At 57.5% G+C, this 57671-nt stretch carries 51 protein-coding genes and 1 pseudogene (1 of these 52 cut by a window edge); 28 read left to right on the forward strand and 24 right to left on the reverse strand.

The genetic code is table 11. From position 1 onward, the window contains the following. Nucleotides 1-385: the 3' portion of a xanthine dehydrogenase family protein subunit M gene (locus FHT76_RS14655; RefSeq protein WP_183863677.1), read on the forward strand. It extends 413 nt beyond the left edge of the window; 385 of the gene's 798 nt are visible here — the last part of the coding sequence; its start codon lies off the left edge, out of view; the stop codon is at nt 383-385. Nucleotides 386-578: 193 nt separating this feature from the next. Continuing rightward, entirely contained in the window at nt 579-1793 is a 1215-nt protein-coding gene (gene hemA / locus FHT76_RS14660; RefSeq protein WP_183863821.1) for a 5-aminolevulinate synthase, read from the forward strand. A gap of 33 nt (nt 1794-1826) precedes the next feature. On the opposite strand, the gene dxr is transcribed toward hemA, so the two are convergent. Next, nucleotides 1827-3020 (reverse strand): 1-deoxy-D-xylulose-5-phosphate reductoisomerase, encoded by a 1194-nt coding sequence (gene dxr / locus FHT76_RS14665; RefSeq protein ID WP_183863676.1) that lies wholly within the window; start codon nt 3018-3020, stop codon nt 1827-1829. Between the two features lie 191 nt (nt 3021-3211). On the opposite strand from dxr, the gene FHT76_RS14670 reads away from it, so the two are divergent. Further along, complete coding sequence (locus tag FHT76_RS14670; protein WP_183755222.1) at nt 3212-3478, forward strand: BON domain-containing protein; 267 nt, start codon at nt 3212-3214, stop codon at nt 3476-3478. Between the two features lie 7 nt (nt 3479-3485). Here the strand turns inward: FHT76_RS14670 and FHT76_RS14675 are convergent, their stop codons facing one another. After that, a complete protein-coding gene (locus tag FHT76_RS14675) occupies nt 3486-3632 on the reverse strand; it encodes a hypothetical protein (RefSeq protein ID WP_183863675.1) in 147 nt (48 codons plus the stop codon). Nucleotides 3633-3820: 188 nt separating this feature from the next. On the opposite strand from FHT76_RS14675, the gene FHT76_RS14680 reads away from it, so the two are divergent. Continuing rightward, the gene (locus FHT76_RS14680; RefSeq protein ID WP_183863674.1) at nt 3821-4465 is read left to right on the forward strand and encodes a ThuA domain-containing protein; all 645 of its coding nucleotides are present in this window, start codon (nt 3821-3823) and stop codon (nt 4463-4465) included. Here the strand turns inward: FHT76_RS14680 and FHT76_RS14685 are convergent, their stop codons facing one another. Together FHT76_RS14685 and FHT76_RS14690 are read right to left on the reverse strand one after the other, a co-directional pair. Beyond that, the gene (locus tag FHT76_RS14685; RefSeq protein WP_183863673.1) at nt 4466-6094 is read right to left on the reverse strand and encodes a phosphoethanolamine transferase; all 1629 of its coding nucleotides are present in this window, start codon (nt 6092-6094) and stop codon (nt 4466-4468) included. A 132-nt stretch (nt 6095-6226) separates the two neighbouring features. Continuing rightward, on the reverse strand, nt 6227-7255 hold the full coding sequence (locus FHT76_RS14690) for a LacI family DNA-binding transcriptional regulator (protein ID WP_183755225.1): 1029 nt from the start codon (nt 7253-7255) through the stop codon (nt 6227-6229). Between the two features lie 145 nt (nt 7256-7400). Here FHT76_RS14690 and FHT76_RS14695 point away from each other — a divergent pair, with 145 nt between their 5' ends. Genes FHT76_RS14695 through FHT76_RS14710 form a run of 4 tightly spaced genes read left to right on the forward strand, consistent with a single transcriptional unit; the run spans nt 7401 to nt 10901 of the window. Then, a complete protein-coding gene (locus tag FHT76_RS14695; protein WP_183863672.1) occupies nt 7401-8489 on the forward strand; it encodes a fatty acid desaturase family protein in 1089 nt (362 codons plus the stop codon). Nucleotides 8490-8522: 33 nt separating this feature from the next. Continuing rightward, nucleotides 8523-8837: a MocE family 2Fe-2S type ferredoxin gene (locus tag FHT76_RS14700; RefSeq protein WP_016556536.1), complete on the forward strand. Its 315-nt coding sequence runs from the start codon at nt 8523-8525 to the stop codon at nt 8835-8837. A 10-nt stretch (nt 8838-8847) separates the two neighbouring features. Then, complete coding sequence (locus FHT76_RS14705; protein WP_183863671.1) at nt 8848-10074, forward strand: NAD(P)/FAD-dependent oxidoreductase; 1227 nt, start codon at nt 8848-8850, stop codon at nt 10072-10074. Nucleotides 10075-10103: 29 nt separating this feature from the next. After that, nucleotides 10104-10901 carry a 3-methyl-2-oxobutanoate hydroxymethyltransferase gene (locus tag FHT76_RS14710; RefSeq protein WP_183863670.1) on the forward strand — a complete coding sequence of 266 codons (798 nt, stop codon included), beginning with the start codon at nt 10104-10106 and terminating at the stop codon, nt 10899-10901. A gap of 29 nt (nt 10902-10930) precedes the next feature. Here FHT76_RS14710 and FHT76_RS14715 read toward each other — a convergent pair whose 3' ends face one another. From FHT76_RS14715 to FHT76_RS14725, 3 genes are all read right to left on the reverse strand, one after another. Then, on the reverse strand, nt 10931-11353 hold the full coding sequence (locus tag FHT76_RS14715) for a hypothetical protein (RefSeq protein ID WP_183755229.1): 423 nt from the start codon (nt 11351-11353) through the stop codon (nt 10931-10933). Nucleotides 11354-11369: 16 nt separating this feature from the next. Continuing rightward, on the reverse strand, nt 11370-11684 hold the full coding sequence (locus FHT76_RS14720) for a hypothetical protein (RefSeq protein WP_183755230.1): 315 nt from the start codon (nt 11682-11684) through the stop codon (nt 11370-11372). Between the two features lie 915 nt (nt 11685-12599). Further along, nucleotides 12600-13058: a hypothetical protein gene (locus FHT76_RS14725; RefSeq protein ID WP_259185632.1), complete on the reverse strand. Its 459-nt coding sequence runs from the start codon at nt 13056-13058 to the stop codon at nt 12600-12602. A gap of 380 nt (nt 13059-13438) precedes the next feature. On the opposite strand from FHT76_RS14725, the gene FHT76_RS14730 reads away from it, so the two are divergent. From FHT76_RS14730 to FHT76_RS14740, 3 genes are all read left to right on the forward strand, one after another. After that, a complete protein-coding gene (locus tag FHT76_RS14730; RefSeq protein ID WP_259185633.1) occupies nt 13439-14803 on the forward strand; it encodes a hypothetical protein in 1365 nt (454 codons plus the stop codon). Between the two features lie 97 nt (nt 14804-14900). After that, a complete protein-coding gene (locus FHT76_RS14735; RefSeq protein WP_259185634.1) occupies nt 14901-17837 on the forward strand; it encodes an integrase family protein in 2937 nt (978 codons plus the stop codon). 80 nt (nt 17838-17917) lie between these two features. Beyond that, nucleotides 17918-18538: a hypothetical protein gene (locus FHT76_RS14740; protein WP_259185635.1), complete on the forward strand. Its 621-nt coding sequence runs from the start codon at nt 17918-17920 to the stop codon at nt 18536-18538. Nucleotides 18539-18706: 168 nt separating this feature from the next. On the opposite strand, the gene FHT76_RS14745 is transcribed toward FHT76_RS14740, so the two are convergent. Then, nucleotides 18707-19258 (reverse strand): hypothetical protein, encoded by a 552-nt coding sequence (locus FHT76_RS14745; RefSeq protein WP_259185636.1) that lies wholly within the window; start codon nt 19256-19258, stop codon nt 18707-18709. A 274-nt stretch (nt 19259-19532) separates the two neighbouring features. Between FHT76_RS14745 and FHT76_RS14750 the strand changes: the two genes are divergently transcribed. After that, nucleotides 19533-19886, forward strand: a complete 354-nt coding sequence (locus tag FHT76_RS14750) for a hypothetical protein (protein ID WP_259185637.1) — start codon at nt 19533-19535, stop codon at nt 19884-19886. 28 nt (nt 19887-19914) lie between these two features. Then, nucleotides 19915-20844, forward strand: coding sequence for a DUF6615 family protein (locus tag FHT76_RS14755; protein ID WP_259185638.1), 930 nt, complete (start codon nt 19915-19917; stop codon nt 20842-20844). A gap of 112 nt (nt 20845-20956) precedes the next feature. Here FHT76_RS14755 and FHT76_RS14760 read toward each other — a convergent pair whose 3' ends face one another. Next, complete coding sequence (locus tag FHT76_RS14760; protein WP_259185640.1) at nt 20957-24013, reverse strand: TrlF family AAA-like ATPase; 3057 nt, start codon at nt 24011-24013, stop codon at nt 20957-20959. Between the two features lie 830 nt (nt 24014-24843). On the opposite strand from FHT76_RS14760, the gene FHT76_RS14765 reads away from it, so the two are divergent. The 6 genes and pseudogenes from FHT76_RS14765 to tnpC all read left to right on the forward strand — a co-directional run. Next, entirely contained in the window at nt 24844-27735 is a 2892-nt protein-coding gene (locus FHT76_RS14765; protein ID WP_259185641.1) for a helicase-related protein, read from the forward strand. Further along, a complete protein-coding gene (locus FHT76_RS14770) occupies nt 27732-28517 on the forward strand; it encodes a DUF4391 domain-containing protein (RefSeq protein WP_259185642.1) in 786 nt (261 codons plus the stop codon). Before FHT76_RS14765 ends, FHT76_RS14770 begins: the two co-directional genes overlap by 4 nt. Next, nucleotides 28514-30451, forward strand: a complete 1938-nt coding sequence (locus FHT76_RS14775; RefSeq protein ID WP_259185643.1) for a DUF262 domain-containing protein — start codon at nt 28514-28516, stop codon at nt 30449-30451. Before FHT76_RS14770 ends, FHT76_RS14775 begins: the two co-directional genes overlap by 4 nt. Before the next feature lie 35 nt (nt 30452-30486). Then, a complete protein-coding gene (locus FHT76_RS14780; RefSeq protein ID WP_259185644.1) occupies nt 30487-32544 on the forward strand; it encodes a site-specific DNA-methyltransferase in 2058 nt (685 codons plus the stop codon). 11 nt (nt 32545-32555) lie between these two features. Further along, nucleotides 32556-35585 (forward strand): type III restriction-modification system endonuclease, encoded by a 3030-nt coding sequence (locus FHT76_RS14785; RefSeq protein WP_259185645.1) that lies wholly within the window; start codon nt 32556-32558, stop codon nt 35583-35585. A gap of 24 nt (nt 35586-35609) precedes the next feature. Next, nucleotides 35610-36203, forward strand: a pseudogene (gene tnpC, locus FHT76_RS14790) (IS66 family transposase); the annotation flags it as partial. On the opposite strand, the gene FHT76_RS14795 reads toward tnpC, so the two are convergent. The 4 genes from FHT76_RS14795 to FHT76_RS14810 all read right to left on the reverse strand — a co-directional run bounded on the left by FHT76_RS14795 (nt 36142) and on the right by FHT76_RS14810 (nt 38950). Then, the gene (locus tag FHT76_RS14795; protein WP_259185647.1) at nt 36142-37113 is read right to left on the reverse strand and encodes a recombinase family protein; all 972 of its coding nucleotides are present in this window, start codon (nt 37111-37113) and stop codon (nt 36142-36144) included. The pseudogene tnpC and the gene FHT76_RS14795 sit on opposite strands and share 62 nt — an antisense overlap. A gap of 51 nt (nt 37114-37164) precedes the next feature. After that, on the reverse strand, nt 37165-37308 hold the full coding sequence (locus FHT76_RS14800) for a hypothetical protein (RefSeq protein ID WP_259185648.1): 144 nt from the start codon (nt 37306-37308) through the stop codon (nt 37165-37167). Nucleotides 37309-37560: 252 nt separating this feature from the next. After that, nucleotides 37561-37839 (reverse strand): hypothetical protein, encoded by a 279-nt coding sequence (locus FHT76_RS14805; RefSeq protein ID WP_259185649.1) that lies wholly within the window; start codon nt 37837-37839, stop codon nt 37561-37563. A 289-nt stretch (nt 37840-38128) separates the two neighbouring features. Continuing rightward, entirely contained in the window at nt 38129-38950 is an 822-nt protein-coding gene (locus tag FHT76_RS14810; RefSeq protein ID WP_259185650.1) for a hypothetical protein, read from the reverse strand. Between the two features lie 139 nt (nt 38951-39089). Here FHT76_RS14810 and FHT76_RS14815 point away from each other — a divergent pair, with 139 nt between their 5' ends. Then, nucleotides 39090-39674 carry a hypothetical protein gene (locus FHT76_RS14815; RefSeq protein WP_259185651.1) on the forward strand — a complete coding sequence of 195 codons (585 nt, stop codon included), beginning with the start codon at nt 39090-39092 and terminating at the stop codon, nt 39672-39674. Nucleotides 39675-39738: 64 nt separating this feature from the next. On the opposite strand, the gene FHT76_RS14820 is transcribed toward FHT76_RS14815, so the two are convergent. The 4 genes from FHT76_RS14820 to FHT76_RS14835 form a co-directional block, all read right to left on the reverse strand. Beyond that, complete coding sequence (locus tag FHT76_RS14820; protein WP_259185652.1) at nt 39739-40506, reverse strand: metallophosphoesterase; 768 nt, start codon at nt 40504-40506, stop codon at nt 39739-39741. Between the two features lie 79 nt (nt 40507-40585). After that, entirely contained in the window at nt 40586-41572 is a 987-nt protein-coding gene (locus tag FHT76_RS14825) for a hypothetical protein (protein WP_259185653.1), read from the reverse strand. After that, the gene (locus FHT76_RS14830) at nt 41569-43512 is read right to left on the reverse strand and encodes an AAA family ATPase (protein ID WP_259185654.1); all 1944 of its coding nucleotides are present in this window, start codon (nt 43510-43512) and stop codon (nt 41569-41571) included. Before FHT76_RS14830 ends, FHT76_RS14825 begins: the two co-directional genes overlap by 4 nt. A 74-nt stretch (nt 43513-43586) precedes the next feature. Continuing rightward, nucleotides 43587-43919: a hypothetical protein gene (locus tag FHT76_RS14835; protein ID WP_259185655.1), complete on the reverse strand. Its 333-nt coding sequence runs from the start codon at nt 43917-43919 to the stop codon at nt 43587-43589. Nucleotides 43920-44093: 174 nt separating this feature from the next. Here FHT76_RS14835 and FHT76_RS14840 point away from each other — a divergent pair, with 174 nt between their 5' ends. Beyond that, nucleotides 44094-44594, forward strand: a complete 501-nt coding sequence (locus tag FHT76_RS14840; RefSeq protein ID WP_259185656.1) for a helix-turn-helix transcriptional regulator — start codon at nt 44094-44096, stop codon at nt 44592-44594. A gap of 669 nt (nt 44595-45263) precedes the next feature. Here the strand turns inward: FHT76_RS14840 and FHT76_RS14845 are convergent. Beyond that, nucleotides 45264-46427, reverse strand: coding sequence for a M20 aminoacylase family protein (locus FHT76_RS14845; RefSeq protein ID WP_183863668.1), 1164 nt, complete (start codon nt 46425-46427; stop codon nt 45264-45266). 157 nt (nt 46428-46584) lie between these two features. Here FHT76_RS14845 and FHT76_RS14850 point away from each other — a divergent pair, with 157 nt between their 5' ends. Further along, nucleotides 46585-47712 (forward strand): D-alanyl-D-alanine carboxypeptidase family protein, encoded by a 1128-nt coding sequence (locus FHT76_RS14850; RefSeq protein ID WP_183863667.1) that lies wholly within the window; start codon nt 46585-46587, stop codon nt 47710-47712. A gap of 12 nt (nt 47713-47724) precedes the next feature. Continuing rightward, nucleotides 47725-48876: a GTP-binding protein gene (locus FHT76_RS14855; protein ID WP_183863666.1), complete on the forward strand. Its 1152-nt coding sequence runs from the start codon at nt 47725-47727 to the stop codon at nt 48874-48876. 1 nt (nt 48877) lies between these two features. Here FHT76_RS14855 and FHT76_RS14860 read toward each other — a convergent pair whose 3' ends face one another. The 5 genes from FHT76_RS14860 to FHT76_RS14880 all read right to left on the reverse strand — a co-directional run bounded on the left by FHT76_RS14860 (nt 48878) and on the right by FHT76_RS14880 (nt 52669). Further along, the gene (locus tag FHT76_RS14860; protein ID WP_183863665.1) at nt 48878-49102 is read right to left on the reverse strand and encodes a sulfurtransferase TusA family protein; all 225 of its coding nucleotides are present in this window, start codon (nt 49100-49102) and stop codon (nt 48878-48880) included. 4 nt (nt 49103-49106) lie between these two features. Beyond that, nucleotides 49107-50330: a murein L,D-transpeptidase family protein gene (locus tag FHT76_RS14865; RefSeq protein WP_183863664.1), complete on the reverse strand. Its 1224-nt coding sequence runs from the start codon at nt 50328-50330 to the stop codon at nt 49107-49109. 187 nt (nt 50331-50517) lie between these two features. Further along, a complete protein-coding gene (locus FHT76_RS14870) occupies nt 50518-51471 on the reverse strand; it encodes an acetyl-CoA carboxylase carboxyltransferase subunit alpha (RefSeq protein ID WP_016556464.1) in 954 nt (317 codons plus the stop codon). Between the two features lie 63 nt (nt 51472-51534). Next, the gene (gene xerD / locus FHT76_RS14875; RefSeq protein WP_183863663.1) at nt 51535-52488 is read right to left on the reverse strand and encodes a site-specific tyrosine recombinase XerD; all 954 of its coding nucleotides are present in this window, start codon (nt 52486-52488) and stop codon (nt 51535-51537) included. Nucleotides 52489-52492: 4 nt separating this feature from the next. Beyond that, nucleotides 52493-52669 carry a hypothetical protein gene (locus FHT76_RS14880; protein WP_183755237.1) on the reverse strand — a complete coding sequence of 59 codons (177 nt, stop codon included), beginning with the start codon at nt 52667-52669 and terminating at the stop codon, nt 52493-52495. 146 nt (nt 52670-52815) lie between these two features. On the opposite strand from FHT76_RS14880, the gene FHT76_RS14885 reads away from it, so the two are divergent. The 4 genes from FHT76_RS14885 to FHT76_RS14900 all read left to right on the forward strand — a co-directional run bounded on the left by FHT76_RS14885 (nt 52816) and on the right by FHT76_RS14900 (nt 56387). After that, nucleotides 52816-53406, forward strand: a complete 591-nt coding sequence (locus FHT76_RS14885) for a shikimate kinase (RefSeq protein ID WP_183863662.1) — start codon at nt 52816-52818, stop codon at nt 53404-53406. Continuing rightward, nucleotides 53403-54533, forward strand: a complete 1131-nt coding sequence (aroB, locus tag FHT76_RS14890) for a 3-dehydroquinate synthase (protein ID WP_259185657.1) — start codon at nt 53403-53405, stop codon at nt 54531-54533. Before FHT76_RS14885 ends, aroB begins: the two co-directional genes overlap by 4 nt. Next, nucleotides 54530-55840: an HlyC/CorC family transporter gene (locus FHT76_RS14895; protein ID WP_259185659.1), complete on the forward strand. Its 1311-nt coding sequence runs from the start codon at nt 54530-54532 to the stop codon at nt 55838-55840. Before aroB ends, FHT76_RS14895 begins: the two co-directional genes overlap by 4 nt. A gap of 67 nt (nt 55841-55907) precedes the next feature. Continuing rightward, nucleotides 55908-56387: a DUF2938 domain-containing protein gene (locus FHT76_RS14900; protein WP_259185661.1), complete on the forward strand. Its 480-nt coding sequence runs from the start codon at nt 55908-55910 to the stop codon at nt 56385-56387. 68 nt (nt 56388-56455) lie between these two features. Here the strand turns inward: FHT76_RS14900 and FHT76_RS14905 are convergent, their stop codons facing one another. After that, entirely contained in the window at nt 56456-56737 is a 282-nt protein-coding gene (locus FHT76_RS14905) for a BolA family transcriptional regulator (protein ID WP_183863659.1), read from the reverse strand. Between the two features lie 100 nt (nt 56738-56837). Between FHT76_RS14905 and FHT76_RS14910 the strand changes: the two genes are divergently transcribed. Beyond that, nucleotides 56838-57449 (forward strand): J domain-containing protein, encoded by a 612-nt coding sequence (locus tag FHT76_RS14910; protein ID WP_016556456.1) that lies wholly within the window; start codon nt 56838-56840, stop codon nt 57447-57449. Nucleotides 57450-57671: the final 222 nt, after the last annotated feature.

The raw sequence follows: 57671 nt of genomic DNA on the forward strand, positions 1-57671 counted from the left end.
CGAGATCCCTGCCGACGATTTCTTCACGGGTCTGTTCGAGACGGCATTGGAGGACGGCGAACTGCTCACTGCGGTCAGCTTCGAGGCTCCCGACAAGGCCGGCTATTCGAAGTTTCCAAATCCGGCGTCGCGCTACGCAATGACCGGGGTTTTCGTTGCCAAAGGTGCTGGGGGCGTAAGGGTCGCCGTCACTGGGGCTGGTTCGAATGGCGTCTTCCGCGAGCCGGCCATGGAAACAGCTCTTAACGCCAACTGGTCTGCCGGCTCCGTCGCTGGTGTCGATGTCAATCCGACAGGGTTGATGTCGGACCTGCATGCCAGTGCGGAATACCGCGCCAACCTCATCAAAGTGATGGCTAAACGCGCCGTTTCCGCCGCCACTTGACGGAACCCGCGCAAATGCGAGGCAGGCAAGCTGCCTCGCATTTTTCTGCCATCTGCCTCAAAATGAGCTTTTTCGAATTAAAATAATTCAAGAGTATGGGCCTTTTGACGCAGTTAATGGTAAAGCGAGGGCAAAGGGTTGACGTGCGCGCGTCCGTTGGCAAAAAAACGCTCGCACGATACTGGAGCAGATGATGGATTTCGAAGCGTTCTTTAAAAACGAGCTGGATGGGCTTCACACGGAAGGCCGTTATCGCGTTTTTGCCGATCTTGAGCGTCACCGCGGCAGCTTTCCGCGCGCCACGCGACACACGGAGAACGGCCCGCAGGACGTCACAGTCTGGTGCTCCAATGACTATCTCGGCATGGGCCAGAACCCGAAAGTGATCGAGGCAATGAAGAATGCCATTGATCACTGTGGCGCGGGTGCGGGAGGCACCCGGAATATCTCTGGCACCACCCACTACCACGTTCTGCTTGAGCGCGAGCTGGCCGACCTCCACGGCAAGGAAGCGGCGCTGATCTTCACCTCGGGCTATGTCTCGAACTGGGCGGCACTCGGTACGCTCGGTGCCAAGATCCCCGGCCTCATCATCTTCTCGGACGCGCTGAACCACGCCTCGATGATCGAAGGCATCCGCTATGCCAAGTGCGACAAGGTGATTTGGAAGCACAACGACGTCGCCGATCTCGAAGCCAAGCTGGCGGCTGCCGATCCGAAGGCGCCGAAGCTGATCGCGTTCGAATCCGTCTATTCGATGGATGGGGATATCGCGCCAATCAAGGAAATCTGCGATCTCGCCGACAAGTACGGTGCAATGACCTATCTCGACGAAGTCCATGCCGTCGGCATGTACGGACCGCGCGGCGGCGGCATTGCCGAGCGCGAAGGCCTGATGGATCGCCTGACGGTGATCGAGGGCACGCTCGGCAAGGCGTTCGGCGTCATGGGCGGCTACATCGCTGCCTCGACGGCGCTCTGCGACTTCATCCGCTCCTTCGCCTCCGGCTTCATTTTCACGACGGCGCTGCCACCGGCGCTTGCCGCCGGTGCGGTTGCCTCGATCCAGCATCTGAAGGTCAGCCCGTTCGAGCGGGCGCGGCATCAGGAGCGGGTCCGCAAGCTGAGGGCACTGCTCGATCAGCGCGGCATTCCGCATATGCCGAACCCGAGCCATATCGTGCCGGTGATGGTCGGCGATGCCGCCAAGTGCAAGTGGATCTCGGATCTGCTGCTCGACAATTGCGGTGTCTACGTCCAGCCGATCAACTACCCGACGGTGCCGAAGAAGACCGAGCGCCTGCGCATCACCCCGACGCCGCTGCACAGCGATACGGACATCGAACATCTGGTCGAGGCGCTGCATTCGCTCTGGTCGCGCTGTGCATTGGCCCGGCACGTGGCCTAAGGGTTCGCGTTATTTGGGAAAGCAAGGCCGCCGTCAGGCGGCCTTTTCGTTGAAGGCTACCAGTTCTGCGGCAAGCCTGCGGGCCTCGGCGTCAGCAGCAAAGACGTCGTCCATCGTCGTCGCTTCGCCGGTTGCGATCATCTTGTCCATCACCGCTTCGGCAATATCGGCCATCGCAAGGAAACCGATCCGTTCCTCGACGAAGGCATGAAACGCAATTTCCTCGGCCGCGTTCATGATGGCGCCCTGCAGTCCGCCGCGCTCCAGCGCGGTGCGCGCCAGCCTCAGTGCCGGAAAGCGTTCTTCGTCAGGTGCCTCGAAGTCCAAGCGCGAGAGCTTGGCGAAATCCAGCCGCTCGACATTCAATGTTGGTCGGCGCGGGTAGTCGAGCGCGTAGCCGATCGCCGTGCGCATGTCGGGGCAACCGAGCTGCGCGATGATCGACCCGTCGGTGTAGCCGACCATGGAGTGGATGATCGACTGCGGATGCACGATTACTTCGATCTGATCGGGCCGCACGCCGAAGAGATGCTTCGCCTCGATCATCTCCAGCGCCTTGTTGAACATCGAGGCGCTGCCGACCGAGATCTTCAATCCCATTGACCAGTTGGGGTGCGCTCGCGCCGTCGCCGCAGTCACATTCGCCATGTCGGCGCGCGACCAGGTGCGGAACGGACCGCCCGAAGCCGTCAGGATGATCCGTTCGACGGCGTGCCGCTGATCCTCGTCCAGAGACTGGAAGATCGCGCTGTGTTCGCTGTCGACCGGGATCAGCCGTCCGCCGCCCTTCGCCACGGCATCGACGAACAGATCGCCGGCCGACACCAGGCATTCCTTGTTGGCGAGCGCAATCGTGGCGCCCTTACGGGCCGCGGCAAGCGTCGGCGCCAGTCCGGCCGTACCGACAATGGCGGCCATGACCCAATCCGCCTCGAGGTCCGCGGCTTCCGCCAGGCCCGATACGCCGGCAGCCACGGCGATGCCGCTGCCGGACAGTTCTTCCTTCAGCGAGTGATACTTGTCGTCGCTTGCGGTGACCGCAAACCTGGCGCCAGACGATTTTGCCTGCTGCGCCAGCAACTGGACGTTCTCGTTGCCGGTGACGACAGCGATCTCGTAGCAGTCCCGTCCGCCCAATTGCTCGACAACGTCGAGCGTATTTTGTCCGATCGAGCCGGTTGAGCCAAAAATACTAAGGCGCCTCGGCGCGCTTTCGCCTGCTATCATCGGTGATTTCGCCAAAACACTTGCATTGGCTCTGGCTGTACAGGGGATTGAAATAGGCGGCAAGTGTGCGGCGCAGCAGAAATCTGACGCCCAGCAGGATGTCACTGCCTTCGTCAGCGATCTCTTGCCGCGGAGCGAAACCAACTGGCTGATTGCCGCGTTTTGTTATGGTCGAAGCAGGAGGAAGGCAGATGGTTTTCAAGCAACCGACGTTCTTTGGCGAGCCTTATGAGCCGGAGTCCGGGGCTGACAAGGATGCAGCGCTCGAGGAGGCCGTGGCGAATGCTCTGGCTGTCGCTGGTGGGATTGACGCTGCGGATGTAAACGTGACGCTCGATGATGGCGCTGTTGTATTGACCGGCCTGGTTGCCACCGCGGCAGAAATCGAGCGCGCAACGGCCGTCGCACGAGCCATCGCCGGAACACGACCCGTGCGCAATGATATCAAGATAGCGTAGCTAACCCTCAGCCAGCGAAGCGTTCCATTTCGAAAACGGCCACTCTGTCCGTCTTCGGCGTGGTAATTGGCCCTGTCGATTTGTAGGCGGTTGCGAGCAGCAGGCCGCTGACAACAAGATATGCGAATGCAAGCAACGTCAGCTTCATACGCATGTCGAGCACTCCTCTCTTTTACGCCTCAAACGCCGTACAGGTCGGAAAGTTCCGACTTCCGATGGCTGTCAGAAAATGTGATCTCCTCGCCTGGCACTGGCTTGTGTCGCCGCTCCTGTCGTAAAGGGTAAAGATAGGGCCACCTGTTTCAACGCCGTGGCTTGATGCATTTGCAAATGGAGGTGGGTATGCGCAAAGCGATTATCGTATGGGGCGGCTGGAGCGGTCATGAACCTGAAGCCTGTGCGCACCGTGTCGCCGAACTGTTGCGAGACGATGGTTTTGCCGTCGAGGTGACCCCCGAGCTGGACATCTTTGGCTCGGCCGCGATCGCGAAGGCCGATTTGCTTGTGCCCGTGATTACCGGCGAGAAGCTCGAGAAAGCGCATGCCGATGGCTTGGTGGAGGCCGTGCGTGGCGGTCTCGGCCTCGGCGGACATCACGGGGCGCTTGCGACCTCGTTCAAGGAAAGTGCGCCCTTCCGCTATGTCTCCGGCGTTACCTGGGTCGCCCATCCCGGCAACATCATCGACTTTCGCGTCAACGTGACGCGCCAGCACGACCCGGTGATGGAAGGTATTCCCGATTTCGATTACCGGTCAGAGCAATATTATCTTCACTATGATCCGTCGGTCGATATTCTGGCGACGACGAGCTTTTCCGGGAAGTATGATGCGGCCGCCCGCAACGTCACGATGCCGGTCGCCTTCAAGCGCCACTTCGGCGCGGGACGCGTGTTCTACACGGCACTTGGCCATGTCGCGAGCGAGTTCGATCACCCTTACATGCGCCTCATTCTTCGTCGCGGTCTTTCGTGGGCGGCGCGCTCCTAGCTAGGAGGTCCGGCCTGTCCTGCATCCAGCAAAGACGTCGAGCTTCGCGTTATAGGCGGATGTCGAGACATTCATCATCCCGAGCACGCTGTGGAACAGGTTGTCGTGGGATGTGGGCTGCGCAGCCGACTGGCCAAGACATGTCTTGTCGAGCGCCATCGAAGCCGTGAAATCGGGGTCGAGCCAGACGAGGAACGGAACGTGTGTCTGCTCCTCGGGAGCAAGGATGTAGGGTGTGCCGTGAAGGTAGAGACCCTTTTCGCCGAGCGACTCGCCGTGATCCGACATGTAGATCAATCCGCTGGCGATCTTGTCGCTGCGGGCCTTGAGCCTATCGATGACGGTGGAAAGGAAATGGTCGGTGTAGAGGATCGAGTTGTCATAGGCATTGACGATCTCATCGTCCTTGCACTTCCCTAGCTCGGCCGTCTCGCACTCAGGCATAAACCTCCGGAATTCCTTTGGATAGCGCAGATAGTAGGCTGGCCCATGGCTGCCGATCTGATGCAGCACAAGCACGCTATCCTTCGTCACGCCGTTCAGCCATGCGTCCAGTTTGTCGAAAAAGATGCCATCCTGGCATTCACGGTTCTTGCAGAAACGTGGGTCGGTCGAATTCGCGAGGTTGACGAAGTTGATGCGCGCTGCGGCGCCCTTGCTGCCGGTGTTGTTGTCGAACCAGGCCACATCGATCCCAGCGTGGGCGAGGACATCCATCAAGCCCTCGTTCTCCATACCCTTCGTGTGGGTGAAGTTCGCGCGCGTGAACTGCGAGAACATGCAAGGGATCGACGTAGCCGTCGCAGTGCCACAGCTCGTCGTCTGCGGGAAGTAGGTAACGCCCTGCTTCCGAAGCTCGGGGTTGGTGTCGCGACGGTAACCGCCGAGCGAAAAGTTCATCGCCCTTGCCGTCTCTCCAGCAACGATGATCGTCACGCGCGGCTTGTGGGCGTCCATGACTGGAACGACTTTGGCGTCGGTGCCGAGCGGCTTGACGACAAGCCGCGCTTCCTTGCGGGCCTGGATGAAGTATCGTGTGGTGCTAACGATCGGGGTGACGGGATTCAGGCTCTTAACGATATCGCGGTGCTGCCGGATTGCCGCGGTGTATTCCTTGGCGTAGACGCCCGCGACGGCGCCGAATATCACGAGGCAGCCGACGATCGTCACACTGTTCCACCAGAGCTTCTGCAGCACCGGGCGGTGAACCACCCTGACCCACAGGATCAACACGATCGGGATGACAGCGAACAGAAGGACATGCCAAAGGAAATCCGGCGTGATCAGGTGATTTGCTTCTGCAGGTGTGGTTTCCATCGCGTTTCGGATCATGTCCGAATCGACAATCACGCCGAAGGAGTCGGTAAACCACGCGGCAAGCGAAGCCGCGAGAACGAGGAAGATCAGGACCGGTTTGATGACGTACTTTGCCGAGAAGGCCGTGGCAAAGGCCACGAACAGAACAGATACCGCGAGGTAGAGGGCGGCGACCGCGATCGGTGTCGCGCCGAGGTAGGCGTGAACCTTTCCCCAGAAAGTCCGGTTGGTGAACAGGACGAGATAGAGCGCCGTGATGGCGGACAGCGAAATGCTGCCAATTTGTGGCCGATAAGGCGACTGTCGTTTCAAGAGGCGGGGGCCTTCGGTGTCTTGTTGTTCGCACGGGCGAACTTCAGTTCACCGCAGCAGTTGCTTACTATCTGTCATAAAACTGACGCATACCTGAAGGGGCCGAGCGCAGTCGAAATTGGTTGAGGGCAGCTAAATATTCTCTGAAGTGTAGATGTGGAACGGCAGAAACGACTGTCCGGGGACAGCGTCGCCTTCTGATCCGATGGATGCCGTCATCAAGGTGACCAGTTCGCTGCATAGGCTTTTGACGGGCGTGGCTATGGCCATGGTCACAACATCATCGGCGAGGGCCGAGTGCGAATCCGGCGTCAGTTCGTTGACGACGACGACGAGCTTGCCTGCGAGGCCCTCCTCGCGCACAGCAGAGATCGCGCCTTCCATTCCGCCACCGCAGACGTAGAATCCGACCAGATCCGGATGTTCCTTGAGGAGATTGACGGTGGCCTCATGGGTTATCTCGGGCGTTTCGAGATTGATCAGCGTCTCGAGAACTTCGAACTCAGGAGCGTTCTCGCGGAAATACGAGCGGAAGCCGATCTCGCGCAACTCGTGTCCGTGGTAGCGGTGGCTGCCGACGAAACAGACGACCTTTCCTGGCCGCTTGGCGGCCTTTGCGATCATCCAGGCTGCGGTGCGACCGACCTTTCGATTGTTCAATCCGACGTAGCCCTGCCGCACGCCGCTTGCGAGATCGGACAGGATCGAGAAGGTCGGGATTCCCCTGGCCTTTAACGCTTCCACTTCGGCGGCGACGGCAGGATAGTCGGGGCCGACCAAGGCGATGGCCTGGTTGCGGCTGGCAAGAAGCTTCAAGGTTTCGATTATCGCGGCCGGCGTCGATGCCGTCGCATATTCGACCTGAGCGGTGATGCGAGACGTTGTGTGGGCATGCGCGGCATGTTCGATTTCGCGGGCGAGCGTCTGATAGAAGGATTGCGTCGGACGCTGCAAAAGAAAGCCCAGCCGATGGTGCGGGAGATCCTGAAAAACGCGCTGTCTGAGCAGGCCGACCGCATGGTAGCCGATTGAGGCAGCTGCGTTATAGACCCTTCGCGCCGTCTCCTCACGAACGCGATGACGACCGTTCAGCACGCGATCGACTGTTGCTACGCTGACGCCGGAGGCATCCGCCAGATCCTGGATCGTTGGTCGCTTCACCGTCGGCCCTTTGCAAGAATCCATCATTGAGAGGTGTCGCAATGATGGGTTTTGATAGAATACATCAAGGCTGCATTGTCGCTTGGTGAAAGTCAACATACTCTCGTCTGCACAGGCCGGGAGGAATGACATGCGGGAGGTTGCGATGGCGGATCAGACGAGGAAGCGGGACTATAGCCTGCTCGGCGAAAGCGGCCGGACGGCCGTCGATATGGGCCTGGCGGCCGCCGAGTGGTATCACACCGAGGTTCCGCGCAAGGAGATGAAGGCGCTGATGCAGCGCTCCGACGCGCCGGCCATTCGCGACACGATCATTTGGCTCGGTGCGATGATTCTACTTGCCGGGCTTGGCGTCTATTTCTGGGGCTCCTGGCTCTGTGTGCCCTTTTTCCTTGCCTATGGAGTGCTTTACGGTTCGGCATCCGATAGCCGCTGGCATGAGTGCGGTCATGGCACAGCTTTCAAGACGCGCTGGATGAACGATGCGGTCTATCAGATCGCCTGCTTCATGATCATGCGCAATCCGGTGACCTGGCGCTGGAGCCATACGCGCCATCACACCGATACGGTGATCGTTGGCCGGGATCCCGAAATTGCCGTGATGCGCCCGCCGGATCTGCTGCGGCTGATCCTCAATTTCTTCGGCATTCTCGATGTCTGGCATGCCATGGTGGACATGCTGCGCAATGCCTTCGGCGTCATCAGTGCGGAAGAGAAAACCTTCATCCCCGAGATGGAGCAGCCGCGCGCCATCTTCATCGCCCGCATCTGGCTCGCCATCTATGTCGTGGCGATTGCCGCCGCTATTGCGATGGGGTCTGTCCTGCCGCTGGTGTTGATCGGTCTGCCGCGGCTCTATGGGGCATGGCATCACGTATTGACCGGCCTGCTGCAGCACGGTGGCCTCGCTGACAATGTCATCGACCATCGTCTGAACAGCCGCACCGTCCATATGAATCCGATCAGCCGGTTCATCTACTGGAACATGAACTACCACGTCGAGCATCACATGTTCCCGATGGTGCCCTATCATGCGTTGCCGCGCCTGCATGCCATGATCAAGCACGACCTGCCCGCGGCAAACCCGTCGATGTGGTCAGGCTATCGAGAGATGATCCCGGCGTTCCTGCGCCAGCTGCGCAACGAAGACTATTTCCTCAAGCGTGAGCTGCCAACGACAGCGCGGCCTTATCGCGAGGAGTTCCATGCCGAGCTTGCGCCGGCCGCCCAATAGAGCAGCACCAGACATGAAGCATGGGAGGACAAGATGAGCGGAAATTGGATCGAGGTCTGTGCGGTCGAGGACATCGACGAGGAAGATGTCATGCGGTTCGATCATCAGGGCAGAACGTTTGCCGTCTACCGCAGTCCGGATGACGAGTTCTTCGCAACAGACGGGCTCTGCACCCACGAGCAGGTCCATTTGGCCGATGGCCTCGTCATGGACGAGATCATCGAGTGTCCCAAGCACAATGGCCGCTTCAACTACAAGACGGGGCAGGCCAAGGGAGCGCCGGTCTGCGTCAACCTCGCTACCTACCCCGTGAAGGTCGAAGACGGCGCTGTCTTCATTTCCATCTGAGGAGGCCGTCATGACCCATTTCGTCATCGTCGGGGCCGGGGAATGCGGCGCACGCGCGGCGTTTGCCCTGCGCGAAAAAGAGTTTGACGGCGAGATCACGCTGATTGGAAGCGAATCCCTTGCGCCCTATGAACGACCGCCGCTTTCAAAGGCGGTCGTTGGAGGGGCCGCGGGGCCGAAGTTTATCGCCGAGCCGGAGAGATATGCGGCGAGTGGCATCCGCCTGCTGACCGGCGTGACGGTAGAGGACGTTGATCCCGAGGCAAAGGCGGTTACGCTTTCCGACGGCAGCTCCATCACTTATGACAGGATTCTGCTCGCGACCGGCGCTCGCGCGCGGGCATTTCCCGGGATTGCCGAGAATAGCAAGCACATCCGCGCGCTCCGCACCCATGCGGACGCGGAAGCTCTTCGCAAAGCGATGATGCCCGGAAAGCATATCCTGATCATCGGCGGCGGTTTTATCGGCCTCGAGCTTGCCGCAACGGCGCGCGCGCTCGGAACCGAGGTGACGGTTCTCGAAGGCCTGGAGCGCGTGCTGAAGCGCGGCGTGGCGGAGGAGGTCGCAGGCGCGATCTGCGAGCGGCATCTGCTTGAGGGCGTCGACATCCGCTGTGGCGTCGCGATCACGGCGATGGCCGAGGAGGGTAGCAAGGCGATCATCCACCTCGCCGATGGCGACACGATCAGCGCGGATCTCGTGCTCGTCGGGATTGGCGCCACACCGAATACGGAGCTTGCGGCGCGCGCCGGTCTCCAGATCGACAATGGCATTGCCGTGGACGAATTTCTGCGCAGTTCGGCGCCTGATGTCTACGCAGCCGGCGACTGCTGCTCTTTTCCGCTGGCGATCTATGGCGGCCGCCGCGTACGGCTCGAATCCTGGCGGAATGCGCAGGAGCAGGGGGCTCTGGCCGCCGCCAACATGATGGGGCTCGGCGAAGCCGTGTCCGCCGTTCCCTGGTTCTGGTCCGACCAATATGACGTAACGCTGCAGATTGCCGGCCTGGCAGAGGGCGCCGTCCAGCACTTGCGCCGGGACCTCGGCGACGGCGCCTTCATTCTCTTTCATCTCGATCAGGCCGGCCGGCTGCTGGCGGCCAGCGGCATCGGTCGCGGCAACATCGTCGCCCGCGATATCCGGCTTGCCGAGATGCTGATCGCGGCGCGCGCGCATCCGGATCCGGCCGCGCTGGTCGCAAGCAGCGTCAAACTGAAATCTCTCCTGGCCGCCTGACGGGCGGTGGCATTCTCAAGGTATTGGTGATGGGCAAACAACTGCGACCGACTGTGCATGATCTCCTGTCGATGAAGGGCAAGCGGCAGCTCAGCATGTTGCGCGTCGTGTCACTCGAGGAGGCCGAGGCCGCCGAGGCGGCCGGCATCGACCTGATTTCCGTCCCGCCAGAACTCCTCTTCGATCCGCGATTTCGTGATGCCGCCCCCGGGCGCTTTGCGATTCCCGGCGGCGAATACGGCCAGAGCGGTGCGACCCCGGATGAGATCCTGCGCTCCGCCGTGAAAATGCGGGCGGCCTCCGCCGATGCCGTCTATTGTGCAGCCAGTCTGCAGACGATCCGGCGGTTGCGTGACGAATATATTCCGGTCTGCGGGCACACCGGGCTCATCCCATCGCATTCCACCTGGACGGGCGGCTTTCGCGCCGTGGGCAAGACGGCGCAATCCGCCGCCTTCGTCTATAGGCAAGTGAAGGATCTGGAAGCCGCCGGCGCGTTCAGCGCCGAGATCGAGGTCGTGCCGGCCGAGGTGGCGGCGGCGATTTCGGAGCGCACGTCGATGCTGATGATCTCGATGGGCGCCGGCAGCGGATGCGACGCGCAGTACCTCTTCTCCGAAGATGTGCTAGGCCTCAACCGCGGGCACTATCCGCGCCACGCCAAGGTCTATCGCAATCTTGCCGCCGAATACGACCGCATCCAGGCGGAACGGATCGCGGCATTCCGCGAATATGCCGCCGACATTGCCGGCGGCGCGTATCCGGAGGAGCGGCATCGGGTGCCTGTCGATACCGACGAACTGGCCGCGTTTCTGTCTGGACTCTGAGCCGTCGGGTGTCGGGTGCTCCCGTCAGCTCATTGCCAGACCACCTGGTCGGCGAAGTCGGGGTCGGCCTTGACCTTCTCGGCCGCCGCGCAGGCTTCCGACGGATCGTCGGACAGCGCGGCCAGTTCACCGCCGACGAGAATGCCATAGATCACCAGGATGTGCTTGTCGTGATAGTCCTTCTGGGCATCGCTCATCTTGGCCGCGTCGGCCGGCGCAAGCGCCTCGAAGGCCTTTCCCATTTTTGCACCGTCGAGCGTAAATCCCAGGCAGACGTCGGCAATCGCCGTCTGGTAGGCGACAAGTTGAAGTTTGGTCTGCTGTTCCTGCGTCAGCGCGCGTTCCAGCAGGTCGATCGCGTGCAAGCGAACGAAGCCGCTGGTCGGGGTTTCGGCAAAGGAGGGCGAAGCGGCTCCCAGGCATGCGGCGAGTGCTGCTACCAGTCGTCTCATCTCGGTTTCCTCGCAATCAGAATAGCCGGTTGGTCCAGGTCGGCAGAAAATCGCCGTCGGGATTGAAGCAGGCGCCCTGCCTTGGATAGCAGATGACGTCGCGGGCGGGACTGAAGGGCGCGCTGCGAGGCGGATAGGGCGGTGGCGGAGGAATGTACTGGTTTTGATGTACATGATCATGCGAGGCGGCTGAAGCGGCAATGCCGCCTAGCAGCAGGCCCCCGACCAGGGCGGCAGTATCATCGGAATGCCAGCTGCGTGCCGAACTGGATGCCGGCAATGCGGTCGCTACAAGAGAGCATAGAAGCAACGTCATCGAAATTCGAAGCATAGAACGTCCCCCGGGAAACAATGACGCCGTGCAATCTATGTCGCTAATGCAATCGAGGCAAGAATTGTGTGGGGAAGGAATGTCAATCGAGAAATGATAGCGACAGCTGGCGCGAAGCGCCAAAACCTCGTCTACTAGCGAAAACAGTGGTGATCCCGACGCGATTCGAACGCGTGACCCCCAGATTAGGAATCTGGTGCTCTTTTAAGGACATACCGTTCTATACCGGTATGTCCTAATAGTGAAGCATCCGCCGACCAGGCGGATTCCGTGTTGGTATACGCGCCGTTCGGGCTAGCGACGCAAGTTTCGCATGCCCGTTCGGCACGGATACAAAAGAAAGTCGGGCCTTTGGCCCGTCAGTTTGTCGAGCCAGCGAGACCATACGGCTTTAGCTTGGTCACTGGGATCGCGAACCCCATCGTCCTTAACGCCCAGTCGGAGGTGTGTCGGCGCGAGCCATCCGCGCTGCTTTGTCGCTGCGGATTGTTCTCTGTAAGGCCGAGCGCCAACCTCGGCCATTTCCGCCTCGTTGCAGCTGTAAGGTCCACTTACTCCCTCTCACGCCGCACAAACCGCCCGAGGTGTCCGACTCATCATTCTCTGACGGTTACAGATGCTTCCTCGAGGATTCCGTTACGAAATTACCAGCGGTGCAGAGGGAAACGGGCAATCTAGGCATTCAACGTGGCTGATGTCGGCACCACAACGTCGTCTTCTCCGCCGTGATCGGTCGACGGAAGGGAAGGCGGGCCGACGCCGGTCCGTAGGATGGGACCTTGATTATGCAGAGAATGCGAGACTCCAAGAGATCACGACATCAGCCATCTCGGAATGTCGGTACTCCAAATCAAAGACTCCAAATTAAAGACCTCAAGAAACCGGCGATTGGGATTCTGTCTACGGTTCCGGAACTTAGCGCCCTGAAGGCTTTGGACGTGATGCCAGCCAGTAGCCATCGCCGTCATTCACCAATTCCGGTGCGCGCCAGAGAACTCTGCTGAGAAACTTCGCGGGGTCTTTCTTATCTATGGCAACCCCCGCTGCGGTGATCAATTCCAGCAGCTCCGTGCGCTGCAGGGGGCGTTCTGCGATGGAAAGCTGCTCGACCGCTTTTTCGCGCAAAATACCGCTAAGCGTCTGTTTTTTACGCCTATTTCGGCCCGTTCTACGTTCTTTTCCCCGAGGGGCAAGCGTTTCCAGAGCCCCCTGAAGGGCCGCGATCGATACCTGAATCTCCGAAAGTTCGCGGTTCCATTTTAGATTCTGTCTGTTCATTTCCTTTTCGAGCGCCTGACGTCGCTGCTTGAGCCGCTGGAGAATCTTGGTAGGGGAATCTGAGTGATCCTCAGCATTCGGTTTATGTTGTTCCATCGGATGGTTCGCTATTGCATTAAAATGGGAGTATGATAGGGAGCATAAAAGAGAGCTGTGACTTGTATGCCCAAAACATCTTAGTTGATCGTGAGTCGCTGGTCTACCTAGCTACGATCGGTCGAGACCCCGTGCCGTGAGATACTGATGCGTGCTATCCAAATCAATGTTCGCTCTGGTGTGCTGAAGATGCGTCCATCTGGCATCCGACACAGCATTGTGTGGAGACCTAGTCCGTTCCGAAGCACCCAAAAGCTGCCGCTCCTGACGCTTCGAGACCCCGATAACCCCTCGGTCACGCGTCCATACCTGCCGGCTATGTGCTATTCGAATGAGATTTCGACGGAATCTGTGACGCAGATCGATAAGGTCCCACCATCATGGGTCTCATTTGGGACCTCCTGACCGAACTAAAGATTTCTGCTTCGCATCTCTGGTTTCCCTATGAACTCAAACAGTTTTTCGTCACTCTGGGACGATGCCTTTTGCTGGGCTCACGCAACGAGACGTATGAGGGATGCGATCTAGGCGGGTTGAACTGGCAGCCCAAGTCCGCAGAGGTGGTGCGAGAGCTGGGGCGGGCATTTGACAGATTCGCAGCGCACATGCGGGATCGAACATTCGACGCAAGCGATCCGTTTCTAGCGCGTTGCCCCATTCTCTTTGGTGGAGCATTCCGTCTCGCATTGAAAGATGCCGAGAAAGCCATGAGGGTAAGCAATGTTGCTCATCACAATGAAAGGGGTTCCAACTACCCCCAAGTTGCCCAGCCAACGCCGATCTTCGAGAAGCTAACCCCACGCAGTGAGAAGAAAGCCCCGTATATTGTCACGCCGACAAAATCCTTTCCCCGAACCGAAACCAAAGGGTTTCTCGAGGAAGCGTACGAAGTATCGGGGGGTAGCGACAAGCGCCGTCGCGACGCAACCGGCGAATTCGCCACGCGATTGCTCCTTTCGTCAGGAAGGAGCTCCGAACAGCTCCATATGTGGGTCAATGACTTCGAGTTTTCGAAGGGCGGATTTCGGGCCTTTCTGAGAAACCCGGCTACTTACGTCGCGCCAGGCGATGGACGCACTCGACGCGATCTGCTTTGGCAACAATATCAGATGCTGCCACGCACGATGGAGTGTGGAAAGTTCCACGCTGGTTTCAAAAGCCCCAGTTTGAATGGCCAAGACTGGACAGAGATTGAGTGGCTACCAGGTACGGAGGAGTTCGTACGCGATTCGTACGTCAATTATGTCTTGAACGTTCGTGGGCCCGCGATGTCAAAACGGAGGGAGCTAGGTTATACAGATCACCCCTTTTTGCTCGTATTCGAACGTTCGATTCCTCACCTTGGTGTTGTTGTCGGTGATCCCTATACGGCGGGTGCATTCGCAGCTTCCTTCCGCAGGGCTGTTAGACGCTACGGCGTGCGCAGACAATTGCAATTCTTCGAGCCAGCTAAGTACTTGGGCACGACACCACACGGGATGCGTCACTACTGCGGCAAGACATGGCGTCGGCTTGGAGCGGAACCCGACGAGATCAAACGAATCTTGCATCACAGGTCGATCCTCAGCAGCCTAGTTTACAGTATCCCTGAGCCGGAGGATGTGCATGACCTCGCCGAAAGGGCTGCGTCACGCATTAGGAATGGCGATTTGAACGACAATTTCATGAGATTCGATACGAAAGAGCAGTCGCTTCACGCCTTTGCTGAGGCCCTTTTGTCAGGGCGGCGCAGATCGTGGGGCTAGCGCTCATGAGATTTGTTTTCGACGTTAAACGCGGAAGCCGTGCCTCCCGGAAACGCGCGGACATCTGACGCCTTTTAGTTTCTTCAAAGAGTGCCCATTGCCAGCATCGTTCAATGATAGTCCCTCAATCCTTGTAAAAAACGAAGAAGATCGAGATGTATTTCTGTATCATATTTCCAGGATATCGGAAAATATAACTGAAAAGACTCGTAAACAAATATCTCTAAATGCCGCTGTTACACGTAACCAGCTCAATGAATGTCTAATTTCAGCGAATTGGCTGTTGAGGTATTGGGAGAGAGGTGAACTGACGTTCTCACCGTCGGCTTTCGTCTTCAAGAGAGGTCGTCAAATCCCGTCTCAGATCGCAGAGGTATTTCTTGAAAATAGCAAGCTTGGAAATGCGCTTTGCAAGTTATTGTCTGATCTCGGTGTGCCGCAAAAGATTTGGGGCGGATTGAGCGAGCCTAACCAAATTTCATACGAACGGATATACAAAGTACATGTAGCCGGGCTGCTGATGTGTTCACACCGTTGCAGAAAATTCGGAGATATAGATGCTGATTTAGTGCGTAAGTGGCTTCATTATTACTATAATCCAAGCAGGAAATCATTCAAACGAACTGATCTTTACCCTGAAGCCACCATCAACGTTCACAAGAAAATATTCAAGGTCATTTCCATCGCTCTTGGGGGATATTTCCACGATGCAGAAATGATTGAGATGGGGCGGACGAGGCGCACAGAGAGCGAAATTGGCGATGTTCAACGTAACTTCGAAAATCCTCCGTCCCACTTGAAACACTGGGCTGAATTGTGGAGGGAGTTCAGAAAGGGTGAAAACGCTCTTTCCAAGGCTCCGTGGAGCGCGCTCCGATACTTGTTCGGGTACCTTTCGGCGCATAGAGACAGCTGCACCTCGCCCGCCAATTTCCTTGGGGCAACACGACAGATCAGTTTCTATAGTTTTTACAAAGAACAGCGAACGCGAAAAGGGCTGAAACCCCTATGCAAGAGCGACGAGTTCCCGATGCTGATCAGATTCTCAGCGTTTGTCGACCAACAGTTCAAGCCTTCTCCACCACGCGCTTATCATCCCCTAATCCCTGCGGCAGATTTTGCGCGATTTAAGAGCGAGCGAAAAGCGAAGGGACTAAATAAGAAACTCGACGAGGCGGACGCTATGCCGCTGCCGTACCATATATACAAACTCGTCAAGGCCATTCTGCTGGAAGGCGAGCATGGTTGGCCGGGACGACACCCGTTATGCAAGGCGATATTGAAGGGTGAAGAGCGATACGTCCCGGTTTTGCCGATCTTCTTTCTGACGATGTTCGAGTTGCCATTAAGAGCGATCCAGGTTCGGCGGTTCGACAGCGGCGAAGGAGATACGCAAACCTTTGACGGGACGACGCTTCAGTGGACGCCGAATACCGGGGAACACGCTGGGTACTGGAAGGATAAGGGCGAACGAGATATCTGCGGCTATGCGCACGCATGCAGCCCAACGGTCGTCGGGTTCGAAGTAAATACTAATAAGCATTCTCCACCATTTGTCGTCCCCTGGCAGAACGCGTGGCTACACGCATTACTTTTCCAACTTCGGAATTGGCAGGAAACCTGGAATCCGATTGGAGGCCCGGTTCAGCTAATTTACGACAGCAATGATCCGGAACAGGGTGCACAAGACCGACTTCCCGTCGTATTCCCGCTTTTTCGGATGCCTGGAGGCCGAGATCGCATCGGGGTCGATCCGATCAAGTACACTCAGTACATTCGCTTCTGGCTCGACCTTTTGCTCGAGGCACAAAATCGATGGAACGCAACCGCGTCGCCGGATGACCGCGAAGAGTTCGTCACGATGTCGAAAACGGGGAAACAAGTCGAGAGGGCTGTCTACATGCCTCATGGCATGCGAGTAGCGGGCATCATGGTCCTGCTGCAGGCGGGTTTTCCACCCGATATCGTCAGCCGCTTTTTCGCCGGGCACGCAACAATTCTCCAGACCTTTTACTACCTCAAACACACGGCTTCTTACCTCGCGAAGAAGTTTGAAGGGCTTTCCACCGGCGATCTCGATGGTATCCGTGCGGATATCTTCGGCCGCGCGAGAGATATGGACCGAGATGGTCTACGTGAGCACTTTGTGTTTAGTTCCGACGACGCCTTGGACAATGCAATGGCGTCAAGGGGGATATGGCAGGAACATGATCTCGGAATATGCCCATTTGCCGGAATGAGATGCAAGGATGGTAGTCCTGACAAGAAACTGGTGGAGGGCGGCGAGAAAAACTGCCTACTGTGTCGCCACCATCTTACAGGACCCGCTTACGCACACGCGATATGGGCCCGCGGAAATTACCTGTTGTTCCAGATCGGTCAGATGAACAAGCGGGTCATGGAACTCTCCTCCGAGGTCGAGGCTCTTACGGAGCAATTGGACAGTCTCGACAGTAGTGAAAGACGATATCGCGATATCAAAAAGGAAATCACTCGGATCGAGAACTTGCAGCATAGTATCGCGACAGCGCAGGGTCCCCTCGCCAAAACCTGTGCCGAAGCTGTGCGGTTACTATATGAGTTCGAAGAGATCGAGCGGAACCGTATGCACGGCGGCGAACCCGGGAATTACCTCGTTGCGTCGCAACATTCCGACCTCCAACTCGAAAACGTATCGTCCATTGAGCAGTTGGCGCTGCTAGCCGGAAACGCCGAAATATATCGTAGCCTGCGTGATCCACTGGTCACCAGGGAGATGACCGACTTCGTCAACACCATAGCTATCACTGCTGGATACGAGCCGGTGAGCATGACGCCTCGAACACCCCAGCAGCAGGAACGCGACACCCTGTATGTTGTGCAACGGATCATAGCGGTGGCGCAGAGGCAAGCCCTCCTCGCCTACGAGCAGCGTGCCATCACCGTAGAGCAGTTATTGCCTCACGGCACAGCCGACGACATTTTCGCCAAGGGGCTTCGACTTCAAAGACTTTCCCTGCCGAGCAGACAGCCAACCCAGATGGAACAAAGCTAATGTCCGAAAAACCGACCGGCGCTCCAAGTTTCGAAGTCAACAGGGAAACAATTCTCGAGCATGCCCGATCCCGATCCCAAATGATAATCGACGCCCAATCGTCGAACCCGAAGCTCAAGAAGTCCACGGCAAACTACGTCGCAATTCACGAGCTTTCACAGAAGTTCCTGAGTGACATCAAAGCACTTGTTCGCCCGGACGCCCACGCCTTGATCAAATACGGGAGCGAATCCGGCGCAATCACGGTCGCTTTTCAGACACTGAAAAATCGGTATCGCAATATGATCGCCATCTGGAAAGACGCCCATACACAGCTGGTTAATATCTTCGCTCAAGGATTGCTCAAGGAGCGAAGCAAAAGGAAATCTGGCGGCCCCGAGGCGGACATGGTGATCCAAATGCTCGAGGACGCAGTCCGCGCTCTTTATCTGGAAAATGTAGAGCTCCGAGAACAACTTGGACATAAAGCGCCGTCGCTCTCCCCAGACACGGCATCGACGCCGGCGGGCGAGGCAATCGTTGGCGGCGAACCTGATTACGTGCTGATCAAGCCCTTCCGAGATTGGCTCGAGAGCCTCACAACGGATCGCTCCTACTTAATACCGGGACCTACAGGCCTAACGCTGAGCAAGACCGCGCGCCCGACGGTCACGATCATCAAAAAGGACGTTTACGAGGTGATGCAGAAACTGGCGGGGTAAGCGAACCAGCGTGCTTCAACCGGACCTAGCCATTACCCCTCAAAGGTCGCGCCAAGCCGGCATGAACGCGCGATCTCTAATGCTTGGAATTGGCATGCCACGGCTGCTAATCTCACTGATCATTCCGTTGAGCGGTGAAGATGGTCCAAGCGACAAGCGAGGCTGCAATCACATCGCCCCCCCGATCCGTATTCGAGTATCTATCAGGCCCGTAAGGAAAGCGTCTAACTCGAATAGAATGGTCCAGAACTCGATAGGTTCAGCCACAGGGGCAAATGCTAGTTCTCCGTCTTCCCCTAAGTATGGTTCATCCTCGCCATACCTCACCAGATTGTCATGGTCTTCATACTGATGAAGGCTCTCGAGGTCGCCGCTGAGATATGCGAACGCGTCGTCGGCGTACCAACCCGTTGCAGCGGCTTCCTCGTCGGTCTTGATCCCCTGTACCGCTAGCCGGAGTAGCGACGCTTCATCCGTGGTCTGAGTCAAATCCTTCCCCACCCCCGGATGGCTTTCAGCTACTGCCCTGAGAATACCCGGGATGAGGCAAGCCAGGCGTGCCCCAAAACGACTGAAGTCGAGAGCTACAACGCTTTCGTCCCAAGCTTGCTTTAAATTTCCAAACTCGGTCGCGAGACCTAGTCGCGCCAGCCTCAACTGGGTGTACGTCATTGCCTTCGCGAACTCCGGCAATACCATTTCTTCGTCTATAGCTCCCATCGCCCACCTGCTTAGGTAATCACATGGGAACGAAGAAGCAACAGGCTTGAGCAATTGTCAAGTAAATTATTGATATCTTTGATTAATTAGGGTCTTCATTTAAGCGTTCAACGAATGCCAAAACGACGTCACGGGAATGCAAAGCGGGCAGGCTTTTGGCTATTGGGGTCATGAATTCAGACGCGATTAACCGCCGAGGCTTTATACATCCACCATGAAACTGACGTCCAAAACATCCCTACTGCCCGACCTGTCCAACCCCGGGGAACTCCTATTGAGCCCCGTCCAGAACGACGACCCAGAGAAGTCGTTCCTGACAACGTGCCTGTGGTTGAAGACCGCAGGAGATGGCGATTTACGCTCATTTCAGCCGGACGCGCTGTTAGAAGTTCTGTCAGAAGCTGAAGTCTGCAGTGCTGGCGTGGCCGAAGAGCTGTGTCTTCTGTTAAGGGAGCTTTGCGATATCGACCTCCGTCACATCCGCATTCAACTGTACTACGACGAGCAGGTTCGCACATTCGCCGTGGCCCGCGGATCACTATGGACGGTCCACATGCGAAAAGATCAGTTCATTGATGAGGTCTTTCTGATCTCCTCAGCGGGAAGCGGCCGTTTTAATCCGAACTAGACAAGCAAGCTTACACAGGTCATCACCGATGTTGTGCCAGTTCTCACTTTCGATTCCCGGGTATGTCGAAGGTTTTCTCGATCACAGCCGGTCCATGGGACGCAGCTTTCGCGAGGAAACCGTCACCGACCTGATCATGTCTGGCATTTTCAGTGCCAGTTCGCCGCTCGTGCGCGTTCGATTTCCAAACGAGCTTATTACCGGCGCGGACATGCAGTGGACTTTCGTTGACGTTGCCCGGTCACGGAGCTTCCGTATTCTGCTCCAAGCAAAACGGGCCGAGGGCACAAGCAAGAACTGGAAAGTCCATCGATACGAGCACTTGGACTATAGGCCCCGTACGGCCACTGGCCTACAAGTAGAGACCCTCTGCGCGACCGCTAGAAAAGCTCGAACGCCAACCTATCCGATGTACATTTTCTACAATCCCCTCGCCACAACGGAGCTGAGCCGATCCGCAGGGAAATTTCACATCGACGGCGTCAACATTGCGGGTGGGTACCACGTCGAAGCGATCGTCAAAGCAGGCATTACGTCAAAGGGTGTAAAAACCAAGCACAAGAACCTCGACGCCTTGTCGCACCTGTTCCGACCCCTCTCTGATCTGTTTTGTCCAAGTCGTTTCTCAATCACCCAACCGGGAAGTAAAGGGCCGGGCACCACGTCGTTCGCCACGGAACTATCCGAATTTGCGCTCACAGAGCCCCCCAGTCCGGACGAAATGCGTGAAAGGGTACTGCGACTTCATACGACTGATGAGGCGATGACCAAGGCGTATGATATGCCGATCGTCTCCGACGTCGCGGACGAAATCCCTGACGATATCCACGACCTCATTCAACCATTTTCTCGTGCGGTATACTCTAGGATCGCGCCACGTAAGAAAGTCGACGTCTGGCAAGCAGTGTTTATTTCAAACGCTGGCCCAAAATACGAGCTCCGACGGCCTCGCGGCTAAAGTCCGGCGTCGAAGCCGCTCCGTGAACGAGAGGCAGCTTAGTCAACCCTCGTTCGCGTCACCCAACGATCAAGGCCGACGGCTTCCAAGCGCGCTAACCGGCCACCGATCATCAGAGCTTTGGAGTGTGGTATTTGCCTCCGCGATTGGAGAACGCGCGCATTGTTCCCTCTAGGACGTCGACGACGCGAAGGTTCGTTTCCTCGTTTTCGATTGACCCGGCGTGATAGGCGATCCTCTGCCCATCCGCCCTGCTGAAGGTCGCGTGGATAATCTGTTCGGCATCACACACGACAGCTAGGTTCGGGTTGTGCGTCACCATGATTATCTGCCGATGTTTCTTTGCTTCGATGACCACCGGCACCAGGAGGCTCACGATTGTCTCGTTGTCGAGGTTCTCCTCTGGCTGGTCCAAGACAATTGGGTTCCGTTTGGTGTCCACCAATAGGTAGAAAATTAGCAGCAAAGCGCCGCGCTGCCCTGGCGAAAGCTGCTCGATTGGCGTGTCCTGGAACAGCAGCGTGTAGGTCGGCTCCACGTACGACAAGCCGAACATGTAGTCGTAAAGAGTGCGCGCGCTCTGGTCCTTCCGAAGGATTGCCGACATGTCGCCATCTGCTGTGGCCGATTTGATCATCTCGAGCACTCTCTCGACGAAATAGACGGTCTTGTCCGAATCCGAGAAATCAACATTGTCTAGGACCGCCTTCAGGGCCGCATTGTTCTCGACCTGTCCGCGAAGAATGCCCGACTGCTGCTTGACGAGACTGAACACCTTATCGGTGAAGTCCGACAGCGTGCCGCTCAAGCGTGCCTGGAACTCGAGTTTGTACTCGGCACCGATAAGCTTGTTCCCTTCAACCAAACCCTGAATGGGCTCGAACAGTGCGGCTCGGGATGCACGCTGCTCATCGAGAATACCGTGAAGGCCCTTCGCGATTTCCCGTCGCTTGACCCGCTTCGCGTCGAGTTGGCCTGGCAGGGAATCCAAATGAGCGAGACGCGCCTCGAGCCCCTTTTCGCTTTCCGGGCTTGTCGCCGTCCCCTCGATAGTGGCCAGCGTCGTCTGCCATGTAACTAGCTGAGCCAAATACGCTTGGTACTGTTGCTGCGGCGCGTTCAGCGTCTCCGTCAATTTCGCTTTCTCTTCAATTAGCTTCATGCGCGGAGCCTCGTCCGCCGCGCTCTGGGAACTGACAGCATTTTCGGCACCCGTCGATTTCGTGGTTTCGACGACCAGCCGCTTGTCATCGACCGAAAACCTGACGACGTCCTCGACCATGATGTTGGCATTGTCCCAATCGGACGCGGTGGTCGCCAGGAAGTCCGCGTACTGTGATTTCAATATCTCGATGCGGCTTTGCAGGTTGGAGATGGCCTGTCGGCGACGGGCCTCCTGCTCTTTGACTTTCGTTACATTCGCGAGCTTCTCGTCCATCTGCGATAGCTCGTTGACGATCTCCGCTATCCGCGTTGTGGCGGCCTGCTGCTCGGGCGACAGTCCTCCAGTTGGCGCAACGATTTCCGCTGGCATGGTCGCAATATGGGCTCGCTTCTCCTGGCGCTTTAAATTCAGCTGATTTTGAAGCCCCATCCGTACGGAAGGGCGCATCTGCTCCTCGAGGTCTACGATTTCCTCGTTCAGCGTGGCGAGCGTTCGCCTCATCTCGTTCAATTTCGCCCGTGAAGGCGCTTCCTGTCGTTCGATCAAGCGATCGAAATCGGAGGCGTCCAGTCGGACCTCATTCGGAACATGCGAGAAAATCACCGCCCGGAGTTCGTGTTCGAACTCGTCCGATCGTCCCTCGACATGGGCGTTGCAGAGCGCCTCGAAGCGTCCTTGGGGAATATAGCGGACCATTTCCACCGCCGAGGGGTCGGCGATGACGTTGAGATTGCGTTTGAGGGGTTTACCTGAAAGCCAGCTTAGCTCGCCGGAAAACCCCTTGGCCGGTTCACCGGAGTTGCCTTTGAAGCGGCGGGGTTTGAGAAACGAGAAGTGCTGGTGCTGCTGAGAATCCCCAACCACCGAGATGACGTCGGCCAAGGCGCTCTTCCCGCTTCCCTTGTTACCGATAATCGCAACCAGGTCCGCGTTTAGTTCGATATCCGTCCCGTCAAGCCAGGTTCCGGAATACCGTTCATGCTCCGCCGCAACGGTCACGCGGCTTATGTAGTAGGTGCTGTTCTCGCGGATGGTTCTGACTTTCGGCGGCACTTCGCCTATGAACGACCGCAATGCTGGCTCTTTGAGTGCCTGAAGCAAGCCTTTCCAGGTGGGGTCGGCCTTGATCCACGTGATGCGCTTCGAGGGAAAATCGCCGTACCCACGGTCGTCGTTGTCGCCAGGCGTCCCCACGAACTTGTGGGCGTCGCTGCCCGAAACCGCGAGGCGCGGTACGCCGTCTAACGAAGTCTGGAATTGGTCAAACCATTTGTCGTTCTTATCGGTGCGGATACCGGCGAACGCCGAGGCCGTGTCTGGGTTGCGCACTTCGAAGATCGGCGACGTCTTGAATAGTCCGAGTGCGTAGGCGTAGTGTTTATCCCAGTGGACCTTGGTCAAGCCATCATTAGTGTCGAACGGCATAAATCCAAGAGCCATGCCTTCGGGAACCGATGCAATTGCCTCTCGATAGCTCTCAGGAGTTATCTCCGCGATCTTGCATCCAGCCTCCAACGCATAGGCATCGTCGGTCTTGACGCGTTCGACGTCGAGACCATGAATCTTCAATTTGTCTGCATCGGCCGCCCGTGCATAGTTTTTCAATGCGAAATCAGACAACGGCTGGTTGCCGAGCGCCAGTTTCAGCTTTCCCTTGAAATCGATCAAAACCTGATCTTCGATCTTGTCCGAAAAGATGACGTGGGCATTGAGACGCCCGTCAAATGGCGCGATAAGGCGTAGTTCAATCCCGGGAAACACGATCTTTTCCAGCGTGGGCGCACCCGGTGCCGAAAGTCGTCGTTTCAGAGCGAACCAGCCTTCGAATGTCCAGTAGTCCATGAAGCCATACACGGCGGGGCCCGCCTTGTTCAGGGCGTCGACCATCTGGTCAATAACGGCATCTTCCTTGCCGGGCTCGATCTTGGCTCCTTCCCAATGAAAGGACCACGGCGAATGGATATGGAGGTCCCACTGCCGCCACTCCGAGCCTTTTGAATACATCACCACTTCCCCAGCCTTTGGTATGAATCGAATGCAACCCCGATGATAGAGAACAGAAAAAACTGATCTAGCCAAGGTGGTATCGTGGGGGAGCTACCGCAGCTTTGCGGGGTCTTTGAAGAGCGGCCGGAACATGCAATCCGACAACCCGCCCCCCGCTGTCGGCCGAGCAAATCGGCTAGGTCAGCGTATTGTGCTTTGACTGGAAATCCCCGTTATGAACGGGGTATTCCGATTGGCCTGTCCTGGGGAGCGTGTAAGGTCGGCTCCACGTATACCGTGGCTGGAGTAGCCTGGCGACTTGGTTTAAACACGCCTTACCTCCCAGTCGTTTAAGGGGCGGCCCCTCACGTCCGGTATCCTCCTCCGCGCCCCTGCAGCTCAGAGTAGGGATAAAGTTAAAAAGGCTAAAAATTGGATTTACAATCAGAACGATAATGAATGAAATAAGCTGACCAGAAGTACCGGAGGGCTTATGCGCCTCCAGCAGCGCCAGCCGGCCGGGATCGACTATGGACTTGATAAAGAACACTGGCCGCGAACGAGTACTCGACAAGCTGGAAGAATGGCTTAACGCAGGCTCAGCGCTCGACATTCTGTCTCCCAGCTTGTCGCTGCATGCCTTCGCTGAAGTCCGCGAGCTCCTGAAGGGGGCAGAGTCAGTTAGGCTGTTGCTGGAAGACGGAGCCTCATTAACATCGTCATTGTTCGGTGGGCATTCTGATATCGGGTACCGGAACAGACTACAGGGCAGATGGCACGCCAGGTCGACGCTAGAGTGGCTTGGACGCCAAGTTCAGCTCCGCTACGCTGATAGGCTACCCCAATCCATGGCCATCGTCCGTAACGCTAGCCTGAGCAGGGCCGCGATCGGCGCATGTTCGCTGACGACTGAGGGGTTGGGCATAACACCGGGAAGCCGATTGGGACTGGTGCAGGCAACATCCACGGATGAGGAAACTGCAGCCTTCTCATCATGGTTCCAAAACGCTTGGGATACCGTTCCGGGCAGGCCCGATGCCGATGATCTGGAACGCGTTCTTGCCGACGCAGCATCTCAACGCGCACCATCCCTCATCTACTTCAAGTTTCTGTTCGAAATGTTCAAGGATTTGGGGGATGAGCTTGATGAGGAGCGCATCGTAAAATCCGCTACTGGCATCCGGAACACTACCGTCTGGAAGAAGCTCTTCAAATTCCAACGTGATGGCGTCGTCGGGGCAATCGACAAGCTAGAGCGCATCGGAGGATGTATCATTGCCGATAGCGTCGGCCTGGGTAAGACCTTCGAGGCGCTCGCGGTGATCAAGTATTACGAGCTCCGCAATGATCGCGTCCTGGTGCTCTGTCCCAAGCGGCTACGCGATAACTGGACCCTCTATAAAGCCAATGATCGCCGAAATAGCCTCGCAAGCGATCGCTTCAACTACGACGTTCTCAATCACACCGATTTGTCACGGGATGGCGGTACGTCGGGTGACATCGATCTCTCGCACGTAAACTGGGGCAACTACGACCTCGTGGTGATTGACGAGTCCCATAACTTCCGCAACAAGGCGACCCATAAGGACCGCGACACCCGCTACGATCACTTAATGAAGCGCGTGATCAAGGCGGGTGTGAAGACCAAGGTCCTGATGCTGTCTGCAACGCCGGTAAACAACAGGCTAGCGGACCTGAAGAACCAGATCGCCTTCATGACCGAAGGTAGCGACATCGCCCTGATCGATCACGGCATCCCGAGTATTGAAGCGACCATACGTAAGGCGCAGGGGCAATTTAACAGGTGGCTCGACCTGCCCGACGGCGAGCGTCGCACACCACGCCTGATGGACATGCTCGGCTTTGACTACTTCAAGCTCCTGGACATGCTGACCATTGCCCGATCCAGGAAACACGTGCAGCGCTATTACGGTACGGCTGAGACTGGGAACTTTCCCGATCGGCTGCAGCCGATCAACGTGAAAGCAGATGTCGACCTGGCTGGTGAATTCCGTCCGATCCGCGAAATCAACAACGAGATTAGGCGGCTCACGCTGGGGGCCTATGCACCGCTGCGGTACGTAGTGATGGACAAGCAGGAGGCCTACGACGCAAAATACAGTACCAAGATTCGGGGAGGCGAGAGCTATTTTCGTCAGGCCGACCGCGAAGAAAGTCTTATCCACCTGATGCGCGTCAATCTGCTCAAGCGGATGGAAAGCTCGGTGGCCTCTTTCGCTCTCACCATCAAGCGTCAGCTCGATGACGTGAACGCGTTGCTTGCCAAGATCGAGGCCCATGATGAATCCATCGATGAGCTTGCGATCGACGATGTGGACATCGACGACCCTGCGTTTGAGACGCTCCTGGTCGGTCGTAAGGTCAAGGTTCTGTTGCAGGACGTCGATCGAGTTCGTTGGCAGCAGGACCTGATTGAAGATAGGAACCGTCTCGCGACGCTCCTCTCGGCTGCACGCTCCGTGTCCGCAGATCGCGACGCAAAGCTATCGGCGCTGAAGGAGCTGATCACCCGCAAAGTTCACGCACCTATCAACGGCGAGAACCGGAAGATATTGCTGTTCACCGCCTTTGCGGACACCGCTGACTACCTTTACCGCGAGCTCGGCGCGTGGGCACGGGCGACTCTTGGAATCCATACGGCCGTGGTAACCGGTACAGGTGCAAACAAGACCACGCTTCAGAGCCTCCGCTCGGACATGAGCTCTATCCTCAGCGCGTTCTCGCCCCGGTCTAAGGAACGGCCTCTGGAACTGGCGGTTGAGGGTGAGATCGATCTTCTGATCGGCACGGATTGCATCTCAGAAGGCCAGAACCTTCAGGACTGCGATTTCCTCGTGAACTATGACATTCACTGGAACCCCGTCCGTATCATTCAGCGCTTCGGCCGCGTTGACCGTATTGGCTCCACGAACCAACGCATTCAGCTGGTGAATTTCTGGCCGAACATCGAGCTCGACGAGTACCTCGATCTGGAATCGAGAGTGAGTGGACGCATGGTCCTCCTTGATGTGTCCGCAACCGGTGAGGAAAACGTCATCGAGTTTCAGGCCGGCAACCAGATGAACGATCTGGAATACCGCCGTGCCCAGTTGCAGAAGATGCAGGACTCCGTGATTGATCTCGAGGACCTGTCCAGCGGCGTGTCCATTGCCGACCTCACGCTCAATGATTTCCGCATCGACCTCGCAGGTTATCTGCGCGATCACCGTGAGCAGCTCGAGGCATTGCCGCTTGGCACATATGCTGTGGTTTCACCGCCCGAGGACGAGTTTGGCAGTGCCGAACACGTCATCTCGCCGGGGGTCATTTTCTGCCTGCGCGCGGTTGGCGAAGCTGCGGAACGGTTGGCGGAGCCTGGGTATCCGCTGAAACCCCACTTCGTTGTCCATGTTGGCGACGAGGGAGAGGCCCTGTTGCCCTACACCCGTGCGAAGCAGGTGCTGGATCGCCTCAAGAAGGTTTCCATCGGACGCGATCTGCCAGACGCCCAGGCCTGTGGGCGGTTCGATAAGTCCACCCGCTTCGGGCGGGACATGGAGCTTTATCAAAAGCTCCTGGCGCGGGCCGTCGCCTCGATTGCGGGAAAGAGCGAGGAGCGTGCGGTCGCAAGCCTGTTCTCTCCGGGTGGTACACATGCGCTCAAAGGGGAGTTTGCCGGCATCAACGATTTCGAGGTCGTCGCATTCCTCGTGATCCTCCCGGAGACGAGCTCGGCATGAATGCAGCAGCATGCATCGGTGCTGTCGTTGACGCTCTCGGGTTACCCGCGAACGCGCGCGTTGACATTCGCGTGCCGAAGAAAATGCTCGTTGAACAGGGCGCGCCTACGTCGACCGACAAACGCGCTATTCAGAATGGCATTGATGAACTGGTGTGGTTTGCGGCGTGCAAGCCAGGAACTGTCGGCGTGCCGATCTTTGCGGACGATATACGCGAGTATTTCGAAATCGCAGTCATTGGCTGTGCATTTCGAGCTGGAGCAAAAAGCAGCCGACTCATAGAACTCATTCATCGCGCCATCCCTTATCCCGTCATTTTGATCACGGCTGATGATCAAGGCATCGACGTGTCCTTGGCCCATAAGCGGCGGGCTCAAAACGAAGCGGACAAGGTCGTCGTCGACAGAGATGCTACCACACATCTATCCGATCCGACGACGCCGACACCGAACGAGAAGGCCTTCCTCGATAGCATGGCGCTTTCGAAGCAATCGCAACGGGACTTGTACGCACTGTATGACGGGTGGATTGCACGGATTGAGGCCATGAACGCGGCCCACCTGGTCGGCTCTTTCTCGGTGACGACAGACGAGAACCAGATTACGCGCCGCCGAGCGGCGATTGAGGACTACGAGAGGCTGGCCAAGGAAAACTCGCTTTTGCGGTCCCAGGCGGCAAAGGCGAAACAGATCAATCAGCGCGTCGATCTCAACCAAAAGATAAAGGCGATCGAGCGCGCCATGGAACAAGCAAAGCAGGAAATGGGGGGCGAGCAGCGATGAGAATTTCGACCATTCTGGACCATATCGACAGCGGGCATATGGCCCTGCCAGAATTCCAGCGAGGGTATGTCTGGAACACCGAACAGGTGCGTGGTTTGTTTACTTCGCTCTACCGACGCCACCCCGTGGGAGGGCTGCTGGTCTGGGCGACGGAATCTGTCACGGCCAATCATCGCGGTGATGGTCAGCTCGCGTCCGGGATCGTGAAGTTATTGCTGGATGGCCAGCAGCGGGTCACCTCCCTCTACGGTGTCGTCCGCGGCAAGCCACCCGCGTTCTTTGACGGCAAAGCCAAGGCCTTTACGGGTCTGTATTTCAACCTCGCCTCTGAGACGTTTGAGTTCTTCCAGCCGCTGAAGATGTCAGGCGACCCGCTCTGGATCGACGTATCTGCACTAATGAAGTCGGGCCATAAGGGTGTCGGGAACATCATGGCTTCCCTCGGGCCGACACCTCCCGTGGAGTATTATGGTCGGCTAAGCCAGCTGCTCGGTATCCTGGACACCAACCTCCATGAAGAAGAGGTGACTGGCGCGGACAAGACGCTCGATGTGGTTGTCGACATCTTCAACAAGGTGAACAGTGGCGGCACCAAGCTCTCCAAAGGCGATTTAGCGCTGGCTAAAATCTGCGCGGAGTGGCCTGACGCCCGCACCGAGATGAAGGGCAAGCTGAAGGCCTGGAACGAAGCGGGGTACGACTTCAATCTCGATTGGCTCCTACGCTCGATCAACACCGTGCTGACCGGTGAGGCCAAATTCCTTTACCTGCACAATCAGTCTGCCACCGATATTCAGGACGGCCTCAAGCGGGCCACCAAGCGCATTGACGCCTGCCTCAATCTCATTTCCGGCAGGCTTGGTTTGGACCATTCACGGGTTTTCTTTGGCCGCTTCGCCGTTCCCGTTATCGTGCGCTACCTGGATCAAAAGGGCGGTGTGCTGGATGAGGTTGAGCGGGACAAGCTTCTCTTCTGGTTTGCGCAGGCTGGCATGTGGGGCCGTTATTCGGGCTCAACCGAATCCTTCTTGGACAAGGACCTGGAGGCGCTGGAAGGCGCAGACGGTGGGCTGGACAAACTCCTGGAGCAGTTGCGGCTTTGGCATGGCGGATTGCGGGTCGAGAAAGGCCACTTCACCGGCTGGAGCCTCGGTGCCCGCTTCTACCCCGTTCTCTACATGCTGACACGAATGGGAGCATCCAAGGACTGGGGAACGGGCATCGAACTGAAGTCCGGGCTTCTGGGGAGAATGAATGCACTTGAAGTGCACCACATCTTCCCCAAGGCCCAGCTCTACAAGCAGAAGGTCCCGCGGTCCCAGGTGAACGCGATTGCCAATTTCTGCTTCCTGACTAAGGACACCAATCTCAATATCCGCGACACGCTGCCCGAGGTCTATTTCCCGAAAATCGAATCGAAGCATCCGGGCGCTCTGGCGTCGCAGTGGATTCCGATGGACGAGTCCCTGTGGAAGATTGACCGTTATGCCGACTTCCTCGAGGCTCGTAAGGAATTGCTGGCGGCAGAGGCAAACAAGCGGTTTGCCTCGCTGCTGCATGGTGATGACAGATGGATTGCCGAACCTGCACGGGTATCAACGATTTCCACGAGCGCTGCTGCCGGCGGCATTTCCAGCGCTGATGAAGAAGCAGAACTGCAGGCGATCAATGATTGGGCGGTCGAGCAAGGCTTCACCGATGGGGTCATTGCCTATGACCATTCAAACCCGGAGACAGGAGATCAGATCGCGGTTTTCGACCTCGTCTGGCCGAACGGTCTCCAGGAGGAGTTGTCAGAACCGGTCGCCGTGTTACTGAACGAAAACGACGAGACCATTGCCCTTGCAAGTGCCGCAGGCTTCCGCTGCTTCACAAGCGCCGCGGCTTTCGTGGACTACGTCAAAAAGGAAATGCTCGGACGACAGGCGGCCTGAGGCCGCTGTTGGAACCCGAATGAAATGGATGTGCGATGAAGAAGCTCGAACTTAACGACCCTGAAACCAAGAGCGCCGATGTAGTCTCAGAGAATATCAGCGCGTTGCAGTCAATATTCCCTGACGCTTTCCGAGAGGGGAATGTTGATTTTGACGTCCTCAAGCAACTTCTTGGTAGTGCAGTTGATGATCAGGAGGAGAAGTACGGTCTGAATTGGTACGGAAAGCGGAAAGCCCGCCAGATCGCGCTGACACCATCCGTTGGTACACTCCTGCCTTGTCCTGAGGAAAGCATCGATTGGGAAACCTCCCGCAATCTGATGATCGAGGGCGACAACCTTGAAGTTCTTAAACTACTTCAGAAGAGCTACGCGCGTCAGGTTAAATTAATTTATATCGATCCCCCGTATAATACAGGGAATGATTTTGTTTATCCTGACGACTTCCGGGAGAGCGTCAAAAATTACCTTAGAATTACGCAGCAGGTTGATAGTGATGGTTATAAGATAACTTCGAATCCTGAAAGTTCAGGACGATTTCATGGTGATTGGCTGAGCATGATGTTGCCACGACTGAAGCTGGCTCATAGGTTGCTTCACCAAAAGGGCATAATAATTATAAGTATAGATGATAAAGAAATTAGCAATCTTAGAATCCTTTGCGATGAGGTATTCGGGCAGGAAAATTTTGTCGCTAACATCGTCTGGGAAAAAGGACGAAAAAACGACGCGAAGCTTATCTCCTCGGGCCACGACTACATGGTGGTCTATGCAAAAAACAAGGCTTCCCTAACTGAGAGCGGTGTCAAATGGCGTGAGGCTAAGCCTGGTGCTGCAGAAATTCAGATGGAATATCTGCGTTTGAAAAATTTGCACGGCAGTGACACTGCCTCTATTCAAAGTAGTCTGCGAGACTTCTATAAGTCGCTGCCAAAAGATCATCCGTCGAAGAAACTATCACGATACGGAAACGTCGATGAGCGTGGAGTGTGGCGCGATGATAACATGTCGTGGCCGGGTGGCGGTGGCCCGACCTATGACGTAATTCATCCTACAACAGGAAAGCCCTGCAAGGTTCCTGAAGGGGGCTGGCGGTACTCAACGCTCGACAAAATGCGCGAGATGGTAGAGGCCGGGCGTGTAATGTTCCGGCCCGATGAATCGGAACCGCCAATTCGCAAAACGTATTTGGTTAGAGGGGACGATGAGCTTGACGATGAAGACCAGGACGAATCGGGCGACAGCGAAGATGTCGGTATCCAGGTAGCAGGCTCGTATTTCTACAGGAGCGCCCTTCAGGCATCCAACCTGATGTTGAGCATGTTCGGCTCGAAGATATTCAACAACCCAAAAGACCATGAAGTACTGGCGCGTTGGATCAACTATGCGACTAATGGTGACAAGAACGCAATAATCATGGATTTTTTCGCGGGTTCCGGAACTACCGGACACGCCGTGATGGCGCTGAATGCAAAGGATCAGGGTAGCAGGCGCTACATACTGGTGCAGTTGCCAGAACCGCTTAATCACGAAGACAAAGAACAAAAAGCTGGTGCCAAATTCTGCGATAAAATGGGGAAGCCAGCTAATATCGCCGAGCTGACCAAGGAGCGCCTTCGCCGATCTTCTCAAGCAGTGCTAGAAGTTGGCACCGCTATCGATAAGGGTTTCCGCGTCTTCAAGCTCGCACAGTCGAACATCAGGGCTTGGGAGCTTGTGCCTTCCGATCTCGAAGGATCGCTTCTGGCACACGCCGAACACATTGTTCCGGGCCGCACTGAGCAAGACATTCTATACGAGCTTCTGCTCAAGCTTGGCCTCGATCTCTGCGTCTCCATGGAGACGCGACAGATTGCAGGAAAGACTGTTCACGCCATTGGCGGCGGTGCTCTGATCGCTTGCCTTGCGGATGGCCTTACCAAGGATGTGGTTGAAAGCCTTTCGGCGGGCATTGTCGCCTGGTGGAAGCAGCTTGCGCCGGCCGTTGAAACACGGGTCGTCTTCAAGGATTCCAGCTTCGCTGATGATGTTGCCAAAACCAATATGGCGGCGATCCTCAATCAGAATGGCATTCTCGACGTGCGCAGTCTGTAAGGGAGGGCGGGATGAAGCTTCATTTTGAATCTGATCTCGATTACCAGAAGGCGGCGATCGAGGCGGTATGCCAGCTTTTTCGCGGGCAGGAGATAAACCGCACCGAATTTACCGTGACACGACGCTCGGCTGGCGGCGTGCAGGGCGAACTAGGCTTTGTCGAGAATGCGCTTGGCATCGGTAACCGGCTGACGCTGCTCGACGACGAAATCATGTCCAACCTCAAGGACATCCAGTTGCGCAACGGGCTGGCTCCGTCTGGCTCGTTGAGCTCTGGCGATTTCACCGTGGAAATGGAGACCGGCACGGGCAAGACCTATGTCTATCTCCGGACAATCTTCGAATTGAACAAGCAGTTCGGCTTTACCAAGTTCGTGATCGTCGTGCCGTCGGTTGCCATTAAGGAAGGCGTCAACAAGACCCTCCAGATCACCGAGGACCATTTCAAGGCACTCTATTCGGGCCAGCCTTACGACTATTTCCTCTACGACTCATCCAAGCTCGGCCAAGTGCGGACTTTCGCAACCAGTCCCACCATCCAGATCATGGTGGTCACGGTTGGGGCGATCAACAAGCAGGAGGTGAACAACCTCTACAAGGATAGCGAGAAGACTGGCGGGGAAGCGCCGATCGACCTCATCCGTGCTACGCGCCCCATCATCATCGTAGATGAGCCCCAGAGCGTTGATGGTGGCCTTCAGGGCCGCGGCAAGCAGGCTCTCGACGCCATGAACCCGCTCTGCACGTTGCGATATTCCGCGACCCACGTGAACAAGCATCACATGGTTTATCGGCTGGATGCCGTCGACGCCTATGACCGCAAGCTAGTGAAGCAGATCGAGGTCGCTTCGCTAGAGGTCGAGGGTGGTCACAACAAGGCCTATCTGCGGTTCTTGTCCGCGCGCAATGTGAAGGGAACGATTTCCGCCCGGATTGAAGTCGACGTTCAAAGGAGCGGTCGCGTTCAACGCGAAGAGATCACCGTCCATGATGGCGATAACCTGGAAGAGGAAACCGGCCGCGCCATCTACAAGGACTGCCGGATTGGAGAAATACGCCTCGCGGGCAGCTCGTCCTTTCTCGAGGTCAGAACGGCAGGTTCCGAGGCCTTCCTGGAACCGGGGCAAGCCATCGGTGACGTCGATGCCGACGCCATCAAGCGGCTGATGATCCGACGTACCATTCAGGAACATCTGGAGAAGGAAAAACGCCTTGCGCCCCTCGGGATCAAGGTGCTCAGCCTTTTCTTCATCGATACGGTCGAGCACTACCGCTCCTACGACGACAACGGAAATGCGGTGAAGGGCAAATATGCGACGATCTTCGAAGAGGAATACCGCCGGGCGGCCAAGCTTCCCGAGTTCGTGAGCCTGTTCAAGGAGGTGGACGTCAGCTCCGACGCTCAGGAGGTGCATGACGGCTACTTCTCCATCGACAAGAACAAGCGGTGGACGGATACGGCCGAAAACAACCAGGCCAATCGGGATAGCGCTGAACGCGCCTATAACCTGATCATGAGGGAAAAGGAGAAGCTGCTCAGCTTCGACACCAAGCTCAAATTCATCTTTTCGCACTCGGCGCTGAAGGAAGGCTGGGACAACCCCAATGTCTTCCAGATTTGCGCGCTGCGCGAGATGGGCACCGAGCGGGAGCGCCGGCAGACGATCGGACGCGGACTTCGGCTCTGCGTCAACCAACAGGGCGAGCGACTACGGGGCTTTGAGGTGAACACCCTGACGGTGATCGCCACCGAGAGCTACGAGTCCTTCGCCGAAAATCTTCAAAAGGAGATCGAGGCCGACACAGGCATCCGCTTTGGGATCGTCGAGGAGCATCTTTTCGCGAACATTCCGATGGTCGCCGATAGCCCTTCGCAGGGACCGGGGATGGAAGAGGAAGGCTCAGCATACGATGCAGGTGTCCCTGACGTGTTGGGGTATGAACGTTCCTCGGACATCTATCGCCATCTGCGCGCGTTGGACTTTATCGACCGCCACGGCAAAGTGCAGGATAGCCTGAAGACCGCCATCAGGACCGGAACCCTTGCACTGCCAGCCGGCCTTGAACCATACCTCCCGGCCGTCACTGGGATTCTGCGAAAGGTCGCAGGCCGTCTTGAAGTTAAGAACGCCGACGAGCGCAAGCCGGTGGCGATCCGCAAGGAGGTGTTTCACAGCGAGGAATTTCGTGCGCTGTGGGACCGGATCAAGCATACGACGACCTATCGGGTTCAATTCGACAATGAGCAACTTATTGCCGATTGCGCGCGCAATATCGCCAACGGGCCACCGATCGCAAAAGCTCGTGTGACCGTCCGGAAGGCCGATCTCGCGATCGGCCAGGGCGGTGTGCTCGCCAAGGAAACGTCGAGTTCTGGACCGATTGCCATCGACGAAGGCGACATCGTGCTTCCCGACCTCTTGACTGATCTCCAGGATCGAACACACCTCACGCGGCGCAGTCTCGTGACGATGTTGATCGAAAGCAAGCGGCTATCGGACTTCAAGAGGAATCCACAGGCGTTCATTGAACTGGCGGCTGACATCATCAATCGCACGAAGCGCTTGGCCCTGGTGGACGGCATCAAGTACCAGCGGATAGGTGACCAAGACTTCTACGCCCAGGAACTGTTTGAGCGAGAAGAGCTGACCGGCTACCTGAAGAACATGCTGACCAACACCCAGAAGTCTGTTTACGAGCATGTCATTCACGACTCTGCCGGCGTGGAGCGGACTTTCGCCGAGCAGATGGAAAAGAACGACGCCGTGAAGGTCTATGCGAAGCTTCCAGGCTGGTTCAGAATTCCGACACCTCTCGGCACCTACAACCCCGACTGGGCTGTACTGCTAGAGGTCGACGGCCGAGAGCGCCTGTATTTCGTTGTTGAAACGAAGGCCAGCCTGTTCACCGACGATCTACGTGATCAGGAGGCGGCGAAGATCGCTTGTGGCGAAGCCCATTTCCAGGCTCTGGTACGAGACAACAATCCGGCGAAGTACGTCCATGCGACAAAGCTAGAGGATGTGTTCGACCACGTTTAATCGACACATCGAAGGCGGAAATCGGTTATCGTGCCGGATCGTGTTGGGCCGAACATCCAACTTGCCTGTTGTTGGGCGCATACTCGTCGCAAGCTGGTCGAGATCACCCGGAACGGATCAGTGCTGATTGCGGAGGAAGGCGTGCGGCGGATCGGTGAACTCTATCGGATCGAGACAGAGCTGCGCGGCCTTCCCGCAGACGTTCGTCTGGCTGGAAGGCAGGCACGGTCAGGTCCGTTGATCGTAGGCATGCGAGGCTGGGTCAGCCACCATCGCACCCGCGTTGCTTGCAAGTCGCCTCTCGGCGAAGCGCTTACCTACATCGCCAAATACTGGGACGATCTTTGCGTCTTCCTGAGCGACGGCCGCATCGAGATCGACAACAATACCGTCGAGCGGACCATCAGGCCGATAGCGCTAAACCGAAAGAACTCTCTCTTCGCCGGTCATGACTCTGGAGCGGAGAATTGAGCGACCATCGCATCGCTCGTCGAAACCTGTAAGCTCAACGCCGTCGATCCATTTGGCTATCTGAGCAGCACGCTAACAGCCCTCGTTAATGGCCATAAGCAGAGCCAAATTGCGCATCTCCTGCCTTGGAACTACCGGGTGGGTTAGACAGTCGGCCCAAGGCTGTTGTCCGTTGGCGAGGTAAAGCTTGCCTCCGTTTTACTTTTTTCCAGAGTGCGTCCGAGACAATCCGAAGCGTCGGAACCTCTTGAATGATGTGTTGCTCTGGCGAGTTGAGCCGAGACACCCGGCGTTCGCTCACTGGGTTCTTTCGGTATACGAGCCTGTTGAACACCAGGCGAACGATGTACATTTGATTATTCAGAATTCCGCTACCTCTTCGCCGGTGTCCCCGGATCGCCGTTCCTCTCCAAGCCTGCCCGCGAGGGCCTGGTATACCCTGCTCATTGAGGATTTCTGCGATGGCGTCAGGACTTAGGCCTTTCACGTATTGCTCAAAAATCCACACGATCACGGCCGCCTCAGCGGCAATGATCTCCCTCAGGCCACGGATCGGTTCGCCGTCCGCTCCAATCATCTTTTTGATCGAGTAGCCGTAACAAATGCCGCCGGGAACTCGGCCCGTCTTCGCTACGGTTTTCATGCCTTCCCTCGTTCGATATCGAACCTGCTCTAGCATCTCGCTATTCAGGACGGCCCTCAGGCCAAGCTCCATGGCTGACACCTGAGAGCCGCCATGCACGGTCCAAAGTTCAATGTCGTGGAATTGAAGCAGCTTCAAAACTTTGGCGCTGTGTTCCAGGTCTCGCGATAGCCGGTCAAGCGTAAGGCAGAGTAGGACATAGTAGGCACCCTCTCGCGCCCCTTTCAGCGCAGCCTGAAGGCCTGGCCTTGTTTCGAAACTAGCGCCGCTAATGCCAGCATCAACATATGTCCCGCTCAGCGTCCAACCACGTTCCACAACAAACGAAGTCCCCAGATCAAGCTGGGTTTCTATCGAAGCTGGATTCTGTTGATCTGTTGAATACCGCGCGTAAATGACCACCCTCTTGCACATATTAGCCTCCCGATAACTATGGCAGGCAAAGGTATCACGACGCAGATGTGCTCAGGTGTTATCGACCTCTGCAGTCTTCAAAAGTTTGGTCAAGGTGTGGACGGGGCTGCGCTTACTGTTTTGGAGATCGTCGTTGAGGTAGTCGAACGCTTCGAATGGCAGCAATCCCGCTGCCGCGGCCTCTCGATCGCTCATGAGCCCCCTTAGCGCGAAGCTAAGAAGTGTCTCCTGGTTCGCCCCGGCAACGATGTCATCACTCGCTGAAACGTCGGGGTGCACCCTCGCGGCTCTCCGAAGAAACTCTAACCGTTAGCGCCGGGCTGTAGCAGAGGCGGACGAGCGTGCCGCAAAACGAGGTCGGAAGCGACCAAAGGCCGGATGGCACTTGAAGGAGGTATCTTGATCGTATCGATCGCGCGACCATTACAGCTGTAGCTTTGACCCCGATTAGCCTCCAGTTTCTTTCAGCCAGTCCTCGATTCGTTGGCATAGCGAACCCAGAAAAACATCGAAGAACAGAGGCTCTGACGCGCCGTCCGGAATGAATGATGGATGCTCATTCTCGTCCATCACCCATGTGCCAATGACTTCTCCGTCTCGTGTGACTACCAGACCGTCCTTACCAAGATTGATGTTGAACCGAAGCGGTTCGGAAAGCGAAACTCCGTAGTGGTCGACCAGCTCGGCGACCTCCTCGCTAGTCAATTCGACTGGGACAAAGCTCATTGGCACCCCGCTTGATTACCCGTGCGTAACTTTAATGTCCGGTGATCTGGCTTAACAGCTGCAAATTCGTCGAACTCTAATCCGGCTTTAAGATTGCGCCTTCACAGCTTCTGCCGATCCCGCCATCTGAGTTTCCCGGCGCTTCACGCACGATCTCGCGGCCCTTCCAGCGGTACTTTTAGACGTTGACATCGCGATTACGGTCAAGCACCAGCTAAAGGAAGAAACGGGCAGCAAATCAATCCCGTTACAGAGCAACCGCTTTGGGCCATATCCCGTGTAGCAATGGCTATGCACCTTTGAGGGCTGACAATACCACGTAGCGCTTCGGTCGACCGTCCATTGCGAGAATACGCGTGAAGGTTAATTCAATCTTCCGACCAGTCCCCTGAACATACTGATCCAGGCCCCAGGAGAAAATCACTTTGTGACGTTTCAGGGTTTCGCGTGACATGCTGAACGGCACCACGTGTCCCAAATCACCATCGAACACGCTCCCATACCCCGAGTTAGCGTTAAACGCCGAAACACTCACAAGCTTGGTTATCTCATTGTCATCCTCCACATTCAGTTTGACGTAATCGCGCGTTTTTTCATCGAACGTGTTTAGGATGTTAAATCCCCCTGAAATTTCGATCTTCCTCGCGCCATTTCCAATTACACCATGAGCTTGCCGAATGGGTGGTTCGCTGATCGCTACTAACGCTTCAATATCACCGCTTCGACGGGCCAGTAGTTGAGCTAATGTTTGATCCGTCGCAGCGTTGGCCTCTCCAAGATTTCTGTTGATCACGCGATTTGCGAGCGCATAAAGAAACGCGGGAGCGGCTAGCCCTCCTGCAGCCACGCCGAAAACTGCCTGCGGATTGTTGTGTAGGTACACAATGAAGTCAGCGATAACACTGCCCTCGGCAGGTGCTTTTGCACGTACCGCGTGGCGGCCCTCAAAGTCTCCTCGCTGTCTAATTTTGCCTGTGTCAGCATAATTAGAGATGAGTGATAATGCCCATGCGAAACCTGCAAGGGCCATGTAACCATCGTAACCTTGAAACTGATGCTGATCTGCGGTGTCACCGGATAAGTGAAGGCGAAACGGGATTTGCGTAACCAATCTGGAGTCCTCAAAAGCGCATTACCGAAATGCGCAACTTGTGGTCAGTATCGTCAAAAAAAAACGTTGCGGAAGGTCAAGTTTCGCTTAACGTTCAAATTTGCAGAGTCTTCCCCAAGGTCTTCACGTGTTCCAAGATTTGAGTATCGGTGCCATCGGCGCGGCTATAATAACGTCGGCGATTTCTCTGATCGGGATGATTGTCGCCAAAGAGCAGAAAGTCTCGGACTTTCGTCAGGCATGGATAGATGCACTTCGCGCTGAGATGACTTCATATCTAACTAGCGTTAACGCGGTTATAGATACGGCATCACTTCCATACAAAGACCAGCTCGAGAAAGTGAAAAGCCTCTCGGCACTTTATTCGAATCTGAATAGTGCTCACTTCCTCATTACATTGCGGCTTAACCCCGATGAGAAAAGCGCAAAGTCGCTCCTTGCAAGTATGAAGGCCATCCGAGAAATGGCCAGTTATCCCGATGGTTTGAACCAGGAAAAGCTTAGGCCCGTAGAACTTGATTTTCTCTTGGCTTCGAAGGACCTCCTGAAGTACGAATGGCGTAGAGTGAAACGGGGAGAGGTAACGTACCGCCTCACCAAGGCTGGCCTCGCTGGAATCATTGTCCTAGCCGTGTGCTTCGTCTATTTTGACGCAGAGACGGGTTCCAATGTTCCGTCGAATGTGGAGAAGACCTTGGCGAACCCTCAGGACAATCACCCCTGAAAAGTGCACGTGAGCCGGGGACCATCACAGGAACGCAACGGGGATCGACAACGATCTTCATCCTTTATACGTCAACCTGAAAAGTCGGGTCGAAACCGGTCCTTTCCCCTGGATAGCCTCGCGGATTGCTGACAACGCGCGTCTTTCCAATGCTGTAGTCACTTCGGTTGTGAAGGTGTCCGTGCACCCAGAGTGCCGGCTGCTCCTCAAGTATCAGGCTCTCGAGATGTGAGGCGTAGCAGCCGACCACCGAATCCTCGTGATCCGTAAACGCAATCGATCGGCTGGACGGCGCATGATGCGTTACGACGACGGTCGTCCGTCCCTGGCTTTCCTGCAATGCCGAAGCGATAAAATCGCGCGTCTCTTGGTGCTTTCGGAACGCATGGATCGGCTTGAACTTCTTATAGGGCTGCTTTGTGAATTTGATCCGCCGGTAGTCGTTCATACCGTTTTCCGCGTCAGCCATTGCAAGGGCTGGCTCCCGGCCAAAAAGACGGAAGTCGGTCCAAAGGGTTCCTCCGATGAACCGGACGTCGCCAATATCGACAATCGCATTCTCGAGAAAATGGATGTTAGGGAGGCCCCTGGCAAACTCCCGGGCGTCACGGATGTTTTCCTGGACGGAGCCGCCCCAAAACTCATGATTTCCCGCGACGCAGACGATCGGAATTTCGGGCGTAATCGTGTCGGCCAACCATCTAAGACTGGGGATGATGCCCTTTTTGCTGACGTCCCCCGCGCAGACGACCACATCCGTCTTTTCCGGCGGTTGATGATTGAAAGGCACCCGAAATTCGAGGTGCAGATCGGAGATCAGCCATAGCTTCATTGGATCAACACCGATTGATTACTGGCGAAAACGAGTTCGGCGAACGGCGGCCGTCGCCATTTGCCTCTGTCAGGCCGGCTCATTCGCACAGGAATGGAGCGTGTGGAAGGTACCGGGCAGCAAACTCGCTGACCATGTTTATCGAAACAGCATCCTGTTCGATCTGCAGTGTCCGCTCAACCTCTTCAGCCGAGAGCCATCCATCCTGCAACCGCCATCGCCTGAGAAATATCTGATCGAGATTCCATCGGCTCCAGAACCTGAGAGATTTGAGGGCATCATCGCGGGTCTTCGTAGTCGGCGCATGCTTGGCCGCCACCTCGAGCCATTCCACGATGCTCTCTTCGGTGATGACGCCAGCCACTTTGAGTCTCTCAGCAATATCGACTGGAACACTGGCCAACGCGACGTCACGGGCCCTTGTAAACCGGCGGTCCTGGGTAAAATCGATTCCCCATTCATCCGGGGAATCACGCCACAGGATCGTTTCAGCTCGTTCCGTCCACCGGGCACCGAGAACAAGGCCGAGGCTTTCAAAGACCCCGAAAGTTTCAGGCGCAAGGTATGCAGGACCACAGCCATGCGCTGCCCTTATGTTCGCAGGTCGAAGGCCGGTCGGACTTGGTCGGGCTCGCGCTCCGACAAAATGTCGGTACTCGAGCAGATTGACCTGGGCGGCGAGAGAAACGACGACCGTTGCAACATCGTCCCATCGCGGAAATGTCGGCGGCAATCTCGGGTGCGCACTCCGCTCGATACCGCCATCAGCCGCCTTGACCGCCTCTCCGAGAGCGACCAAAGCTCCGCAAGCGGCTTCGAAGGCACTGATGAAGATGTGGTCCCATTGGCCAGTTGATAGGTCGGGAAGTGCCGCCCACAGGAACTCGGCGACAGGGCCAACCCATTTCGGCGGTGGAGACTCTCTACCAGCGTCTCGCTCGGAAATTTTGATCCGTCGGCCCAGCGGCCGAAATCCCGCTTCGTCGAGCATCTCACCGACCGAACCCGGCAAAGGTTTCCGTGACGTCTTCCGATTGCGGGATGATCGCGTTCGTTTTGCTGTCACGTCCCCGTCCTCACTGTTTGCTTCGCAAGGCTGACAACCGATCGGCGATGGCGACGCAGAATCTCGACGACCTCCGCCCCTGTCATCGAGCACGTTTCCATCAATCGGTCTGCCAAAGCATCCAGGGCTGGTCGCTGCCTTTGAATGATAGACCTCGTTCTCGCGAGTTCGTTTTGCAGCAACAAATGGACCTGTCTTCGAAGCTCCGCATTGTAGAGACGCATCATCGCCAGCTTTTCGAGTTCGAGGGGTTCCACGATGAGCGTGTGGCCCATACCCGTCACCCCCTCGATAACGGTCGCGATTTCGGTGGCCCTGTTCAAATCGGCCTCGCTCGCGCCTGACGCGCCGTCCGCGAAAGCGCCGAGGACTTCCATTTCAGCCGCGATGCCTCCGAGGCAGGTAGCGATGGAGTCGAGGTATGCTGCTTTGGTCCTAGCGCTCGTCGCCGGCGGCTCATAGTCGACCCTACCGAGTTCACCGACATGTCCAGGCCTCCGGAGTTTCGAGATCGTAATGCCTGAAATCTGACGTCCGGTTTCAAAGGCGACCAACGCGTGTCCGGCTTCATGGATCGCGACCGCCCTGAGATACTCCTCCGAGAGCTTTTCCAGCATTGGGAGCTGATCGATGACGTGCACGGCGTTAAGGTTGTCTGCATTGCGCCGAGCCGTCCGCCGCGCTCCCCGGACGAGTTTCTCGACATCCGCGCCCGAAAAGCCCTCAGTAGCGAGCACGAACATCTCCGCATCCGCACGCGATAGCTCGATGCCTGAATGATGTTTTAAGATGCCAAGCCTCGAAGCGCCATCGGGAAACGTGATCTCCAGATGCCGGTCGAGCCTTCCGGCGCGAAGAATGGCGGGATCGATGAGGCGTGGGTGGTTACATGCCGCGACGACCACCACGCCCTCCCGACGGACGAATCCGTCGAGGAGTTCGAGCAGGCCCGTTATAAACTTCCGATTGTAACTCGAGTTGTGGTCCGATTCCGTGCGCCGGCCAACTCCGTCCACTTCATCGATAAACATTATCGACGGCGCATCCTTCTCGGCTTGCGTAAAAGAAGCGCGCATGGATGCCAGATGTTGATCGAGGTTGCCCGCCTCTTGCCATCGGGAAAGCGAGCCATAGATGAGCGGCACTCCGCAGGTGTTCGCCAGCGCGGCTGCGAACATCGTCTTGCCGATACCCGGTGGCCCACTAATAAGGACCCCGGCATCAACATCTCGCCAACGGATCACACCAGACCTGTAGTCCGCCAGGTCCTTCGCGAGCTCGTATCCCCAAGCTAAGGCTGGCCCGAAACCGTGCATGTCCGCAAGAGTAGGTCCGGCCGCCTCCTTGATCTTTGGCTCAGATTCCAACGGGATTGGTTTGATGAATTGCTGACGTCGCAGACGCTCTAAAGCTTGGAGGGGACCACGCCGGTCCGAGAAGGCGGAATAAAGGCGTGGCCAGGGCTCATGCACCAAAAGATCAACCAGCTTCTCGTCGGCGGGAAGCCCTGCACGCAGAAGCGCCGCTTTTGCGTGCCTTCTGGAACGGGGTCCAATTTGGATCACTGCGTCCGAGAAAAGCGCTTCGTCGTCGGTCAGTTGATACTTCGGGGGTGAGAGGAATATGCCCGACTGGTTCCGCTCCGCCAGCGCCTGATCGCGAAACGACTTGTCGCTCCATTCAAAGACGAATGTGTCGAAGTCCAGTCTTTTCCAAATCTCCCGTCCGAAAATCTGCGCTGCGTGGGAGTAAACCGGTCTATAGTAGTCGTCGCCGAACGTCAGAGTTACGATCGTTTTGCGCTCTATATTGTTCCACGGGCGGAGCGCGGCCGCTATAGCGCAGTACGCCATGAAGACAGGCAGCGTGACATTCGTGCTGCCGACTCTAGTCAACTTCCAAGGCACGCGTGTCCGCTTGCCAGAATGAATTTTCGGCATTGTTTCTTCCCGCAAATGGAATGCTCTATCGCGCGCCGTGTCGGCTCGCCGCAGTTATGGACTGGCGTCGCCTATTACTGGAACTGAGAATCCCCGGTTGCTGACGGGCCGAGGGAATACCAACGGGACAAAGTACGGGCGAGCCCACGACGCTCGTCGAGAAAGAATAGCTGGCTGGTGCATGCTGATCGGCCATCGACGATGTTAGGATGGCCAAACGATTGGCCAACGAGAGATGGAACCGGCCTCTGCACCAAAAACCAATCTTTGAGGAACACCTCCGGCACGCGTGTCCCGGTGGAGGTTTCCGCGTTCTCCAAGTCATCCGCAAGTCGCCTCAGTTTTTCAACCAAGCCGACCTTCGAATAACCAAACCACAGGCCATCAGACGAATCACCAAGATGCATTTAATCGTTCCCGTGCTCTATGTGCGTTAGATGATCACAGATCACGGTTATAGCGTGTTTTGTGAGCAAATAAAGACCTTGAAGCACGAATGTTGACAACTAAGGTCCCCGACGGGCTTTTCGTTGTGGATGAAGACGCCCACCTCACCAGCCGCACTTCGGGTAGCGCGATCCTTGACGAGACTTCACATTATCGAAGTCTCGGAAATCGTGAAGATTCCGCGACGGGCTATAGCTGCGGTTGAAGCCGGAGAATCCTCAATCAATGAACACAACGTGCGACTTCTGGAATTTTACCAATCCAGAGGTATCGAGTTTTTGGGGGACCTGACCTTCGGAAAGGAAGTAGGTAGAGCTGGCGCTAGATGGATTTCGCCTGAGAAAATTGATCTCATAAAGGCAGGAGACTACCATACAGAAATGACGGGTGTCTCCTTTGCTGGTGCCAGAAGTCTTCTTGGTTTGAAGCAAGCGGCCGTCGCTGAAAAATCCGGTGTCTCACTGAACGCCGTTGTAAAATTGGAGGCAGGTCAGCCGTGGCCCAGTTCGCTCGAAACGCTCCGCAAATTCTACATTGATAGCGGCGTAGAGTTCCTTGGCTGGAGTGATGTAGGGTCTCAGCTTTCATACGGAGTTGGCGTCCGGTGGATTGACGATAGTTACTCGAAACCGTGATCGCACGGTCTAACCACGCGAATTTAGGTCAACAGTTTCATGGCAGAGCCTTGTGCATTGGTGTCCACGAGAGGATTCGAACCTCCGACCCCAGGATTCATCCCACTTCGACTTTAGCCGCCGCCCGAGGGCGTTCGTGGTCTGGACTGTCCCTTCACCATAGGCGAAAGCCCTTAGGTGTTGCCCATCCAGTCTCTACACCTTCAACGGATTTCTCCGAAGCTTGGCTCGGGATTGGCATGCTGAGAGCCCAGCGAAGCGTTCCCCGACTTTGAGCAAATCGACTACACACTTTCGTCGTGCAGCCCCCAATTTTGAAACCAGGAATCCTGTGCTCTATCCTGCTGAGCTACGTGGACCCACAGGCGTTTGCATCATCTGGATAGCTCATCCATCCCTGCTGAGCAACCGCAAATTGACATCATTTTGCGACTGGTTATTTGCGCTAGGAGCGTTGAAAGCTCGTGTGGCTGCCGTGACTCGCAGAGGCTCGTACCGATCCGCGTACCGACGAAAACCTATCAACTTCAATGCGTTGAAAAACCGGTACAATCGGTATGGTGTAGAAACTGCTCTATCCTGCTGAGCTACGGGACCACTTGAGCGTCATGCATACAAAAGGCTTGGCCGGAAGCCAAGCTCTTTTGCATGTGTTGGATGAAGTGAATTTCAGTCGCCGAGGCGCTGTTCGGCGAGCCGCACCCAGTAGGAAATGCCGTGGGTGATGGTTTCGTCGTTGAAATCGTAGGCGGGGTTGTGCAGGCCTGCGGTATCGCCATTGCCGATGAAGATGAAGGCGCCGGGGCGGGCGTTCAGCATGTAGGAGAAATCCTCGCCGCCCATCAGCGGGTCGATCTCGGCGTTGACGTTGCCCGCGCCGGCGATCTCGCCGGCAATGCGGACGGCGTGTCCGGTTTCCGTCGCGTGGTTGTAGGTGACGGGGTAGTTCCGGTTGAAATTGATATCGACTTCGGCACCGTGGGCGGCAACGAGGCCGTTGACGATCTCTTTCAATCGGGTTTCGGCAAGGTTGCGCACCTCTTCGTCGAGCGTGCGCACGGTGCCGGCGATCGTTGCGTCGTTCGGGATGACGTTGTGCGCGAAGCCGGCGTTGAACTTGGTGACCGAAACGACGATCGAGCGCAACGGGTCGACATTTCGGGAGGCGATGAGTTGCAGGTTGCTGACGACCTGGGCGCCGATGGTGATCGGATCGATCGTGCGGTGCGGCTGTGCGGCATGGCCGCCGCGGCCCTTGATGGTGATGGTGAATTCGTCGGTGGCCGCCATGATCGCGCCGCTGCGGATGGCGAAATGTCCGACCGGTAGACCCGGCAGATTGTGCATGCCATAGACCTCTTCGATGCCGAAGCGCTCCATCATGCCGTCCTTGACCATCAGGTTGCCGCCGCCGCCGCCTTCTTCAGCCGGCTGAAAGATGACCGCGATATTGCCGTTGAAGTTGCGCGTTTCGGCCAGATATTTCGCCGCGCCGAGCAGCATGGCGGTGTGGCCATCATGGCCGCAGGCGTGCATCTTGCCTGGCGTGGTCGAAGCCCATGGCTTGCCGCTGATTTCCGTCAGCGGCAAGGCGTCCATGTCGGCGCGCAGGCCGATCGTGCGGCTGCCTTCACCCTTGCCCTTGATCAGGCCCACGACGCCCGTTCTGCCGAGGCCGGTGACGATCTCGTCGACGCCAAATTCCTTGAGTTTTTCGGCAACGAAGGCGGCGGTGTTCTCGACGGCGAAGAGAAGTTCGGGACGCGCGTGGATATGCCGGCGCCACTCTGTCACCTCGTCCTGAAGTTCGGCGGCTCTGTTCAAAATCGGCATGTCAGCTTCCTGTCGTGAAATCGAAACGGGGACGGAACCGGGTCGCGGGGACACGATGCCGCAGAAATAACTTAATCAAGGCCCTTTGCCATGTCATGGCCATATACGTTAAATAGGGGAAACTTTCGAGACTTCCGGACATCTTTAAGGACGAACCGTGTCGACGCGCCAGAATCGCTTGCTTGCCGCCTTGCGGCCGCTTTCAATCGCAGCTTCCGCAGCCGCCATCGCTCTCTCGGCCACAGCGCAGGCTTATGCGAACCCACACATCCTGGTCGATGTGCAAAGCGGCCGCGTGCTGGAGCATGACGAGGCTTTCCGCAAGTGGTATCCGGCGTCACTGACCAAGCTGATGACGGTCTACACGGTCTTCGATGCGGTTCGCGCCGGCCAGATCAGCCTCGATACCCCCATCGTGATGAGCAAGCGGGCGGCGGCCCAGCCGCCGGCGAAGATGTATTTCAAACCGGGACAGAAGCTGACGCTCGATAGCGCGTTGAAGATCCTGATGGTCAAGTCGGCAAATGACATCGCGGTTGCGGTTGCCGAGGCCGTTGGCGGCACGCAGGAAGCCTTCGTGCTGAAGATGAATGCCGAGGCGGCGAAGCTTGGCATGAACGATTCGCATTTCGTCAATCCGAACGGCCTGCCCGGCAAGGGCCAGTACACGACGGCACGCGATCTTGCGGTTCTTTCCGTCGCGCTGCGCCGTGACTTCCCGCAATATGCCGGATACTTCTCGCTCGAGGGCATCACGACCGGCACGAAGAACGTACCGAGCATCAACGTCCTGATTGGACGCTTCGCCGGCGCCGACGGCATGAAGACGGGCTTCATCTGTGCTTCGGGGTTCAATCAGATTGCTTCGGCGACCCGTAACGGCCGTACCTTGATCTCCGTCGTGCTCGGCACCGATAGTCTGGCTGCTCGCGCGGATGCGTCCGCCGACTTGCTGCAGAAGGGCTTCACCTCGCAGTTTTCCGCGCCCGATACGCTCACTTCCTTGCAACCCTACGGGCCGGGCCAGGACCAGGTCACGGATATCACCGCCGATATCTGCAGCGCCAAGGGCGCCAAGGTCCGCAGTGAAACGCGCGATGAAGTCGGTCGCATGAAGGTTCAGTCGCCCTATATCCAGGAAATGGACCACGAGCCGAACTTCGTCTTTGCCGGTCTCATTCCGGGTCAGAACGAGCCGCAGCCCGACAAGCTGGCAACCGCCGAGACCGCAGGAACGATTGCCAACGTGCCGGTGCCGCTGCCACGTCCTGCCACCTCCTTCTAAGGTCAATTCGCGATGAGCGCAGCTTCCAATCGAATCCCGGTCACCATCCTGACCGGCTTTCTTGGCGCCGGCAAATCCACCCTGCTGAACCGGATCCTCAAGGATTCGGCGATGAAGGACGCTGCCGTCATCATCAACGAGTTCGGGGATGTCGGCATCGATCATCTGCTGGTGGAAAGCTCCGGCGACGCCATCATTGAACTGTCGGATGGCTGCCTTTGCTGCACCGTGCGCGGCGAGTTGGTCGATACGCTCGCCAACTTGATGGATGCGGTGCAGACCGGCCGCGTCAAGCCGGTGAAGCGCGTCGTCATTGAGACCACAGGGCTGGCAGATCCGGCACCGGTCATGCAGGCGATCATGGGCAACCCTGTTATCGCCACGAATTTCGATCTCGATGGCATCGTAACGGTGGTCGATGCGGTCAACGGTTCGCAGACCCTCGATAATCACGAGGAGGCGGTGAAGCAGGCCGCGGTTGCTGATCGGCTGGTTCTCTCGAAGCGGGCTATGGCGTCGCCGGAAGGATTGCTTGCTTTAGAAAAGCGCCTTTATGCGCTCAATCCGCGCGCGGCACTGATGGATGCCGATAGCGTCGAGGCTGGCCAGGCAAGCCTTCTCGTCAACGGCCTCTATGATCCTGCCAGCAAGATTGCCGACGTTGGTCGCTGGCTGCGGGACGAAGATGCCCACGCGCACCACCATGATCACCATCATCACGGGGCGGGCGGCCACCACCATCATCATGGGCACGATCATCAGGATCCGCATGACGTGAACCGTCATGACGCTTCGATCCGATCCTTCTCGATCGTCGAGGACAAGCCGATCGACCCGATGGCGCTTGACATGTTCATCGATCTCTTGCGGTCGGCGCACGGCGAAAAACTACTGCGGATGAAGGCGATCGTCGCTGTCTCAGACCGCCCGGATCGTCCACTGGTCCTTCACGGCGTGCAGAGCATCTTCCATCCGCCGTCGCGGCTGCCGGCCTGGCCGGACCCCGAGGACCGTCGCACGCGCATGGTGCTGATCACCAAGGATCTGCCGGAGGCCTTCGTCAAGGATCTGTTCGATGCGTTTCTTGGCAAGCCGCGCATCGATACGCCGGATCGAGCGGCGCTGAACGACAATCCGCTCGCTGTGCCGGGAATGCGGTTCTGAGCTATCCCTTGCGGATGAGGAAGCGGTGGCCGGCTTCGGTCTTTTCCGCCTCGATCAGCTGGTGGCCGTCTTCGTTGCAGAAGTGGGGAATGTCGATACCGGCGAGCGGATCCGTGGTTTCGACCTGGATCAACGCGCCGCTCGGCAGCGAGGACATCTTGCGGCGGGTCTTCAGCACCGGTAGCGGGCATTTCAGCCCGCGCAAATCGTAGAGAATGGCGCTCACGCCATCAGTCCTTGCCCCAGAACTTCCAGAACGGCTTCTTCGAGGCGACTTCGACAGGCTCAGGCTGTTCCACCGGCGCGAAGGCGAGCGGGCTCGGCGTGGGGACTGGAACCTGGGCCGGAATAGCAGCAGCGACGGCAATCGCCTTTGCTTCCGACGTTGCTGGCGCCGCGCCCGGTGCCGCGTTCGCGGCGACCGTGGATGCGGTCTTGCTCGCCATCATCTCTTCCAGATCCGCGACCTTCACCATCTTGCCGGCTTCGAGCGACGTGCCCGTTGGTGCGTAGGCCAATTCGCGACCCTTCCTGAGCTTTGCGACCACCGCCTTGCGTTCGGCTTCGCTCGGGTCGTACCAAGCCATGCCGTCGTATTTCTTTACGGCCTTGGCGTAGTCGGCGTCATAGGTCTTGCCGTAGGAGGCAAGGGCAGCGGTCAGTGCCGGCGGCGTCGACATCGCCGGGCACGCGCCGGCTGGACTGAAGGTGCCGTTGCCGGTTGCCTGCTGGTTGAAGACGTACTTCTTCTCGCAGACGTTCACTTCTGGAGGACGCTTGGTGACCTCGAAGTTGTCGTAGCCGACCTTCAGCATGTTCCAGAATTCGATGTTCGAGTTCAGACGATGCCGGACCATGTTTTCCGCCGTCATGCGGAAGGGGAAGGCTTGAAGCTGCACTGTCGACTGGCCGCCGGAAAAGGCGTCACGGGCGAAGGCGTAGATCTCGAGCACCTGCTGGTCGGTCATCGAGTAGCAGCCCGACGACGAGCAGGCGCCATGGATCATTAGATTGGTACCGCTGCGGCCATTGATAGCGTCGTAGCGGTTCGGAAAGCCGGTATTGATCGCCAGATAATATTTCGAATTCGGATTCAGGTTGGCGCGCGTCAGCTCGTAGAAGCCTTCCGGCGCCTGCCGGTCACCCTCTTTCACCTTGGGACCGAGGCGACCGGACCAGGCGCAGATCTTGTAGTCGGCGATCTTGTCGAAGCGATTGTCGGTCTTCGCCTTCCAGATCTCCAACGCGCCTTCTTCCTTGAAGATGCGGATCATGATCGGCGAATTGCGCTGCATCCCCTTGGCCGACATTTCGGACAGGATCTTCGGCGGAAGCGGCTGCTCGACCTTGTTCTTGACTCTCGAGAGGTCGACCTGGGCGGTTTCCAATGCGTCGTTGCAGCCGGCGAGCGCCAGCGCCATCAGGGAAACATATGCAAAATGACGAATGCGCATTCAAAATAGCCCATCAACAGTATGCAACCTGGCCCCAGATGCGGAGCGAATCATAGGCTGACTATGGTTCACAAACTCTTAGCAGCCTATGAAGCGCGCTCGCGTCCCCCGCAAGTAGGAATGTTACTGATAACATTATTGTGGCCAAGGTTTGGCCTCATTCACAGGGCATCTGCGCGCTTGTGCACTACAAATTGCGGCCCATGTTGAGAAACTTCTGCCGGCGATCGTTGCGGAGCTGCTCGCCGGTGCGGTTGGAAAGCTCACCAAGCGCGTTGGCGATGACATCGCCCGTTGCGGCAATGACGCTGTCGGGATCACGGTGGGCGCCGCCGAGCGGCTCGCTGATGATGCCGTCGATGATGCCGAGCGCCTTCAGGTCGTCGGACGTGATCTTCATGTTGGTGGCGGCTTCGCGGGCACGGGCGGAATCGCGCCAGAGGATCGAGGCTGCACCTTCCGGCGAAATGACGCTGTAGATCGCGTGCTCGAGCATGTAAACGCGGTTGCCGGTGGCGATCGCGATGGCGCCGCCCGAGCCGCCTTCGCCGATGACGACAGAGACGATCGGCACCTTCACCGAAAGACACATCTCGGTCGAACGGGCAATGGCCTCCGCCTGGCCGCGTTCTTCGGCGCCGACGCCCGGATAGGCGCCTGCCGTATCGACGAGGGTGATGACGGGGAGACCGAAGCGATCAGCCATCTCGAGAACGCGGATTGCCTTGCGGTAACCCTCCGGGCGGGCGCTGCCGAAATTGTGCTTCAGGCGGCTCTTGGTGTCATTGCCCTTTTCCTGGCCGAGAACGGCGACAGGCTGGCCGCGGAAACGGGCAAGGCCTGCCTGGATCGCAGCATCCTCGGAAAACTTTCGGTCGCCGGCAAGCGGTGTGAATTCCTGAAACAGCGTCTTGGCGTAGTCGACGAAATGCGGTCGCTGCGGATGGCGCGCGACCTGCGTCTTCTGCCAAGCGTTGAGCTTCGAATAGATATCGACCATCGCCTCGCGAACGCGAACTTCGAGCCTGCCGATTTCATCTGACGTGTCGATGCTCTCGTCTTCGGTCGCGAGCTTCTTCAGTTCGATGATCTTGCCTTCGAGGTCGGAGATCGGCTTTTCGAAGTCGAGATAGTTGTGCATGAGGTGCGTTTCCGTTCCTTTTGCCGGGGCTGCTATTCCTAAGCGCGCCCTTTGTTGCCGGTCCTATTCCTGCTTTTTGGCCTGTTTGGCAAGGGGGTGGTGCGTTTGGACCAGTTGTTGAAGCCGTTCCTCCAACACATGCGTATAAATTTGCGTGGTTGAAATGTCTGAGTGACCGAGCAGTTCCTGAACGACGCGAAGATCCGCGCCATTGGCGAGAAGATGACTTGCGAATGCATGCCGCATGACGTGCGGCGAGATCATAGATGGGGTGAGACCTGCCCGGATCGCAAGATTTTTCAAGTCTCGCGCAAAGACCTGACGCGGCAGATAGCCTTCCTTGGAAGCTGCGGGGAACAGCCAGGGACCTTCCTGCGGCACTTTGGCGGCGGCGTTCTCGGTTGCAAGCATCCTGCCGTAGAGCTTCATTGCAACGATCGCCGACTGCGACAGCGGCACAAGCCGTTCCTTGTTGCCTTTGCCACGGATCATCAGGAAGCGTCCGTCCTGGTCGAGTACGCGGGCAGGAAGCGAGACGAGTTCGCTGACACGCATCCCCGTCGCGTAGAGCAACTCGAGAAGGGCCAGCATCCGTAGCCGCTGAAGCTGGCCGGGCGCTGGATCTTGTGCTTCGGTTTCCGCCTGCTCCAGCAGCCGACCGACTTCGTCGACTCCCATCGTCTTCGGAAGCGCGCGGCCCTTCTTCGGCGCGTCGAGAATGCCGGTTGGATCGTCGGTGCGTAGGCCCTCGGCATAGAGGAACTTGTAGAACTGGCGCATCGCCGCCAGTCGCCGCGCCTGGGAAGAGGGCTTGAACCCTTTGGCGCCGAGCGAGGAGAGATAGGCCGAAAGGTCCGCCGATGTCGCCTCCAGCAGCCGCACGCCCTTGCCGTTCAGGAAGCTGTGCAGATCGTCGAGGTCGCGCTCATAGGACGAAAGCGTATTAGCCGCAGCACCCCGCTCAGCGCTCATCATTTCCAGAAAGGCTTCGACGTGAGCCCAGCCGAGATCCTTCATGGTCTCACTTCTTGGACGGGTTGATGGCGCCGGTGGCGGGCGGATTGACCCGCTCGGACGGAAGGCGGATCGTCACGTCGCGCTCCTGCGGCTCGACAAAAACAACCAATGCCCACATCGTTCCGTATATCGCACCGGCGATGATCGCCAATATGGCGAGAAAACGGAACAAACTCGGCATTCAGCAACTCCATGGCTCTGCTTCTTTATGAAGAAGCATGTTTGCAAGTGCAAGAAGCTGCATTTGGACCACGTTTCCCTTGCGCGCGACTTGACGCTCCACCTGCATTTGTCGATACCGTTCGAAAACAAAGTGTGAATGGACCAATGAGCGACCCAGTTCTGACCGTTGCCGAAAGCTTGAAAGACAGGGCTCGCGCTGCGCTTGGTTCTCGCAACCTGATCCTGGTCGGACTGATGGGCGCGGGCAAATCTTCTGTCGGACGGATCGTTGCACATCAGCTTGGCATTCCTTTCGTCGACAGCGATGCCGAGATCGAGAAGGTCTCGCGCATGTCGATCACCGAGCTCTTTGCCGCTTACGGGGAAGAAGAATTTCGCGCGCTCGAAACCCGCGTCATGAAGCGTCTTCTGAAGAACGGGCCGCGCGTTGTTTCCACCGGTGGCGGCGCCTTCATCAACGACCGGACGCGCAAGCATATCAAGAAGGGTGGTATTTCCGTCTGGCTGAAGGCGGATCTTGAGGTTCTCTGGGAGCGCGTCTGCAAGCGCGATACTCGGCCGCTGCTCAAGACAGAGAACCCGAAGCAGACCCTCGAAAGCCTGATGAACGCGCGCTATCCGATCTACGAACTCGCCGACCTCACTGTCCTCTCGCGCGATGTGCGCAAGGAACTCATGGCAGAAGAGGTGCTCCAAGCCGTGATCGACGCCCGAACCGAAAGTGCAGCCAGATGAATGCGATTGCCCCTGCCTCCGAACGCAAGGTCCATGTGCCGCTCGGCGAGCGTACTTATGACATTCTGATCGGTCCCGGCCTGATCGCCCGCGCCGGTGCGGAGATCGCGTCGCGCCTCAAGGGCCGCAAGGCGGCAGTCGTCACCGACGAGCACGTGGCCCCGCTCTATTTGGATGCGCTGGTGCAAAGCCTCGAAGCAGCGGGCATCGCTTCGGCAACGCTTGTGCTGCCGGCAGGCGAGAAGACCAAGAGCTTCGAACACCTGATGACGGTTTGCGACAAGGTCCTTGAAGCGCGGATCGAGCGCAACGATTACGTGATTGCACTCGGCGGTGGCGTCATTGGCGATCTCACCGGCTTTGCGGCCGGCATCGTGCGCCGCGGCGTGCGTTTCGTGCAGGTGCCGACCTCGTTGCTGTCGCAGGTCGACTCCTCGGTCGGCGGCAAGACCGGCATCAACAGCCGCCACGGCAAGAACCTGATCGGCGTCTTCCACCAGCCGGACCTGGTGCTGGCCGATACCGACGTCTTGAATTCACTGAGCGCTCGGGAATTTCGCGCCGGCTATGCCGAGGTTGCGAAGTACGGCCTGATCGACAAGCCTGATTTTTTCGCGTGGCTGGAAGCCAACTGGCAAGCGGTTTTTGCCGGGGGTGCGGCTCGGATCGAGGCGATCGCCACGAGTTGCCAGGCGAAGGCAGATGTCGTCGTTGCCGACGAGCGCGAGACCGGACAGCGCGCGCTTCTCAATCTCGGCCACACCTTCGGCCACGCATTGGAGGCGGCAACCGCCTATGACAGCGCGCGCCTCGTCCATGGCGAAGGCGTTTCGATCGGCATGGTCCTGGCGCACGAATTCTCGGCGCGCATGAACCTCGCAAGCCCGGATGACGCCCGCCGCGTCGAATCCCACCTGAAGGCCGTCGGCCTGCCGACCCGCATGTCGGAAATTCCGGGCGCGCTGCCGCCGGCCGAAGTCTTGATGGATGCGATCGCCCAGGACAAGAAGGTGAAGGGCGGCAAGCTGACCTTCATCCTGACGCGCGGCATCGGGCAGTCCTTTGTCGCCAATGATGTTCCCGCCTCGGAAGTGCTGAGCTTCCTCAAGGAGAAACACCCGCAATGACCCTCGAAGGCACGCTGGCATTTCTTTCCGTATACTGGCCGGAAATTGTCTCCATCGTGGCCCTCGTCCTCATGTCTGCGTTCTTTTCCGGTTCGGAAACGGCGCTGACTGCGGTGTCCCGCAGCCGCATTCACACACTCGAGGCCAATGGCGAGGAGCGCGCGGGGATTGTGCGTCAGTTGATCGAGCGCCGCGACCGGCTGATCGGCGCGCTACTGATAGGCAACAACGTTGCCAACATCCTGTCCTCGTCGCTCGCGACCAGTCTGTTTCTGGGGCTGTTCGGTAACTCGGGCGTTGCGCTCGCAACGCTTGCTATGACCGTGATCCTAGTCATATTCGCCGAAGTATTGCCAAAGAGCTGGGCGATTTCGATGCCAGAGCGCTTTGCGCTGAACACGGCTCGCGCGGTCAAACTGTTCGTGGCCGTGGTCGGCCCGGTGGCATCCTTCGTGAGTGTGATCGTGCGCTGGATCCTCTCGGTCTTCGGGATCAATCTTTCTCGTGACACCTCCATGTTTTCCGCGCACGAAGAACTGCGCGGCGCCGTCGACCTTCTGCACCGGGAGGGATCGGTCGTGAAGGCGGACCGCGACCGGTTGGGAGGCGTCCTTGATCTCGGCGAACTGGAACTCTCCGATATCATGGTGCACCGTATGGCGATGCGGGCGATCAATGCCGACGATCCACCCGAGGTGGTCGTGCGAACGATCCTCGAAAGCCCGTTCACCCGCATGCCGCTCTGGCGTGGGTCAACGGACAACATCATCGGCGTCGTGCACTCCAAGGATCTGCTGCGCGCGCTTGCCGAGCGTGATGCGGAGCCAGAGCATCTTGATATCAGCAAGATCGCCCAGAAGCCGTGGTTCGTGCCTGACAGTACGAGCCTGGAAGCGCAGCTGAATGCATTCCTGCGCCGCAAGCAGCATTTCGCGGTCGTCGTCGACGAGTATGGCGAGGTGCAAGGCATCGTGACGCTCGAGGACATCCTTGAGGAGATTGTCGGCGACATCGCCGACGAACACGACATCGATATCCAGGGGGTACGTCAGGAGGCGGATGGCTCGATCGTGGTCGACGGCAACGTGCCCATCCGCGATCTCAACCGCGCGCTCGACTGGCATTTGCCGGATGAGGAAGCGACGACGATTGCTGGCCTCGTCATCCACGAGTCGATGACGATCCCGGAGGAGCGGCAGGCCTTCACCTTCCACGACAAGCGCTTCATCGTGATGAAGCGCGAAAAGAACCGCATCACCAAACTTCGAATCCGGCCGGCAGAGGAAAACGAAGCAGGTCCGGCCTGAGGCGAGCATCAACTCTTGTTTGCGGCGGAGAGGAGTCCGTCGCCGACATCATTATTATGGATTTGATATGTTTGATATTTTCTGGCGGGCCATCTCCATCGGCGTCGGGGCGACGGTCCTCATGGACATCTGGGCAATTGTTCTTGCGAAAGCCACGGGGGGTCCACTGCCGAACTGGGCGCCGGTGGGGCGCTGGTTCTGGCACCTGAAGGACGGCAAGGTCTTCCACGGAGATATCGGCACGGCCGCTCCTTACAAGCACGAGCTCGCGCTCGGCTGGATCGGCCACTATGCGGTCGGCATTCTTTACGGGATCCTGCTTGTGCTGCTTACGGGCCCGGCCTGGCTCGCAGCGCCGACGTTTCTACCGGCGTGGATCTGGGCGATTGTCACCGTTGGTGCCGGCTGGTTCCTGCTGCAACCGGGCCTCGGCATCGGTTGGGCCGCGTCTAAGACGCCCAACCCGAACAAGGTGCGTTTCCTGAACCTAGTCTCGCACACGGTATTCGGCATCGGTCTTTACGCGACGGCTCTTCTGCTCCGCTGAAAAGGGACGATGACCCTTTCGGTCGCATTGGAAAGTGCGACCAGGTCACTATATAGAGCCCGTGCTCGCTACCAGCGCACCGGTTCGCCTGGTGCTGCTGGCTCGACGGCGAGGGCATGCAATCCGGCATCCAGTTCTGGCTTCAAAAGCTCCGTGATCGCACGGTGTCTTGCCAGTCGCGGCATGCCGGCAAACATGGCGGATACGATGCGAACCCGCATATGGGTCTCGCCGGTCCCCGTCATATCAGGCTGATGACCTGCATGAAGATGGCTTTCATTGATCACGCTGAGGCGCTCCGGCGCGAACGCGGCGGTCAGCTTTTCTTCGATGCGGGTCTGCAGGGTCATGGTCTCGTTGCTTTGCGAAAAAGGTTCCCACCAAGCCAGCAACATTCCGGTTTGTCAATTCTTGTTGTCGCCTCTTCGGAGGCCTAAAATTAGTGCCGTCATGAGACTCGATTCCAAATATTTCGACCGCATCCGCACCCGCCGCAAACGCGAGCAGGAACCCGAACAGGCTCCCCCTTCCTGTCAGTGGGACGGCTGCGACAAGAAAGGCGTGCATCGCGCTCCCGTCGGACGCAATGCCGAGGGGCAGTTTTTTCTGTTCTGCTTCGAGCACGTCAAGGAATACAACAAGGGCTACAACTACTTTTCCGGCCTCTCCGACGGCGAGATCGCGCGCTACCAGAAGGAAGCGATCACCGGCCACCGCCCGACCTGGACGGTCGGCGTCAACAAGTCGGCCAAGAACAGCCCGCTGCATTCCGATATGCGCTCGGGTACTTACCGCGTCCGCGATCCCTTCGGCTTCGTCAACGGCACCAAGGGAAACGGCCCGCGCTTCCCTGAGCAGCGCAAGCTGAAAAGCCTCGAAGCGAAGGCGTTCGACACGATGGGCCTTGACGCCAGCGCGACCTCCTCGGAGATCAAGAGCCGGTACAAGGAACTGGTCAAGAAGCACCACCCCGACGCCAACGGCGGCGACCGTGGTTCGGAGGAACGGTTCCGCGCCGTCATCCAGGCCTATCAATTATTGAAGCAGAACGGTTTTTGTTAGTTCCCGTCCTTGCTCTTGGTCTTCAATCAGGTATGGTCCCAAATCGGCTGAGGCCGCAGGCAACCGCGGCACAACTTTTTGCGTTTGTCCCACAGGCGCCTCGGCCACTTCCGGGCGCGGCGTTTCTTGTCCGGGACTTTGTTCAAGAATGCTCGCTAGCGGTAGTTTACCGCCCCCGAGGTTTCGTTTCAGTCCCGGAGAAGCATCGCCGACGTTCCGACA

It is taken from the genome of Rhizobium sp. BK176 (assembly GCF_024808055.1).

Bases quoted from the DNA above. Each gene is read 5' to 3' on its own strand.
- hemA (WP_183863821.1), top strand. From the start codon at position 579: ATGGATTTCGAAGCGTTCTTTAAAAACGAGCTGGATGGGCTTCACACG.
- dxr (WP_183863676.1), bottom strand. From the start codon at position 3,020: ATGATAGCAGGCGAAAGCGCGCCGAGGCGCCTTAGTATTTTTGGCTCA.
- FHT76_RS14670 (WP_183755222.1), top strand. From the start codon at position 3,212: ATGGTTTTCAAGCAACCGACGTTCTTTGGCGAGCCTTATGAGCCGGAG.
- FHT76_RS14675 (WP_183863675.1), bottom strand. From the start codon at position 3,632: ATGCGTATGAAGCTGACGTTGCTTGCATTCGCATATCTTGTTGTCAGC.
- FHT76_RS14680 (WP_183863674.1), top strand. From the start codon at position 3,821: ATGCGCAAAGCGATTATCGTATGGGGCGGCTGGAGCGGTCATGAACCT.
- FHT76_RS14695 (WP_183863672.1), top strand. From the start codon at position 7,401: ATGGCGGATCAGACGAGGAAGCGGGACTATAGCCTGCTCGGCGAAAGC.
- FHT76_RS14700 (WP_016556536.1), top strand. From the start codon at position 8,523: ATGAGCGGAAATTGGATCGAGGTCTGTGCGGTCGAGGACATCGACGAG.
- FHT76_RS14705 (WP_183863671.1), top strand. From the start codon at position 8,848: ATGACCCATTTCGTCATCGTCGGGGCCGGGGAATGCGGCGCACGCGCG.
- FHT76_RS14710 (WP_183863670.1), top strand. From the start codon at position 10,104: ATGGGCAAACAACTGCGACCGACTGTGCATGATCTCCTGTCGATGAAG.
- FHT76_RS14715 (WP_183755229.1), bottom strand. From the start codon at position 11,353: ATGAGACGACTGGTAGCAGCACTCGCCGCATGCCTGGGAGCCGCTTCG.
- FHT76_RS14720 (WP_183755230.1), bottom strand. From the start codon at position 11,684: ATGCTTCGAATTTCGATGACGTTGCTTCTATGCTCTCTTGTAGCGACC.
- FHT76_RS14725 (WP_259185632.1), bottom strand. From the start codon at position 13,058: ATGGAACAACATAAACCGAATGCTGAGGATCACTCAGATTCCCCTACC.
- FHT76_RS14730 (WP_259185633.1), top strand. From the start codon at position 13,439: ATGGGTCTCATTTGGGACCTCCTGACCGAACTAAAGATTTCTGCTTCG.
- FHT76_RS14740 (WP_259185635.1), top strand. From the start codon at position 17,918: ATGATAATCGACGCCCAATCGTCGAACCCGAAGCTCAAGAAGTCCACG.
- FHT76_RS14745 (WP_259185636.1), bottom strand. From the start codon at position 19,258: ATGGGAGCTATAGACGAAGAAATGGTATTGCCGGAGTTCGCGAAGGCA.
- FHT76_RS14755 (WP_259185638.1), top strand. From the start codon at position 19,915: ATGTTGTGCCAGTTCTCACTTTCGATTCCCGGGTATGTCGAAGGTTTT.
- FHT76_RS14760 (WP_259185640.1), bottom strand. From the start codon at position 24,013: ATGTATTCAAAAGGCTCGGAGTGGCGGCAGTGGGACCTCCATATCCAT.
- FHT76_RS14765 (WP_259185641.1), top strand. From the start codon at position 24,844: ATGGCCATCGTCCGTAACGCTAGCCTGAGCAGGGCCGCGATCGGCGCA.
- FHT76_RS14770 (WP_259185642.1), top strand. From the start codon at position 27,732: ATGAATGCAGCAGCATGCATCGGTGCTGTCGTTGACGCTCTCGGGTTA.
- FHT76_RS14775 (WP_259185643.1), top strand. From the start codon at position 28,514: ATGAGAATTTCGACCATTCTGGACCATATCGACAGCGGGCATATGGCC.
- FHT76_RS14780 (WP_259185644.1), top strand. From the start codon at position 30,487: ATGAAGAAGCTCGAACTTAACGACCCTGAAACCAAGAGCGCCGATGTA.
- FHT76_RS14785 (WP_259185645.1), top strand. From the start codon at position 32,556: ATGAAGCTTCATTTTGAATCTGATCTCGATTACCAGAAGGCGGCGATC.
- FHT76_RS14795 (WP_259185647.1), bottom strand. From the start codon at position 37,113: ATGTGCAAGAGGGTGGTCATTTACGCGCGGTATTCAACAGATCAACAG.
- FHT76_RS14800 (WP_259185648.1), bottom strand. From the start codon at position 37,308: ATGAGCGATCGAGAGGCCGCGGCAGCGGGATTGCTGCCATTCGAAGCG.
- FHT76_RS14805 (WP_259185649.1), bottom strand. From the start codon at position 37,839: ATGAGCTTTGTCCCAGTCGAATTGACTAGCGAGGAGGTCGCCGAGCTG.
- FHT76_RS14820 (WP_259185652.1), bottom strand. From the start codon at position 40,506: ATGAAGCTATGGCTGATCTCCGATCTGCACCTCGAATTTCGGGTGCCT.
- FHT76_RS14830 (WP_259185654.1), bottom strand. From the start codon at position 43,512: ATGCCGAAAATTCATTCTGGCAAGCGGACACGCGTGCCTTGGAAGTTG.
- FHT76_RS14835 (WP_259185655.1), bottom strand. From the start codon at position 43,919: ATGCATCTTGGTGATTCGTCTGATGGCCTGTGGTTTGGTTATTCGAAG.
- FHT76_RS14845 (WP_183863668.1), bottom strand. From the start codon at position 46,427: ATGCCGATTTTGAACAGAGCCGCCGAACTTCAGGACGAGGTGACAGAG.
- FHT76_RS14855 (WP_183863666.1), top strand. From the start codon at position 47,725: ATGAGCGCAGCTTCCAATCGAATCCCGGTCACCATCCTGACCGGCTTT.
- FHT76_RS14865 (WP_183863664.1), bottom strand. From the start codon at position 50,330: ATGCGCATTCGTCATTTTGCATATGTTTCCCTGATGGCGCTGGCGCTC.
- FHT76_RS14870 (WP_016556464.1), bottom strand. From the start codon at position 51,471: ATGCACAACTATCTCGACTTCGAAAAGCCGATCTCCGACCTCGAAGGC.
- xerD (WP_183863663.1), bottom strand. From the start codon at position 52,488: ATGAAGGATCTCGGCTGGGCTCACGTCGAAGCCTTTCTGGAAATGATG.
- FHT76_RS14880 (WP_183755237.1), bottom strand. From the start codon at position 52,669: ATGCCGAGTTTGTTCCGTTTTCTCGCCATATTGGCGATCATCGCCGGT.
- FHT76_RS14885 (WP_183863662.1), top strand. From the start codon at position 52,816: ATGAGCGACCCAGTTCTGACCGTTGCCGAAAGCTTGAAAGACAGGGCT.
- aroB (WP_259185657.1), top strand. From the start codon at position 53,403: ATGAATGCGATTGCCCCTGCCTCCGAACGCAAGGTCCATGTGCCGCTC.
- FHT76_RS14895 (WP_259185659.1), top strand. From the start codon at position 54,530: ATGACCCTCGAAGGCACGCTGGCATTTCTTTCCGTATACTGGCCGGAA.
- FHT76_RS14900 (WP_259185661.1), top strand. From the start codon at position 55,908: ATGTTTGATATTTTCTGGCGGGCCATCTCCATCGGCGTCGGGGCGACG.
- FHT76_RS14905 (WP_183863659.1), bottom strand. From the start codon at position 56,737: ATGACCCTGCAGACCCGCATCGAAGAAAAGCTGACCGCCGCGTTCGCG.
- FHT76_RS14910 (WP_016556456.1), top strand. From the start codon at position 56,838: ATGAGACTCGATTCCAAATATTTCGACCGCATCCGCACCCGCCGCAAA.